Origin of the sequence: Neoluteolibacter marinus, from assembly GCF_014904755.1 — a bacterium.
GTDB lineage: Bacteria > Verrucomicrobiota > Verrucomicrobiia > Verrucomicrobiales > Akkermansiaceae > Haloferula > Haloferula marina.
The window spans coordinates 1-47575 of record NZ_JACZFQ010000018.1; the positions used below are offsets into that span (position 1 = coordinate 1).

The following is a 47575-nucleotide window of genomic DNA, read 5'->3' on the forward strand; positions in this document are numbered from 1 at the left end:
GTTCACGCCGCCCTCGCCGCTGGTCCGGACGTCGCTGAAGAAGGGAACCAGCCCGAGGGTGAGAGCCCCGGTGGGATCGTTGTTAGACGGCACGAGGGTGCCGGCGGGCTCTCCGCTGAAGCTCAGGTCGAGGACTTGCGCGTCGAGCGTCGAGCCAAGCGGGGCATGGCGCCGCGGTTCGACAGCGACCTGGAAGTGATTCGTTCCTTCGGCCAGCGGCGCGGCGGCCGGGAGCATCAATTCGTCGGCATCCGGGGCGTCGATGCTGGCAAGGATCTCGCCACTGCTTTCCGACACGAGGCAGACCCGCGCGAGCTTGGCTGCAGTGCCGGGGGACAACTCGATACGCAGTGATTCGAGTGTGGTGGTCCCGCTCTGGTCGCAATCGATCTGCAGGTCGAGCAGTTCATGGAGTCCGAAGCGGGCGACCTCGCGCGGGGATTGGTGGACCGTGGCGGAGAAAGGCGGCCCGGTGATGTTGCCCCAGCGCTGGTCCCAGCCGGCCTTTAGCTCCGTGATCTCGGCTTCCCCGAGCGCCGTGGCATAGACCGCGATCTCGGCGATGTCGGTGGCCAGGCGGGTGAAGGGCGAGCCGCCGCAGGAGCCGAGGATCAGGCCGCCGAGCGAGGAACTGTCGGGATCGATCACCGAGGCGGCGAGGGTGCCGTCGATCCAGTGTTCGACGGTGGTGCCCGATTCTCCGGGCGCGAAGGTGAAGACGTGCTGCTGCCAGACGCCGGTCTGGCGGGGGGCGGTGTCGTTTTCCGCGCCGTTCCAGGCGCCGCCGCTCGGGCTGGTGCCGGCTTGCCAGGTGCCGGAGCGGACCTGGGCGCGGGTCCGGCCGCTGCCGGTGCTGCCGTCGAAGAGGAAGCCGTCGCCCTCGTTGGTGACGCGGGTGACCAGGGCGACCGAGCGCGGGCCGGTGAGCGTGCCGAACTCGGTGCTGGCGTTCGCCCAGAGGTCGTTGCTGCCGTCGAAATGCATCGCCTGGCGCGTCTGGCCGCTGCCGGAGCTGACCGTGCGGCGGAAGGTCTGGCCGGCGACCTTGCGGGTCAGGTCGCGGGTGGCGCTGCCGCTCTGGAGGTTGGCCCAGCGCTTGACCGCGCCGGCGCTGTCGAACGTGCTGCCATTGTCGGCGATGTACCAGGTGTGCAAGTCCGGCCACGCGGGCAGCGGCTGTTCCGGCAGAATGCCCATGCCGATGCATTCCGCGGCGAGCCGTTCGCCGAGCAGGATCTGACTATCGGCGTCGTAGTGGACGTTGAGCCCGTCCTCGTTGTGAACGAGCAGGCCGTTGGCGCTGGCGTAGCCGACGTCCGTGCGACTCGATGCGAGAGCAGCCTGGGCGGTGCGGGTGGTGTCGCGATTGGTTCCGCTGCCGGCGATTTCACCGATGGCACCGGCCATGCCGCCGGCGTCCGGAAGATCGGCGCGCAGGTTGTCGAGCAACTCGCTGAAGCGGGTGCCGGCCGCGGCGGCTTCGCTGGCGTCGTTGCTTTCGCCCTGCAGGTAGAGCAGGCTGGCCAGGCGGAACGAGTGGTAGCCCTCCGGCAGGGTGGCGGTCGCAGCCGTCACCGTGGCGACCAGATGCTGGTACATGTGGGAGTCGGCGGAGTCCTTTTGCCAGAACGTGTTCCCACCGCCGCCGCGCGACGCCTTGACGATCGCGAAGTCGCGGTAACCGGCGTTCCAGAGCATCCGGGCAAAGCCGAGTTCCGGTCCCCAGTGATCGTCGTTGCCGGCATAGACGCCGCCGGTTTGGGGGGCGAGGAAGGTCCAGCCGCCGGAAGAGCCGAGGGCCTCGTCGCCGGTGCCGGTGCCGTCCGTACGATTGTCCCAGTAGAACGGAACCCCGCCGGGTTGGTCGGCGGGATGGGTCCCGGGGGCTCCCTGGCGCATGGTGGTGTCGGTGCTGCCGAGGGTGCCGAGCGAGTTCGACTGGCCGGTGAGCACGAAGACCTGGAGGGTAGCGTCGTCCGTATTCCGCCAAGACAGCCGGACGTCCTCGAAGCCGATGTAGCGGGCGTTGTTCTTCGCCGTCAGGCGGATTTCGAGCGGTTGGCCGATGGCCGCGGGAAACTGGTCCGAGCGGAAGCTGGCGGTGAACTCTTTCAGGCACTTGCCGAGCTGGTTGCCGGTGCCGGTGAGGTACATCGGCAGCTCTTCGGTCAGCGAGATCGTGGCCAGGGTCATGCCGTCGGCGCGGAGTTCGGCCGCGTAGTCGCCGGGAGCGGCGGCAGTCGATGCCTTGTAGAGGGAAAGCTGGAGCTGGTATTCGCGGCCGGCCTCGATGCCGCCGGAGAGCGTTTGCGAGATCCCGGTGTCGGCCGGGCCGGCGATGATGTAGCTGGAGCCCGGCGTGCCGGTGCCGGTGTCGACAGAACTTTCCGCGACGACGGAGTAGTCGGTGAGTTGCCTGGGGACGGCGGCGCTATTGGGGCTGCCGAAGAGCGTCCAGCCGGCGGGCCGGCAGCTTGTGGTGCCGGGATCGGCGAAGCCGCCCTCGAAGTTGCCGTTGTCGACCGGGACTTCGCTCCACTGCGATTGCAGGCCGTAGGAGTCCGCCACCCGGGCGGCGACGTAGGCTTCGCCGCGGCTGTTGGGGTGGACCGAGTCGTAGGTCATCGGGCTCGGGGCCCAGCCGCCGGGTTGAGCGATCCAGTCGCTGCCGTCCCACAGCGGGTTGTTCATCGGGACGATGCTGACGGTCGAGGTGGCGCTGGTCTTGGTCGCGGCGATGGCGGGCAGCTCGGATCCGTTGTAGCTGTCGACCTTGGCATTCAGGACCGCGCGGTTGGGGTGGTTGCCGACGTGGAGTAGCTCGCAGAGGTGAATGCGGATGGCCGGGTTGTCGGCCTGCAGCAGGTCGATGATGGCCGAAACATTGGCGGCCAGGGTGGCGGGCGTCTGGCCGGCTTCGTTGAGGTCGTTGATGCCGATCATCAGCACCGCGCTGTCGGGCGTGTAGTCGAGCAGCCAGTCCGACAGGTCGCCCGTGCCGCGTTTCCCGCTGGAAGGGCCGGCGCTGGTGCCGAGGATCTGATAGGCGCGCCATCCCCAGTGACCTTCGTGGTCGCGGTCGAAGGGCACGCCCCGCCAGCTCGGGTAATAGGAGTTGGTGGTCTCGTCGTCGGCCGTGGAGTTGGCGTAATTGGTCGAGATCGATCCGACGAAGTCGAAGTCCTCCCCGGCGTCGACGAGGTGCTTGAAGAATTCCCAGCGCCACGAGCGGTTGCCGTTCTGCGGGTAGGTGGAGCCGACCACGGCGTAGCCGGCCGCCTGTGTGATCGAGTCGCCGATCAGGGCGATCTTCTGGGTCGCCGCCGCGGATGCGGCAAGGGTTGCGGCCAGGGCCAGGGAAATGAGCCGGATGGGATTCATGGAGCGAGGGTGGAAGCGACGCGGCCGCACGGTGTGATCCATCCGTGCGGCCGCTCTTGAGGTCAAGGATCGTGAGTTCAAGCCCGCCGGCGGCGCAACAGGAGCAGCAGGCCGGCCGAACCGAGCAAGGCGGCGGCGGGCTCGGGGACGACGGTCACGACATTGAAGGAGGCGTCGAAGCCGTTCGGAGCGGTGCCGCCGAAGACGAAGGCACCGTTCTGGAAGAGGCGGGAGTCGGGCACCAGGTCGCTGCTGGTGCTGCCGACCAGGCCGAAGCCGGGGGTCGTGCCGACTACGTGCACCGAATAGGTGGTGTTGTCGGCCAGCATGATGCCAGAGAAGAAGAAGTCGCTGATTGCATTGGCGGTCAGGGCGCTGCTGTTGGTCGAGGTGGCGAGCAGCACGGCGTTGGCGATGTCGAGGGTGCCGCTGTTGTCGGCGGGGTTCGACCACAGCTCGAGGGTCAGAACCTGGGTGCCCTGGCCGGTCTGGCGGCCTTCGAGACCGATGCTGGCCAGCGCGTTTTCCACCCCGAGCGAGCCGGTGGTGAAGGTCCAGGCGGCGCCGGTGGCGAGGTCGGCGGCGGTGCCGGTGGCGAAGTTGGCCTGGTTCACCGGGGTGAGGCCGGTGCTGTCGATGATCGTGGCGGCGTGCAGCGGGGAGGCGGCGAGGGCGAGCACGATGAGGGATGATTTCATGAGGTGGTTTTGTTGGATGAGATGGATGCCGGGGCGGAATCCGCGGGATCGAGACCACACCGGAGCCGGGGTGGCTGGCACGGCTTCTCGGCTGGTTGGTTCGACCGACCGGTTTTTGCCGCAGGACAGAGGGCGTCCTGGGGTGCAGCTTCGCGACATGAAGTGCTTGGGGTTCTCAGGATGGTGCGCGGTGTTTGGGGGGCTGCTGATGCTGGGGAGTGCCGAGGCGGGGGAATTGTCGCTGGCGCGGCCTTTCGGCAGTCACATGGTCTTGCCGATGGAACGGCCGCTGCCGGTATGGGGCCAGGGTGAAGCGGGGAAGGAGGTCACGGTGGCCTTCGGTGGTCGCACGGCCTCGGCCACGGTGGATGCCGGTGGGAACTGGCGGGTGCAGTTGCCCGCATTGGGGGCTTCGTCGCGAGGGAGGGAATTGGCGGTGCGATGTGGCAAGGAATCGATCCGGCTCGACGACGTGTTGGTCGGCCGGGTGTGGCTGTGCTCGGGGCAGTCCAACATGGACTTTCCGCTCGGCCGGGCGGTGGGCGGGAAGGAAGAAGCGGCCGCTGCGGCGAGTTTCCCCGGCATCCGGCTGTGCAATCTAACAGGAGTGCCGACCGATGCGCGGCGCTACGACGAAGCGACCTTTGCGCGGCTCAACGAGCGGGATCATTTCCAGGGTTCCTGGCAATGCGCGGGGCAGGCCGGGGCGGCGGCGTTTTCCGCGGTCGCGTGGTGGGCCGGGAAAACGATCCACGAGGCGAGCGGGGTGCCGGTCGGGCTGGTGGAGAACGCAGTTGGTGGATCCGGAGCCGAGGCCTGGCTGCCGCGGGACCTGTTGCAGTCGGAGGAGCACTATCGTTCCCTGGCCGGAGGCGGCTGGCTGGATTGTGGCCAGATCGGGGCCTGGGCGAGGGGGCGGGCGCGGCAGAATCTCGGGGACCGGCTTGAGGGGGAGCATCCTTTCAAGCCGGGCTTCCTGTTCGAATCCGGGGTGCGGGCTTGGGCCGGATTTCCTTTCGATGGGGTGCTGTGGTACCAGGGAGAGACCAACGCGGAGATCCACGACGATGCCTGGAACGAGCGGCTGATCCGGGATCTTGTGACGGGCTGGCGGGCCGGGCTGCAGCAGAAGGACCTGCCGTTTTTCATGGTCGGGCTGCCGCGGATCGGCGGCACGGACCCGCTGCGTCGCTGGTGGCCGGAGTTCCGCGCGGTGCAGGCACGGGTGGCTGCCGACGTGCCGGGAGTGACCCTGGTGCCGACCGTCGACCTCGGCTGGGACAGCCCGGACGTGCATCCGCCGGACAAGCGGCCGGTCGGCGTGCGGCTCGGTGAGAAAGTGGTCGGGTTACAAAACCAGTCCGGGAAGTGATGGATTCCTGGCCCGAGTGGCGTCTGATGGGGCATGATTCGTTGGATTGCAATCGGGATGCTCGCCGGCCTGCTGTCGGCACGCGGTGAATCGTTCGAGGAGCAGAAGGCGGGCGGTTTCACCCGGCTGGAAACTCCGGCGGGCGTGTGGACGGCCGGCGAGGGGCAGGCGGAGGTCCATGCCGGGCACGCGAAGAGCGGCAGGCAGTCGCTGCGGCTGACCGGTGGCGGCGCGCAGGAGATGGTGCTGAAATTTTCCGGAAGCCTGGACAAGCCCGGGCGGCTGACGTTCTGGGCGGAGCGCTGGACCTCGAAAGGTCCCTTCGAATTCCGGGTCGAGACAGCCGCGGCAGACGGTGCTTTCAAGGAAGTCTGGAACGGCGATGCGGTGGTCAAGGTGGGCGGATTCCTGACCAAGGTAGAGGTGCCGCTGGCCGCGGGCGTGGCGCAGCTGAAGTTCCGCTGCAAGGCGCCGGCGGCCAGCGGGGTGATGCTGGACGATCTGATGATCGCGGAGGAGAAGCCGATGCGGCTGCTGGACGTGTCGGCGGTGAAGCCGGTAGTGCCGGTGCTCGTCGGCAAGTCGAGGAATCCGGTGCTGGCCTTGAAGATCGCCACCGAGGGCGCGCTCGAGCCCCAAGTGCTGGAGGCGGTGGAGTTGGATCTTGAAGGCACGACGCGGCCAGCGGACGTGGCGGAGGTGGAGCTGGTGTGGGGCGGTGAGGACCCGTCGGGTGGCTTCGGCGAGCGCTTCGGCAACCCTGCGAAAGGTGGTCGGCTCGCCATTTCCGGCAAACGTGAGTTGGCGGCAGGCGACAACTGGTTATGGGTATCGCTGCGTCTGAAAGACGACGCGGATCCCGACGGCCGGGTGGATGCTGTGCTGCGGCGGGTGAAGATTTCCGGCAAGGTGGTGGAACTGCCCCGGGGAGCGTCGAAGCCGGCCCAGCGGATCGGGGTGGCCCTGCGCCAGCACGGCGACGACGGCTCGAAGGCGTTCCGGATTCCGGGCCTCGCGCGGACCAAGGCCGGCAAGCTGATCGCGGCCTACGACGTGCGCTACGGCCACGCGGGTGACCTGCCGGCGGACATTGATGTCGGCGTGAACCGCAGCAGCGACGGTGGCCGGACCTGGAGCAAGATGGCGATCGCGATCGACATGGGGAAAGGCTCCGGCGATGGCGTGGGCGATCCCTGCATCTTTGTCGACGAGGTGACGGGGCGGATCTGGATCGCCGCCTTGTGGAGCCACGGCAACCGCGCCTGGCACGGATCGGGTCCCGGTCTGGAGCCGGACGAAACCGGGCAGCTGGTCCTGGTCCACAGCGATGACGACGGCCGGACCTGGTCGAAGCCGCGCAATATCACCCGCGAGGTCAAGGATCCCGCCTGGCGGCTGTTGCTGGCCGGGCCGGGGACCGGGATCACGATGAAGGACGGGACCCTGGTCTTCCCGGCGCAGTTCCGGGCGGCCGATGGCAAGCCCTGGTCGACCCTGATCCGCTCGAAGGACCGCGGGGAGAGCTGGCAGATCGGGACCGGGGTCAAGAGCGACACCACCGAGGCGCAGCTGGTGGAGCTGGCGGACGGCTCGATCATGATCAACTGCCGCGACAACCGCGGCGGCGCGCGGACGGTGGCGGTGACGCGGGATCTCGGGGCGAGCTGGGAATTGCATCCCACCGACCGCAAGGCGCTGCCGGAGAGTGTCTGCATGGCGAGCCTGCTGCGGACCGGCACGGCGGACGGCAAGGCGCGCTTGTTCTACTCGAACCCCGCGACGACCTCGGGGCGGCATTCGATGACGATCAAGGTCTCCGCGGATGAAGGCATGAGCTGGCCGGAGCAGTGGCACACTTTGTACGATGTGCGTAGTGGCGCCGGCTATTCCTGTCTCGCGATGGCGGACGAATCCCACCTCGGGGTGCTCTACGAGGGTCCCTCGGAACTCTATTTCCTGCGCCTGCCGGTCGACGAGCTGACCTCCGGCAAGGCAGCGGATGGCTTCGATCCCGGGACCGGCGCCCGTGAAGGTGCCGGGGCGGCCCTGATTCCCTTCCCGCGCGAGGTCGAGTGGGGCGGGGGAGTCCTGGAAGGCAATGGTTGGCGGGTGGAAGCCGCCGGAAGTCTCGGCCGGGCAAAGCCGGTCCTCGAAGACCTGCCGAAGGGCGACTTGAAACTGGAGGTCCGGACCGGGGCGCTCGAAGGGGGCGACGAAGCCTACGAATTGTCGGTGGCGGCCGACGGGGTGCGCCTGACCGGTGCCGGCGACCTCGGCCTGTTGCGGGGGCTGGCGACCTTGGAGCAACTGGCTGCCGGCGGAAAGCTGCCCTGGGTGGAGATCCGGGACTGGCCGGCATTTGAAATGCGCGGCTTCATGCACGACACGGGTCGGAACTTCCAGGAGATCGGGACCCTCGAACGCTTCGTCGAGCTGCTGGCGGCCTACAAGATGAACGTCTTCCACTGGCACCTGACCGACAATCCCGGCTACCGGATCGAGTCGAAGCGCCACCCGGAACTCAACGAAGTCCGTGCCTACCGCGAAACCCGCTCACCCGGGAAGTACTACAGCTTCGAGCAGATCCGCGGGCTGATCCGCAAGGCGCACGCGCTCGGGGTCGAGGTACTGCCGGAGATCGACATGCCCGGCCACAGCGAGTACTTTGCCAAGGCCTTCGGCTTCGACATGCAGGACCCGCGGGGCATGGCGATCTGCCTGGACCTGCTGGATGAATTCCATCGCGAGGTGGTGCTGCCCTTGCGGGCGGAAGGTATTCCCATGCGCTGGCTGCACCTGGGCGCGGACGAGGTTCACATCAAGAACCGGGACTTCCTGCCGGCGATGGTGAAGCGGCTGGCGGAGCAGGAGCTGCAGCCGGTCTTGTGGCGGCCGGGGGCCTTGCCGGACCACGGCTGCGTGACCCAGCTGTGGGCCAAGGGGCAGCCGGTGGGCGGGGTGCGTTACATCGATTCGGCGATGAATTACGTGAACCACATGGACTTCTTCGACAGCGTGCCGCACGCCTTCTTCCACCAGCCCTGCGGCCGGCCGTCGGGCGACGGGCAGGCGCTCGGGGCGATCCTTTGCCACTGGCCGGACATCAACGCCGGCGAGGAATCGAACATCTACCGCCAGAGCCCGGTGGTCCCGGCGCTGCTGGCGGGTGCCGAGCGCTTCTGGCGAGGCTTGCCGCGGAGTCATCCCGACCTGTGGGCGCGGCTGCCGGTGGCGGGCGATCCGCGGCTGGAGGCCTTTACTGCTTTTGAGAAGGACGTGCTCGACCACGGGGAGCGTCTCGCAAAGGAGTGGCCTTTCCCGTATGCCGGACAATCGGAGATGCGCTGGCAAATCCTCGGGCCCTTCGATCACGGCGGCGAGGTGGGCAAGGCCTTCGCGCCGGAGAACATGGATCACTTCGAGTCCATCGAGGTTGATGGCAAACGCTTCGAACCCATCGAAGCCGTGGGCGGGACCGTCCACCTGCGGCATTTCTTCGACATGGGCGGGGTGCTTCCCGGCAAGCCGCAGGCAGGGACGGTCTATGCGGAAAGCTTCGTCTGGTCGCCCGATGCCCGAGAGATCGATTGCTGGATCGGCTTCAATAGCTTCTCCACCTCCGATCGCCGTGGCGGCCCGGTTCCCGCTGGTGGTGAGTGGAGCAATGCGGGCGCCAAGGTCTGGTGGAACGGCGTGGAGTTGCGCGCACCGGATTGGGCCAATGCCGGATATGCACCGAAGCAGATGTGGTCCGATGAACGGCCATTCGCCGACGAGCTCTACGCGAGTCGTGCTCCGACCCGGTTGAAACTGAAGCCAGGCTGGAACCGGGTGCTTTTGAAGGCTCCGCGGCGGAAGGATGGCTGGAAGTGGATGTTCACCTTCCTGCCGGTCGGCGATCTCCCGGGGCTCCGCTTCAGCTCCCGGAGGGGGGACTAGACGGTCGCACGTTCCAGGAGAGGGTCGGTGCAATATCTTCGGCGAGGATTCGACTATTCCGGATCGATCACGGAATACCGAAAGCAATCGCTTGTATGATTCCGTCTGGGTGTCCCTCCCGGTGGTGGGGTGGGCTGCGTCCATAAGAGCAAGGTAGCGGGGGTAGCGGTCGAAATTGCTTAAGGATGTCCGATTTTCCCCCTTTTGCTGAATTTTTGGACTAATTGAAGCTTTACGTAAGTAGGTCGTTAAGCTGGGCTCTTGGCCCTGTTTTATACGCAAGAGCAGCTCCGCCAGCGTCTTCCTGCTCAGGCTTGAAAACTGAAGCGAACACCGCGTTTCCGGTCCGACTCCTCCCCTTACTCATCGCCACAAGAAGCTCATGATTTCAGCTCTGCTAAGAAATACGGGTCGTTTTCAAGTCGCAGCGATGGCGCTGTTGGTGACGCAAATCACCGCCGTCGGTGAAGAGGTGGCAGGGCATCAGAGGACGCAGGAGATTGCGCTGCAGCGCGGGTGGAATGCGGTCTTCCTGGAGGTGGAGCCGCTTGAAACTGCGCCCGGCAAGGTGTTCGGCTCCTTGCCGGTGGACAAGGTCGCGACCCTGTTCCAACAGCCGACGTCGAACCAGTTCGTGACCGATCCCGGGGTGGATCTTTTCGATGGCCAGGGTTGGGGCGTCTGGTACGCCCCGGGCTTGCCGGAAGCTTTCCTGAAGTCGCTCGATGCGATCAACGGCAACCGGGCGTATCTCGTGCATGCCACCCGCGACTGCCAGTGGCGGGCCCTCGGCCGGGTTGAACTGGCGCCGGTGAAATGGCAGGCCGATGCATTCAATCTCGTCGGGTTCCCGGTGCGCGCGCCCGGCGGTCCGACCTTCGCCCAGTTTTTCGCGGGGTCTCCCGCCCATGCCAACCAGGCGATCTACCGGCTGGTGAACGGCCGCTGGAAGAAGGTCGTGCAAGCCTCCTCCGAGACGATGAAGTCGGGAGAAGCTTTCTGGGCCTACTGCAAGGGTCCATCGGACTATCAGGGTCCGTTGCGCGTGGAAACGGCCAGCCGTGAAGGGCTTTTGCTCGGTCGCGGGGCGGGGGAGATCATCCTCCGCAATGAATGCCCGCATCCGCTCGCCCCGACCATGGACCACGTGCCGGCGGATGGCCCGGCGGTGCCCCTTTCGATCCTGGTTCGCGCCTACGGCGACCCCGCTGCTCCGATCCAGCCTGTCGCGACGCCGATGCCTGCCGGTGCCTGGCAGCAACCGATGCCGCCGCTCGAGGTCAAGGCGTCGATCGCGGTCCCTTTCGAGTGCCGGGCGTCGGCGATGTCCCAACCACGGCAAGGCTCGCTTTTGAAAATCACCACGGATCTCGGCACCGAATCGTGGATCCCGGTCTCGGGCTTCCGCGATGACCTCGGCGAATGATTCCGCGCTATCGCTTCCTTCCCCTTCCATCAGCCATGAAGCCCTGTTTCCTGAAGTTCTCCTCCTCGCTGGCGTGCGCGCTGTGGGCCGCGTCGATGCCACTGTCCGCCCAGTCCAGTCCGTATCGCGGCCTGTGGGTGGGTGAGGTGGTGCTTGGTGCCGTCAACGAAGTGACGGTGCCCCTCGACGAGAACAACGTGCCCCGCGCTCCGGATCCGAACGTGGTCACCCCGACCTTCGACGCGGCGAGCTTGCGGCTGATTCTCCACGTCGATGCCGCGGGCCGCACCAGCCTGCTCAAGCACGTGGCGATCCTCGCCCGCAAGGCGGACGTGCAGGAGAAGGAAAGCGACATGGCCCTGGTCACCGACGAGCGGCTTTACGGAGCTTTCCCTCCCCAGCCGGCCACACGGATTTCAAGTGCCGTCTTCGATTTCGGCGATGCCAAGGCAACCGCAGCGGTCAACCAGGTCGTTGAACGTGCGGCCGCGGCCGCCGCCACGGCCGCCGCGCAGCCCGGAGCCACCGTCGCGACCATCAAGGCCGCTGCGCAGGCCGCGGCAGCACCCGTGGTGGTCGAGGCCGACGCCACCGAGGCCTTCAATGATTTCCTCCAGGCTCACCTCGACAAGACCAAGGTGATTGCCATCGCCGACGGCGGCTCGACCGCTGCCGCCAGGGCGGAAGCAATCGCCCTGCGGGATGGCTCGTTTTTCCACGACGTGAGGGGCGTTGAAATGCTCGACGCCCTCGAAGCGACCTTGGCCGGCCTGCCGGCGGAGACATCTGCCGAGGAGCGCCGCCAGATCGCCCTCAACACGGTGGCTGCCTTTGCCGAAACGGACCTCGCCTACGATCGCTTCCTCGCCGGGGAGCTGTTCGGCGACATGATTTCCGTCGCCGCCGGAACGGCTGCTGCCAGCAGCGAGAGCGTCGCCCTGAAGCCGGTCACCGGCTTCCAGGAATCGGAGTCCGGTGCGGCGGTAGCGGTGGTTTCGGCTGCCCATGGACTCAATACCGGCGACGAGGTGGCCATCCAGGGCGCACCGATCGCCGGATACAACGGGCTGCACCCGATCGTCCGGCTTGATGACGACTCCTTCCGGATCACCACTCCCTACATTTCCGGCGGAACGATTGACGGCTATGCGGCATCCGACGCGATCGCCCCGTTGATCGTGACGTCGCCGGCCCACGGACTTGAAAGCGGTGCCCGGATCGTCGTCCGCGATTCGATCTCCACCTACAATGGCAACCATCTGGTGACGGTCATCGACGCCGACACTTTCAGCATCGACATCCCCTTCGCCTCCGATCCTGCCGAGCGTGGCGTGTGGTCGGCCCGCTCCGGGGAGATTGCCGGTTTTGAAGGCACGGAAGACGGATCCGCCGGGGTCAAGGTCACCGCTCCGAATCACGGTCTCGACAACGGCCAGGTGATCGAGATCCGCGGTTCGGGCAGCGACTCCTACAACGGGATCAAAACCATCACGCGCATCGACGCCGATACCTTCTCCCTCAACCAGGCCTTCGCCGGAGACCCGGCGGTCAAGGGTGCCTGGGACGTCCCGGTCGAGATCCTCGGCTTCGAGCCGCCTGCCGATGCCCCGACCTTGGTGACCTCGTCGGGCCACGGCCTCAGTTCCGGCGACCGGGTGTTGGTTTCCGGTTCCGGAAACGCGGCCTACAATGCAGAGTTCCGGGTGACGGTCGTGGATGCGGATTCGTTCTCGATTCCCGTCGCCTTCGACGAAGCAACCGGGAATCCGGCCACCAAGGGCAGCTGGCAGCCCGCCGCCGGCGGCCAATGGCGTCCGACCGCGCCGATCCGCGCGGCCCTAGATCAACAGGCCAAGGTCGCGCAGGCGCGAACCACCGCCTTGAACACCAAGCTCACCGCCTACGACGATTCTCGTGCTCCGGATGCCGTGGAACTGGTGCTGGATGCGATCGTCGAAGCGGCCGCCACCTCGCCGTCGTCATTGACCGTGGAAGTCTCCACGCTCGCCGACCAGGCCGGCCGCGACGCCCTCAGCCTTTCGGTCCTCCGTTACGCACGGCCGTCCACGGTCCCGTCCACCGACTACACCGGGTTCGTTCGCTCGGCGGATTTCGCCGCCAGTGTCGCGACCGCCGCGGAAGCTGCCGCCACCGGTGCGTTCGAGGAGAACAAGAACCTCATCGCCACTCCGACCTCGATCCGTGACAAGGCTCTTGCCGCCGCCATCGATGCACTTGCCCCGGTGTTTGCCGCCGCCTCGCGGTCGTTGCTGACGGAGCTGCCGATGAGCGGAGAGTTCGGGGTGGGGGGCAGCGGCCTTGCCGCGGAGATCGTGCTTCCGGCAAACCATCCGACCAATCCTTTCCGGCATCGCCGCCATCCGGACCACACCGTCGGCTTCGACATCCGCCGCCTCGTCAACCTGAGCTTCCAGCCGCAGGACGGGCAGGCCCTTACCCGCGCCGGCTACGGCGTGGATCGTATCACCGGCACTTACGACGAGGAGATTTTCGGCCTGCACAAGCCGCTGGGCCCCTCGCGCGACACCGGCTTGAAGGTTCGCGGAACCTTCCAGCTCAACCGCATCAGCTTGATCGACACGCTCAACGGACGCTGATCCCGCCCGTTCACCCATCGCACCCATTCCTCTCCCATGAGCCTCTTCCCGAGTTTCCGAGCACTCTCCGCCGGTGTCCTGTTGGCGCTGGCCGCCACCCAGACCGTGCTGGCGGACGTTTCCGATCTCCTGTTCACCGTAAGGATCGATGGCAGCACCAACACGCCGACGATCCACGTGACGAACAACTCGCCGGTACTGGAAATCACCCGCTTCGAATTCACGATCGGCGACTACACGAAGAATTTTGATGGCGGCTACATCAGCGTCACGGATCCCCCGGGCGGCGATGCCACCCTGGTTTCTCCGTCAGGCGGATCCCGCCCCGACACGCTGATCGTCAACCTCACCGGCTTCGGCCCGGGCAAGACCTTCTCCGCCCAGGTCGACGTCGACCAGGACGCGGAGCCGATGAACACGGTTGAAAATTTCAACCGGGTCTTCTTCAACAACGGCAATTACCCGAACTCCGTCGCCCGTGTCTACTCGGGCGCGGCGGTCGCCACCCGGACCTTGCCGGACAACCCGAGCACCCTGACCTTCCGCGGTCCGGGCCGGATGCTCAACGTCGTCAGCCGGGCGGAAGGGGAAGGCGATTTCGTGCGCGGTGTGGTGGTCAAGCGCGACGGCGTCGAGATCGCTTCCGGGCAGGACACCGTGAGCCTGGAGGTGGCTCACGGCGACCGCATCCAGATCACCGCCCCGCAGGAGGTCTACAAGGACATCCATTCCCAGTATATCACCAGCAGTGGCGTCAATGATGCGGAGGCGATCCAGAACGACGCCGAAGAGCGCTTCGTTGCGATCGGCATGTCGGTGAACAACGTGCCGCAAACGGCCGACCCGACCAATTACGATTTCGAAATCACCGGCGACACCGACGTCCAGGTGAAGTGGCAGCACTACTACGCGCTGACGATCACCCACGATTTCAGCAAGACCCAGAGCCTCGAAGTGATTGCCGGCACGCCGTGGGCGGGCCCTCTCGCATCGAATGCGGCGGGTAACCCGAGTCCTCCGGTCAGCAAGCAGTGGGTGCTGCGCGGCAGCCAGCCGGTGGTCCAGATCGACGGCCAGTTCGTTGATTCCTTCAGCCACCCCGGCCTCGACCTCCGCCACGTGGTGAAGGGCTACCGTGCCTACGGTCCGCCGAACAGCCAGGTCGGCGCGAATGACAACAGCGACCGCCTCGGCGCGGACGGAGTGGACATCCGCAAGTCCGAGGTCGGGACGGTGGCATCCTATTCGGGAACCCCGGGCTCCAAGCCGACCGTGATCCTCAACGGAAGCACCACGACCCCGCTTCCGCACGGGCTGGCCAGCGACAGTCTGGTTGAGATCACGGGGAGCGGGAATGCCGCCTACAACGGCATTTTCAAGATCACGAAGGTCAGCGACACCTCGTTCTCGATCCCCGTTTCGTTTCCCGACAGCAACGGCAACCCGATCGCCAAGGGGACCTGGCGCGATGTCACCTATGTCCGGAGGTTCGACTTCCCGACCGTCGAACAGCGGCAGCAGGTGAAGCCGAACTTCAGCATGTATTGCCCGGGTGGCATCACCTACGTCTGGCAGATCCAGTACGGGGTCCGGGTCAATGCGGACGACGTCTCGCGCGTCGGGCTTGCCAAGGTCTACGAGGTGACCCCATCGGGCGACGTCGACCGCACCGTGCAGGACGGGGTCGCGTGGTTTGATCCCGGCACCCGGGTCAAGGTGGTTGCCGCGGCGAAGGAGCCCGGACCCGACGGACTGTCATTGACCGGCTGGGTCAATGGTGACGGCTACTACTTTTCAACCCAGGGCGAGGTCGATCCGTCGAACGGCCTGCCCAGCAGCGGCGGCCCCGCCGTCGTCAACGGCAGCCCCGTCGGGGTCTGGATCACCAACGGGCCGGGCAGCACCCTGGGCTATGAAATTCCCAACCTGCGGCGTCCGGTCCGCACGCTCTGGCGCTACGGCGCGGGTGCGATCGTGGTCAACGTGACCATCGGCAAGCACGTCTTCGAAGACTACCCGCAGTATGCCGGCATGTTCGTCCGCCAGCCGGAACCGATCATCAATGCGGTGGTCGATCCGATCGCCATCGCTCCCGGCGGAGCGACTCCCGGTGCGGAACTGATGGCGGAATGGGATCCGGTCAGCGCTCGCCTGTTCCCGACGATCCCCGGCCGCTTCACGGTGCCGTGGAAACCCGGAACCGATTCCGACAACGCGGTGGAGGTCCGCGTGGTCGCGACGCTGCCCTTCGACGGACTGCGACAGATCCGCGGCCACTACCCCCACATCCAGGGAGCTCCTCCGGTCGCCATCGATCCCGATCCGGATGACGACTTCAGCTTCAAGTCGGTGAAATACACCACCGCCGGCGCCACGGTCGATGCCAACAAGGAGTTCACCACCCAGCGTCCGGGCATGTCGGTCCTGCTCTTCTCCCAGATCCAGAGGGTCGGCCGCGGCCAGCCGCGCGAGGTACTTCAGGTCCGGGTCGTCGATACCCGGGCTTGGGACGCCAACCTGCTTGCCACGCCGACTCCCGTGACCGTCGGCCAGAAGATCACGGACCCCGATGCCGACCGCGCGAAGCTGGGTACGGGCTACCTGCTCGATCTGGTCGGGCGTGCCCGCTACAATCCGTTCATTTACGACGGCGACAAGATGGCCGGGATTTCCGCGCGGGACATCTACGACATGGGTGCCCTGCTTGCCGACACGTCGTCGCTGAACGTCGTCAACAAGGCCGCGCTTCCGGGTCCGGTCATCCCGGTCAACGAGCATCCAGGCGTGCCCGACCGCGAGCTGCCGATCATCATCTGGTACGACGATCCGCGTATCAATGACACCATCCTCTGGCCCTTCGTTTCGCGTATCTACAAGCCCGAGTGGCCCGCGGCGTCATCGCTGCCCCAGATCGTCATCGCCAGCCAGTTCGGCAGCGAGGGCAAGAGCCGCGACAACCAGGAGCAGGTGGTCGCCCCGGCAATCGGCGCTTTCCCGGAGGCCACCACCTACGATCCTTCCCGTCTCCAGGCGGTCCAGATCTACCAGCAGCCGGATTTCAACGCCCCCGGCTACAACCCGAACGAGGAACACGCGCTGGTCGCCCCGTCGCTGCGCTTCGCCGCTGTCTCGCCGCGCCCGCCGGCCATTTATGCGCTGCGCGCCGGTGACCTGAACTACTCGAACCGCACGGTGACGAGCGGTGTTTCCCGTTATACCTCCCATCCGTATGTCCTGACCCAGTTCTTCGACGTCGCGGCCGACGAGATGAAGATGAAGGTCTACTCGGTGAAGAAGGAGAGCTCGAACGGCGACAACCCTTCCTACCGCTTCGCCAACAACTTCACCGCGACCACCACCAACCTGAAGAGCCAGCCGTATGTGAAGATGAAGGCCGGCGAGCCGGTGAACGCCTTCTATCCGCTCGGCGTGGCCATCGGTGCCAGCCCGGCACCGGAAACCTACGGCAACAACCTCTTCACCCAGGAAGCCTACTGGGAGGACTGGCGCGGTTCCTACTGGTCGATCTCCGGCGGCGACAAGGCCTGGTTCGACGTCTCCTTCTACTACCCGCTCGCCCCGGATTTCTGGTGGCCTCCGACGGTGGCCACCCCGCCGGTGATGGTGGAAAAGAACGGTGCGACCTACACCGCGAAGTACGACTCGACCCGTACGGCCAAGGTGCCGGGAACCGGCGATTCGGTGGCATTCCTGCCCTCGGGGGTCAAGAATTCCGCCAACGCGGCGAATATCGATTTCCACCTTCCGACCAAGGTCCTTTACAAGTCCGAGTGGCCTGACAACGCGCCGGTTCTCAAGGCCGGGGAAACCCTGACCTTCTCCGGCGGCGAATACCGCGCCGATCATCCCACGACGACGGTGGTCAACAACGGGGTGGCGACTACGGTCCAGACGCCCGGGCTGCCGCAGGTGCTCGCGTTCGCTTCGGCCGAGGTGGTGTTCGACTCGCTCAACCCGGACGCCGTCCCGGGCAGCCTCAAGAACCGCTGGACCGCCCGCGTGGTGCAGGCCCTCGACAAGCGCACTGCTCCGCTCGCGGTCGGGAGCTTCCCGGCGGAACTCCAGCCGGCCAGCGGCAAGACCTCGGTCAAGCAGGGCAAATACATCTTCAACGAGCTGCCGGCGTCGTTGCAACGGCGGCTCCGCTACGATCCGCTCGCCGTCCGGACAGTTACGGTCGATGGCGTGACGTCCCAGGTTCCCGGCGTGCTGGAGTTCAGCGGGCTTCTCAATGACAAGGACATCGGCGACGCGACCCTCACCGCCTCCCCGCCGGCGGTGTACGTTCTCGAGCCGAACATCCTCACCGCCACCGAGCGCGACGCCATCCTTGCCCTTGTTGACACCGGATCCTCCGCCCGATCCGCCTGGGTGGCCGCGGTCAACGCGCTCTACGACGTGACTCGTAATCCCGAGGGCGTCCCCGGCAGCTCCGGCGAGTACCTCACGGGGCTGATGAAGAAACCCCGGCTCGACGAGGACGGCGGGATCCTCAAGGACAACCTCGGAAACGTGCTTTACGAAAGCCCGGTCACGCCGGTGCCGATGCGGGCCTATGGTCCGGGTCTCGCCCTGGTGCCGAATGCCGGCTTCCTCGACCCGCTGGGCAAGCTGGCCGATAACAGCAATTACCCGGACGTGAGCTGGGTCACCGTGGTGGAGAACAACGACCCGTCGCTCGGCGGATCCCCGATCACCCCGCACATCATCAAGGTCGACCGCAACGAACGCTACCGCGGTTCCATCAAGACGATTCTTTCCGACAATGTCTTCGACGAGAACATCGTGCTGCGCTCCACCGGCGATTTCGGCGCCAATGCCGACGATCTCACCTTCGAGTGGTGGTATCGTCCGGACGACGGTAGCCTCAACGTCCCGCCGCCGGACCTGATCCCGGCCGGCCAGACCAACCCGTGGAAGCTGTTCCCCGATCCTTCCGGCGCTGCCGGGAAAGGCCGCTACCAGATCACCCTCAAGGGCAATCCCAACGCTCCCGAGGCGCTTCTCGCCGACACCTTCTGGTTCGCCCGCTACCGTCACAAGAACGACAACGCGAGTGGAACCAACTGGAAGCTCACCCAGCCGAACGGCCGCAATGGCGTGAACTTCACCTGGGCCGGCGCCGGGAACTCCCAGCCGTTCGTCGACGCCGATCTCGACGGGATCCCCGATTTCCGCGCCCAACTCGCCCAAGGCTGGATCAAGCGCGTGCTCGATGCGGTCAACCCCTACGAGGCACGGATCCGCGACTTCGAAGGCGACAGCCCGTCGACCATCTCCAGCATGGTGTCGCAGTTCGGCGCTCGCTACGAGGGTCCCGTCGCGCTGAATCCCGACAAGAACGTCATCGAGAACGTCGGGCTCATCGAACTCTATCAGACGATCCTCGACCGCGGCTCGAACCTGAGCATCAACCTCTCGCAGCCGGTTTCCACGCCGGCCATTTCCAACGCCCTCCAGCTGGCGTCGACGCGGATTTCCGACTTTTACACCTTGCTCGGCAACGAGGCCCGGGTGGATGCGCTCGATCCGACCATCGGGCACGGCAGCGACAGCGTGGACTACGGCAACCTCTCGACATCGGTGTTCACTTTCCAGAACCAGATGTCCTCGCAGATGGAAGAGGAACTGGCGCTGTTGCGGGGCGTGGACGACTACTTCGCGCGTCCGGTCTACAACCGCTTGTTCTGGAACTTCACCAAGGGTGAAGGCGAAGCCGCCTATGCCACCAGCTACAACATCTCCGACGTCAATGCCGACGGCTTCATCGACGAGGACGATGCGATGCAGCTCTTCCCGCAGGGCCACGGCGATGCCTGGGGCCACTACCTGACCGCGCTGACCAGCCAGTATTACCTGTTGAAGCACCCTTACTTCAACTGGGTGTCACGGTCGGAGTCCTACAACCTGCAGGACATCGTCATCAGCGTGGATTTCCTCGACGAGCGAAAGTTCGCCGCGACCGCCGCCGCCAAGGCCAAGGCCGGCGCCGAAACGGTCGCCTTGACCTACCGCGACCGCTACGTCGCCGACCCGAAGGCGCAGTGGCAGGGATATACCGACTCGAATCCGGACCGGGCCTGGGGCGTCGATGAATGGTCGCGCCGTGCCGGTCAGGGCGCCTACTTCGACTGGGTCACCGCCAACGCCCTGTTGCCCTCCGAGCATCCCAACCAGACGCTTGAAGGCATCCGCAAGGTGGATCGCTCGACGAACCCCGACATCGCGGTGGTGTCCGCGAACCTGAACTCGATCCAGCGCACGATCGACGAGGCGGACCGCGGCTACAACCCGCTCGGCGTCGCCCGGGGTGCCCAGGTGTTCGACATCGATCCGCTCTTCGAATACTTCGGCGAGTATGGCGGCAGCACCGAAGGCGCCATGCACTTCGACCAGATCTTCGAGCGCGCCACCAAGATGGTGGAAAGCACCAGGACGGTCTGGGATCGGGCGAACGAGAGCACCGAAGCGCTCCGCCGCATCGGCAACAGCGAGGAAGAGTTCCGCAACTCGACCTTCCAGGAAGACCTCGCCTACCGCAACCGCCTCATCCAGATCTTCGGCAAGCCCTATGAGGGCACCATCGGGCCAGGCAAACTCTATCCGGCTGGCTACGAAGGTCCCGACCTCGGGCTCTACATGTATGTCCCGGTCCGCGAGATCAACAAGGACACCGTCCCGGGCCCGTCGGCATCCTACGCGAGTTTCGACGCGTCGGGGAACCTGACCTCGAGCACCACCGATTCAGAGGGGAACGTGACGAACAGCGATCTCTACGCCGCCTTCCTCGCCTCCTCGCCGTCGGGCAGCGGAACCAGCATCCTCAACAAGGAAACCGCCCTCAAGGACGTCGACCACGACCTTCGCCTGCTGTTCAGCTCGACCTTCGCCAGCGCGAGCAACATGACCTACAGCGACGATACCACCAGCGGCATGTTCGCGGTGAACTACACCGACCTGGAGAACCCGAAGGTGGGTCTGACCAACTTCGTCAACCAGATGCCGATCACCGCGGCGGGCTACACATTCCAGGCTCCGCCGGAGTGGGGGGCACGCAGGGCAACCGGCGAACTGCAGGATGTGATCAACCAGATGATCCAGCAGGAAGCGGAGATCGCCAAGGCGATCGGTGCCTGGGATGCGCTGACCGGCGAGTCGATCCGTATCCTCCGCCTCATCAACGCCCGTCTGACGACCAGCGGTCTCAACCAGGGCCGCGACGAGATCTTCAGCCGGGTGAAGCTCGGTGTGAACGACACGATCAAGGTGATCGAGACCGCCTCGCAGGTCATCAAGGCGGCCCGCGAGGTGACCTGGGAACTGAAGGAGGCAATCGTCGAGGGCATCCCGGTCAACCTGCCGACCGGTGGTCTGGCGATCTCCCCGGGTGACGCGCTTTCGCTCGCCCGTTCGGGCATCGAGTTCACCGCGGTCGGTACCCGCGCCGGCCTGCTCACCGCGGACAACATCATCGCGATCGGCAAGCTGGTCGCGGAGATCTCGCTGGACATCGCCGAGAACGAACTCGAACTGGCCAAGGCCGACGAAGAGCGGACCCTCCAGATCAAGGAATGGCTCAAGGAGATCGAGGATGCCATCGGTGACGAACCGGTGCTGCGCATTGCGATCTTCAAGGAGATGCAGGAACTGCGCGTCCTTTCCGACCGCTACCGGACCTTGCTCGACGAGGGCGGCCGGCTGGTTGACGAGCGTGCCGCGTTCAACAAGCGCGTCGCGGCCCAGACCCAGAAGAACCGCTACCAGGACATGACCTTCCGGGTCTCCCGCAACCACGCGCTGCAGACCTACAAGAGCTCCTTCGACCTGGCCGCCCGCTACGCCTACCTCGCCGCCTCGGCCTACGACTACGAGACGAACTTCTCGCTGGCCGACCCCGCCTCGCCGGCCAGCAGTTTCGGCGAGATCATCCGCGCCCGCTCGCTCGGCGCCCTGGACCTCGCGATGACCAAGCTGAAGCAGAATTACGATTCGCAGCGCGGCCAGCTCGGATTCAACAACCTCCAGCGTGAAACCGGGGAGATCTCGATGCGCCGCGAGTTGATGCGGATCCTGCCTTCGGGCGAGGTCCAGCCGGACCTCCCGGCCAATGAGTTCCCGGCGCCCGGGGCCGATTCCGACAGCGCCTGGCGCCAGCAGTTGCAGGCTGCCCGCGTGCCGGACCTCTGGCAGGTGTCGGAGTTCCGCCAGAACTGCCGCCCGTTCGCGGCCGCCACCGATGCCGCCGGCAAGCCGGTGCCGCAGCCGGGGATCGTGCTGCGATTCTCGTCGGACATCAGCACCGGCAAGAACTTCTTCGGCAAGCCGCTCAGCGGCGGTGACCAGGCCTACAGCACCAGCAACTTCGCGACCAAGATCGCGGGCGTGGGCGTGGCATTCGAGGGCTACCGCACCGACGACGTGATCAACGACCTTGCCGCCGCCCCGCGCATTTACTTCGTGCCGGCGGGCCTCGACGTGATGCGGGTGTCCCGCACCGACGATCCCAACGAGCTGCGGATGTGGAAAGTGGTCGAGCAGGCGATCCCGGTCCCGTTCCCGGCGACCGGATCGGAGCTTCAGAAGTCCGGCTACATCCCGCTGCTCGACGGTCTCAACGGCCGCCTCGGCGACCAGCGCCGCTTCTCGGACTTCCGCGCTTATCCGGAAGAGCTCGGCGATGCGGTCAAGGACACCCGCCTGGTCGGCCGCTCGATCTGGAACACCCAGTGGCTCCTGATCATCCCCGGTGCCACGCTCAATGCCGATCCGAAAACCGGCCTCGATCGCTTCGTCGACCAAGTGTCCGACATCAAGCTCATCTTCGACACCTACGGCCAGAGCGGCGGCTGATCCCGAGCCGCCGCCCTTCTTCCACCCAACTCCGATTCCCATGAATCCCAGAAGCTCCTCTCCCAGGCGTCCGATTTCCTTGCCGAAGGCATGGCTGGCGCTGCTGCTGCTCGGTGCGCCCGCGGCCAACGCCTTCATCGGCGAGCCGGAGACGCTCGTCTATGGCCGTATCCTCAACCGCAGCAATCCGAACCTCGACCAGCTGGTGACCGAAGGGGAGCTGCTGTGGACGATCCGCAAGCCCGACGGCACCACGATCGAGCTGTCCGGTGACGTCGACGTCCTCGACGGTGGCAACTACTCGTATCTGCTGCGAATCCCGCACCAGGCGATGATGCTCGGCCAGGAACAGGTGCCGCAGACCCTGCCGCTCGGCACCACCGCGACCACCGCGTCGCACGTGGCGATCAGCCTGGACGGAAGCCCGGCGGGAATCCTTGCGCCGGCGACTTCGGGATTCGATCTCGACCAGCTCCTGCGCGCATCGGCGATGCGTCTGGACCTTGAGATCAACGCGGCCCAGCAAGACTCCGACAACGACGGCATGCCCGACTGGTGGGAGGACGCGAACGGCCTCGACAAGCAGAACGGGGGCGATGCGCTTACCGATCTCAATGGCAACGGCGTGAACAATCTCGGTGAATACGAGGCGGGAACCGACCCCAACCACGACAGCACCCTGCCGCTGCTCGTGACCCGCGAGGTCATCGCCTACTCGGAGTCGACCTCGCTGGTCTTGCTGGAGACCGCCGACAGCGACAGCACGCCCGATCAACTGACCTACACCGTGCACTCCGTGCCAACGGGGGGCCGGCTCTTGTTTCGCAACGCGACCCCGCTTCCGGACGAGACCGCCACGGAACTCGAGGTGGGATCCACCTTCACCCAAGCCGATGTCCTCGCCGGCCGCCTGGTCTTCGAGCACGCCGCCGGCGAAAACCCGGTTTCGTTCGACGTCGGGGTCAACGACGAGAATCCAGAACACCCGGAGTCGACCGGAAGCGTCCAGATCCGCCTGTTCGAGCCGGTGGAAGGCGTGGCCGCGGCGAGCGCGCCGGAGGGCATGCGGATGGAAGCCCTGCGTCTGGCCCGGGAGAACGGGCACCTCGTTGCCGACCTCAGTGCGACGTCCGGCAAACACCGGCTTTCCGCCCCGACCACGGGGATGACGGAGGGTGACTATCAAACGCACCTTGCCACCTTCGGCGGGGAGCTTCCCCACATCCTGATGGGGGGACCTTCGGACGACGTGCTTTCGGGCGGTTTTGCCGACGACTTCCTCCATGGTGACGCCGGGGCCGATACCCTGGCCGGTGGCCGCGGGGCGGATACTTTCCTGTTCCTTCGCACTTCCGATGGTGCCGACGAGATCCTCGACTTCAATCCCGCCGAAGGGGACGTGCTCGATTTGACCGGCCTGATGAACGGCTCGTCGTCCCTGTTGACCGACTACGTGCGGATCCGCCGTAGCGGGGCCGACGCCCTCGTCGAGGTCTGTGCCGCCGGTACCAAGGTCGGATTCACCGATCTGGTCATCCGGCTGAGGAATTCACCGCTGCAGCCGGGCCAGGTTCCAGATCTCTACTACGCCGGCAACATCCAGTCGGGCGACGTTTCGCTGCCGCCTCGCATCGGCATCGTGGCAAGCTCGCTGACCGCTAGCGAGAACGGCCCGACCGACGGGATTTTCACGATCAGCCGCGAGGGTTCGAACACGGAAGACCTGCTGGTGAATTTCGTGATCAGCGGCAATGCCACCAACGGGGTCGACTACCAGAACCTTCCGTCCACGGTCTTGATTCCCGCGGGTTCCGATTCGGTGAGCCTGGTGATCCGTCCCTACGTCGATCCTAACGTGGAGTTCAACGAGACGGTTCACATCGAGCTGGGCTCCTCCGGCTCCTACCTGATCTCCGGCAATCTCGCCGCCGACATGGTGATCGAGGATCTCAAGCCTCAGATCAGCCTCGAGGTGCTGGACGGCCTGGCAAGCGTCGCGGACTCCGCTCCCGGGGCGCTCTTGATGCGACGCGGGGGATTGCTGTCACCGGAGGTGTTCGTGCAATTCACCTTGTCAGGAACGGCGGTCAACGGCGTCGACTACAACTATGTCACGCCCTACGTCACGCTGGCGGCCGGCCAGACGACCCGCTTGATCCAGTTCACGCCGAAACCGTCGGTGAACTTCGGCGCTGCCGAGGCGAAGTCGATCCGCATGACCGTCAAATCCGATGCGTCCTACGCGATCCCTGCGCCGGCGGCCGAGGTTTTGATCGTTCCCGAGAAGATCGACTACAACTCCTGGCTGGCGGACAACGGGCTGCCGGCGGGCGGGGATGAATCCGCCGAGGGCGGGATGTCGACGATCATGCGCTACGCGTTCAGCGTCGATCCGGCGCGTCCGTTCGAGCCCGCGTCGCTCGCCCGCATGCCGAAGGCAACGATGGAGGATGGCTACCTGACGCTGCGCTTCCGCCGCAAGCCGGCGCTGACCGACCTTACCTATCAGGTCGAGTATTCGAATGATCTCAACCAGTGGTTCACCGGTTCCACGGTGGTCGAGGATGTGACCCGCCAGGTCGCACCGAACGACCCCGGTGCCGCCGTCTACCGGTCGAAGATCCCTGTCTCCGGCGCGAAGTCCGCCGCGATGCGGGTGCAGCTGATCCAGACTCCGGAGAACCCTTGATCCGGCATTCATGTCTCTCATGTCGCTATCCCGATTCTCCCTGGCCCTCGCAACGGTTTGCTTGCTGGGCCAATGCAACAAGTCGACCCCGACGGCATCCGGCGGGGCGGGGGAGGAAGCCCTCGCGATGGTCGCGGGGCATCCCATCACTGCCAAGGATCTGCGTGCCGAGGCCGAGTGGCGTCAGGCCAACCGCCAGGCGATTCCCGCGGCCGACGTGCTGTTGCAGGAAATGGTCGATCGACTTTCCTTGGTCGAGCGTGCCAGGCAATCGGGACTGGAGGATGAGCCTGATACCCGCCGGCGGATTGAGAGCCTGCTGATTGCCCGTTTGCGGGAGAAGGATCTCGACCAGCAACTCGCCAAACTCGAGGTGAGCGATGACGAAGTCGCGGCTGCCTACGAGTCCAGGAAAGAGGAGTTCAATCGCCAGGGACTCGATCGTTTCGCGGTCCTTTTCCTCGCGGCCGACTCCAAGAAATCGGACGAAGCCCGGGCAGAAACGCGCAAGCGGCTGGAGTCCGCGCTGGATCTCTCCGATGCCAATCCGGCGACGGGAGGGCGTGGTCCGGCGGCGTCCGGCTTCGGGGCACTGGCGGTCGAATACTCGGACGACCAGGCCAGCCGTTACCGTGGCGGAGACATCGGTTGGGTGGCGACGGACGCCGACACCCGCTTTCCCTCGGCATTGATCGAAGCGGGTCGTGGTCTCGCGAAGGGCGCCCGCAGCGCGGTCATCGAAGGCGAAGACGGATTCTATGCGATCATGAAGACCGACACGCGGCCGGGTGGCGTCCAGCCCCTCGCCGAGGTTTCCGGCAAGCTTCGTCAAAGCCTGCTGCTCGACAAACGCCGCGCGCTTGAAACCGCCTTTGTCGGCGAGGCGCACGACCAGGCCAAGGTCGAGATGAATGCCGAAGCCGCGCTGAAAATCGATCTGCCGGTGTCCCGGCCACCTGCCGCCCCCGACGAATCCCTTCCCCGTTTCCCCGAAAGCTCCCGCCCCGCCTCCGCCGCCCGCTGAGTCACGACACTTTTCCCGCCACTCTCATGGAATTCCCTTCCCGCTTCCTTCCTTTGCTCTCCGGCTTGGTGTTTGCCGGTGCCATTTCCACGGTATCGGCCGCGGCCCCCACGCTTACCAACATCAGCGACCTTCCTGGTGTGGAGGACACCGTGGTGCAGATCACATACGCGGACCTGCTGGCTGCTTCCAACGCGAATGACAGCGACGGCGACACCATCGAGTTCCGCTTCAAGTCGGGGATCAGCGGGACGCTCCGCAACGGGACCGAGGTGGTGCTCGCGGATGCGGTTCTGGGTGTCGGCGTTACCTGGAACTGGACCCCGCCGGCCGATTCCAACGGGGTGATCAACGGCTTCAACGTCCGCGCCTACGCCAACGGCGAGGAGTCGACCAGCGACCGGGTGGTTCAGTTCGACCTCGACGCGGTCAACGACAAGCCGTCGTTCACGAAGGGTGCGAATCAGACGTTCAACGAGGATTCCGGAAGCCATTCCATTTCCAACTGGGCGACCGCCATCAGCACCGGCCCGGCGAACGAAAGTTCGCAGAACGTGAGCTTTGTGGTGACCGCCAACGACCGTGCCGATCTTTTCTCCGCCGGTCCGTCGGTCAGCTCCAGCGGCACCCTGTCCTTCACCTTCGCTGCCAACAAGAACGGTACCGCGACCATCAGCCTCAAGGTGACGGACAACGGTGGCACCGCCAATGGCGGGGTCGATGAGTCGGCCACCCAGACCTTCACGATCACCGCCAATGCGGTCAACGACGCCCCGTCGTTCACCAAGGGAGCCACGGTGACCGTCGACGAGGATACCGGGGTGGTGACGCGGACCAACTGGGCCACGGCCATCAGTGCCGGGCCCTCCGACGAAAGCGGCCAGACGCTGACCTTCGAGATCACCTCCAACACCAACCCCGGGATCTTCCAGGTCGCTCCGTCGCTGGCCAGCAACGGAACTCTCAGCTTCACGACGAAGGCTGATGAAAACGGCACCGCGACGATCGGCGTCCGCCTCAAGGACAACGGCGGCGTTGCCAACGGCGGATCCGACCAGTCCGCGATCCAGACCTTCAACATCGTGGTGACCGCCGTTCCCGATCCTCCGGTGCTCGGCGGCGCCTTCAAGGGGACCGAGGTCGCCCCGCTCTCCGATGAACCGGTTGGCGACACCGGCATCGCGGTGCCCGCCGACATCTTCGGCCTGCTCGCCATCAGCGACGTCGACCAAGGGCGTCCGGGTAACGACGCCCAGACGATCACCGTCACGGTTTCGAACGATGCCGCGACCTATGGCACCTTCTCTTTCCCGGGCTCCTCGGTCAGCAATGGAGCGACCGAGAAGACCTACACCCTGACCGCCGCCACACCATCGGCCGCCCAAACCGCCTTGCGTGCGGCCCGATTCACACCATTCGCCAATGCCCTGCCGGTGGGCATCTACCACTTCGGGATCAAGGTCGAAGTCAAGGATTCGACCACGCCGACGGCGCTTCAGGCCACACCCATTGTCGGCGACATTTATGTCGAGTCCGTCAACAACTCGCCGGAGGTCACCGCCACCTTGTTCCCTTCGTCGATCAGCGACAGCGCGGAGGCCCAGCCGTTCCGGCTTTCCGTGAGCGATCCCGATCCTGGTGATACCTACTCCGTGACCATCACCGAGACCTCGGCGACCACGCGTGGCAACCTGGTGTTCCTCACCAATCCGATCACCGGCTCCGCCGCGGAAGTCGCAACCGGCGTCCAGGCCGTCCGCTACCAGCCCTTCCAGCAGGCCGACGACGTGACCGCGACCTTCGATGTGGCGGTGACCGACATCCATCCGACGGGTGGCATGGGTGAGGCGGTGACCGAGGAGCTGTCGCTGGAGATTGCCTTCGTCAACAATCCGCCCGAAATCGCGGGGATCACCACCGAGTTGCTGCGGACCACCAATGACCCCGCCGCGCTCGAACTCAGCCCGGTCTATCCGTTCGCCACCATCATGATCACCGACGGGGACCCGGGTCAGACCCTGACGGTGACCCTCTCGCTCGACGATCCCGCGAAGGGCGGCTTCAGCAGTGAACACATCAACGAGTTTGGGCAGATTGTCGGTACCGCCCAGGAGGTCACCGAGTACCTGCGTGAGGTGATCTTCGTACCCGCTTCCAACCGCCCCAGCGAGACCGTCACGATCACCATCAGCGTGTCCGACGACACGGCGACCCGGACCAACAGCCTGACCCAGATCGAGGTGACCGCCGTGAACGGTGCCCCGCGAGTCAGCTGGGATCTGACCGCCGAGAATCCCGCCGGGATTTTCCCGAGCTTCAGCAACCCCGCTCTGATCGATCCAAGCCCTTCGGCCAAGCCGTTCGCCAAGGTCACGATCGAGGACGAGGGCGAAATCGTGGTGACGGTCAGCCTGGACGAGGCTGCAAAGGGGGAGCTCACCGATCTCGGCAGCTTCGAGGAAACCCCCGCCGGTTCCCGCATTTATCAGTACACCGGGGATTCGACCACGGCAGAGACCTCGATCCAGGGCATGACCTTCGTTCCGGATCCGGGCTACCTTTTCCCGCCGGACCAGCCGGGCCGCACGGATTTCACCATCCAGGCCAGCGACTCGCTCCTCAACGTCACCACCCGCGTGCTGCCGATCATCCTAGAGAGCGACGCTCGGAACTTCCTGGTGACCAGCCTGCTGGACGATGAACTCACCCCGGGCACCCTCCGCCATGCGGTCTCGGTGGCCAAGAGCAACGACATCATCACCTTCGCCTTGCCGACCTATCCCGCGGTGATCCGGATGAGCACCGCCAAGGGTCCGCTGGTCATCGACAAGCACCTTTCCTTCATGGGACCGGGCGCCGACAAGCTGACCATCAGCGGTGACTCCAACGCCAACGGATCGACCGATTCCGGTGACGTCCAGCTGTTCCAGATCTACGCCGGAGTCCACATCAAGGGGCTCCGCCTGGCGCGTGGCTTCGCCGCCACCGGGGGCGCGATTTCCGTCGCCCGCCTGCAACCGGACCTTGATGCCGGCTCGCTGGTCATCGAGGACTGCATCCTTTCCAACTGCCTTGCGACCCAGTGGGGCGGCGCGATCGACGTGGCCGAGGGATCGCTCACCGTTGCGCGTTGCCTGTTCGAGGGCAACCGCCTGAACGCGTCGTCGGGTCTCGGCGGCGGGGCCGTTTCCCTCTACACGAACGCCAGCTGTTCGTTCCTGAACACGACTTTCTCCGGCAACCAGCAGGCGGCGCCGACGGGATTCGGTGGCGGTGCGCTCTATGTCGAGAACGACACGCCGAACCGTTTTTTCCAAACCACGGTCACCCACTGCACGTTCACCGGCAATATCGACGCTTCGAATCTCGGCAGTTCGATCCACAGCAACGTGTCCAACACCCGGGTGCTGCTGACCAACTCGCTGTTCGGCGACTTCTCGGCGCGCAACCTCCAGGTCGCGGGCGGTGGCGAGATCGTCTCGAACGGAGGCAACCTCTCGAATGACAACACCACCACGACCTTGATCCAAGGCGGTGTGCCGCAGCAGGCCGTGCTCCTCAGCAAGGTCAGCGACAAGCGGAACACGGATCCCAAGCTGGCTCCGATCAGCACCCTGGAAGGCCACACCCGCGGGCACCGCCTGCTTCCCGACAGTCCGGCGGTTGGAGCCGGACTCGCCGGCAACGCGGTGGTCGACCAGCGCGGCGTGCTCCGCAACGGCACGACGGACATCGGCGCGATCGACGCAAATTCCCTCGGCAAGCTGATCATCCACGAGATCTACGCGTCGCAGGACCCCGCGGAGTCGGACTTCATCGAGTTCTTCAACCCGCGTGACCAGGTCGCCGTCGACCTGTCGGGCTACGAGATCTGGATCAACGGCTTGAAGCGCCACGTTTTCTCCGGCTCCCAGGTGGTCAAACCGGGGTTCGGCATCATCCTTGCCGACACCATGATCACGCCGGCGTCGGCGAGCACGCCCGTGGTGCTGCCATCGATCTCGCTGCCCGCTCCGATCGGCACGAATCTCGATCTCCAGCTCCGCGGCCGGATCGAGTTGCGTGCCCCGACTTCGGACGGTGCCAAGGTGGTCGAATCGGTCGCCTACAATGCAATCTTCGCGAACTCCACCGTGCCCACGGCTTCGCTGGATACGGCGATGGATTCCATCACCCTCGCTCCCCAGTTCCAGGGCGCGGCCTTCGTGCCCCACGGGATGGTCCAGGCCCCGCCGAACGGGGGTGTCCTCCTCAATGCCACCGGCGACCACAGTTCGCCCGGCGCGGATGCCGGCGGCACGCCGTTCGGGGTTGAGAACGCCTATCCGATCGTGGTGAACGATTCGTTCGAGATCACCGAGGACGAACTCGTCCAGCTGAACGTGCTGGCCAACGACCTCGATGCCGATGGTTCCGATGAGTTGTTCGTCGTCGACCTGAACCCCTCCGTGTCGGCGGTTCCGCCGGCCTCCAACAAGTCCACGATCCAGACCTCTTCCGGTGCGACCGTGACCGTCAATCCCGCCACGGCCCCCCTGCGTGGCGTGGTCGTGGATTTCGATCCCCGCACTGCCTTCAATTCGCTGCCGGAAGGCGCCCGGGTCACGGATTCCTTCGCCTACTCGATCATCGATGTCGGTGGGGGCGCGATCGGCGGATACGCCGACGGTGGCCCGGGGGTGATGCTGGTCACCGCTCCGTCCCACCGCCTTGCATCGGGTGAGGTGGTCACGATCCGCGATGCCGGCCCGGCGGTCTACAACGGCAGCCATACCATCACGGTGGTGGACTCCAACACCTTCAGCATTCCCGTCGCCTTCACTTCCAATCCCGCGCCGCTGTCGCGCGGTCGCTGGCAGGCGGTCGAGATCCGTGATCCGAGCGCTCGCGACGAGGCCTTGGTTCAGGTTTCGGTTCTCGGTCGCAACGACGCCCCGACACCGGCCGACGATCTGGTCAGCACCAACGAGGACACCGTGCTGCGGATCTTTGCCGATCCTGACCTTGCCACCACCGGGATGGCGCTCAACACCGATGGGCTTTATTCCACTCCGATCCTTTATGCGGGAACCGGATTGCTGGCCAATGACACGGATCCTGATACCAACGACAATCCCTTCACCGAATTGCACGTGATCGGCGTTTGCCAGGCGAACCCGATCACCGGCTACAGCGGGACCCCCGGTGCCTCTCCGGTCACGGTCACCGCCGCAGGTCACGGGCTCGCGACCGGCGATGTCATCCTGATTTCCGGATATGGCGGCCATCCGTCCTACAACGGTTATCAGGAGATCACCGTCGTCGACGGCGACAGCTTCACGATTCCGGTCGGCTTCGTCGACGACGCCCCGGCGAAGGGCTTGTGGACCATGCTCGATGACAGCAACCGCCTCGCGACGACCAGTGCCCTTGGCGCTCAGGTCAACCTGGAGATCCGCGCCAACCGGATCCAGACCAACGTCGTCTACGACCCCCGGGTCTCGGAATATCTCAACGGATTGCGGCAAGTGGATTCCGCGACCGATAGTTTCTACTATGCCGTCGAGGACAACGACGGGGCGGTCTCGCTCGCCTTGGTTTCGATCGACGTCGCCGGTGTCAACGACGCCCCGGTTCCTGCAGACGATCCGGATGGCCTTGCTTCGCTCGATGGTTTGCTCGGCGGGGGCCTGACCCTGGGTGAGCTGCTCTCCGGTTCCGAGATCCTCTACCTGCTTCCCGGTTCGTCCCAGACGGGTGGCGTCAATGTCGCGATCCGTCCGCCGGGCGGAGGCTTCAACGACGTCTCCGTGGTTGCCGGGCTCAGCCAGACCGACGAAGACACGGCGATCGATTTCGCCAGGACCGATCTCATTGCCAATGATTCCGATGTCGATCGCCTTGACGAATTGAACATCGAGATTGCGGCCGGCCAGCAACTCAGCCGCGAGGGGGCGCAGGTGTCGATCAGTCCCGACGGGATGACCCTGACCTACGATCCGTCTTCCGCTCCCAAGCTCCAGGCATTGGCCTTCAAGGAGCGGATCATCGACACCTTTGTCATTACCATCACCGATGGCATCGCGAAGGTGGAATCGCTGGTCGCCGTCCTGGTGGAAGGTCGCAACGACCAACCGCAGGCATCGGCGGTCGCTCTCACCACCCCCGAGAAGTCGCTTCTCGAGGTGGGACCTCCCGGCTTGCTGGACAGCGGGCTGGAGATCGACGTGAACACCCATCTCCCCGACAACCGCAAGTCCTTGCTGCCGGTCGCCGATGTCGCCACCACGGTGTTCGGGGCCAAGGTGAATGTCGTCCGCGACCTTCGTGACGGCACCATTGACGGATTCGCGCAGATTTCCGGCGTCCCGGCTGCCACCGCGGTCAACAGCACGGCACACGGGCTGCAGAGCGGCGAGGAAGTGGTCCTGCTCGGTAGCGGCGAGCTTACCGGGCAGTTCGTGATCACCCGCATCGACGACAACAGTTTCTCGATTCCGGTCGCTTACGACGCGGGCTTCTCCTCGCTTGGCGGGGGAACCTGGAATGTCGTTGCCAGCACCTTCCTCTATGATCCCCGCGGCTCGGTGTTCTCCGACAGCCCCGGCGGTCCGACTTTCACGCTGCAGGGCCTCGCCGAGGGCCAGACCTATCTCGACACCTTCACCTACACCCTGCTCGACGGCAGCTTCCTGTTCGCCAACGACGACATCTACCGCATCGCGGCCGATCGCGAGAACATCGAGCTCAAGGTGCTGGACAACGATACCAACCTCGAGGGGCTCGCCACCGGCCGACGGATCGTCGAGGTCGGTCCGCCGAGCGCCGGCGGCACCGTGGTGCTGAACGGCGACCAATCGCTCATCTACGCCCCGGAAACCGGCTTCGTCGGAGACGAGGTGTTCGTCTACACCATCGAGGATGACATCGGGAACCGCGACAGCGCCCGGGTGACCGCCCGGGTCACCGTGGACCGCTTGAACGGCAACCTTCGCGCCAATGCCGACAGCTTCTCGGTCGCGACCGGGCAGTCGCCGCTTCTCGATGTGCTGGCCAATGACAACATCATTCCGGCCACCGGCGATCCCTTGACGCTCGTGACCATTTCCTCCGCTCCCGACCAAGGCGGCACGGCGGCCATCGAGAATGGATCGGTCCGCTACACGCCGGATCCGGCGGCACTCGTCTTCCCGTATACCGAGACCTTCGGCTACACCATGTCCGGCGGTGGCACGGCCACGGCGACCGCGACGGTCACCGTTCTGGTCGTCGACCGGAAGAACACGCTCAACGTGCGTGCGGATACGTTCAGTGTTCCCGCCTCGAGCAACCAGGTCGTCCTGAACGTGCTCGAAAACGACAACATCCTGCCGGGAACGGGCGAGGCGTTGTTGATCGAGTCCGTCACCGCGGCGGCCCACGGGACGGTTACCATCCTCAACGACGCGGCCCTCTCCTACACCCCGGCGGCGGGCTTCCTGGGGACCGACACCTTCAGCTACACCGCCGTCGACGGCTTCGGCGGCACCGGCACGGCACTGGTCACGATCCAGGTCGGATACCTCACGACCAACAGCGACATTTACAGCGTCGCCTTCGACGATCCGGCGGAAACCGACGATGACGGCATCACCTCGCTCGACGTCCTTGCGAATGATAACGTGCTTCAGGGTGGGGGAGGCCAGGTGACCCTTTCCGGCGTCACGCCGACCTCCGTTGCCCTCGGCACCATGAGCGTCGCCCCGGACGGCTCGGTCCTTCGTTTCGACCCCGCGGAAGGTGCAACCGGTCAGCAGGACTTCACTTACACCATCAGCGACGCCACCGGGCGCACCGCGAACGGGACGGTAACCGTGGTGGTGATCGCCAGCGGCATCCGCGCGAGCAGCGATTATTTCACCGTCCAGTCCGACAGCGAGGCCAACGAGTTGCCGGTGCTCTCCAACGACCTGCGGATCTCCGACCTGCCCGGTCAGTTGTCGGTTGCCGCGATCGGAACCGGACCCGACGCCCCGGATCAGGGTGGCTCGGTGGACATCAGCGCCGACTTCAAGAAGATCATCTACACTCCCGCTCCCGGCTTCAGCGGGGTGGAGTCGTTCACCTACACGGTGACCGATGGCGACTCCTTTGACACCGCCCGCGTCTCCGTCCGATCGACCATCGGGGCGATGGTGGCGGGTGGCGACTCGTTCTTCGTTTTCCGCGGCAGCTCGGACAACCGTCTCGCGGTGCTTTCGAACGACCGGGTGATCCCGGATGCCGGACAGTTGCTCTTCATCACCGCTACCGGCATGGATGCCGGTAATCCGGACAATCCTCCGGTCCGCGGGAGCTTGTCCATCATCGAGGACGGGGGAGCACTGCTCTACACTCCTTCGCCCGCGAATGAGACTTTCCCGTATGTGGAGACCTTCAGCTACGAGATTTCGGCGGGCGGGACGGCGCGCTCGGAGGCGATCATCCGCATCGAAGTACTCGACCGCGTCGGTGTTCGCGATCTCGAAACGAACAACGACGTCTTCAGTGTCCGCAGCGATTCGACGGGCACCTTGCTGCCGGTGCTTGCGAACGACAGCGTGTTGCCCGCAAGTGCCGCGGGCTGGGACATCACGACGGTCACGCCGGCGACCTCGAACGTCTGTTCACCGTTCCTCAACGGCGACTTCCCGGATGCGGCCGCCTTCGCCGCGGTTCTCGAGGCCCGGGCGGATCCGGTGTCGGAGTTCCTGTGGACACGCTTCAGTCCGGCCTCGCAATCGCTGCTCGCCGATCCGGCCACCTCGACGGTGCAACTGCTCAACACGCTGGTCAGTGAGTTCAACGACGTGGTGGAGTCCGGTGCCTCGATCTACGATGCGACCCGTTTCGCCGGCGTCGTGCTCCGCGAGCAAACCCAGGGTCTCCTCGACGAAGGAGTCTCCGGCGAGCAGTTGATCGTGCTCAATCGACTGCTGCTGGAGGACGCCTATCCCGCCGGCATCCGGCAAGCCCAGGGCGGCGGCGCGGTGCAGATCATCGGCAATGACATCCTCTACGCCCCGCAGCCGGGATTTGTCGGCACCGAGCGCTTCACTTACCGGGTGTCCGACGGACTCGGTGGCACCGGATTCGGCGAGGTCATCGTGCGGGTCGGCGACATCAGCGTCAGCGACGATGCCTTCACCTTGCTCGCCGGCAGTGGTCCGATGAATCTGGACGTTGTCGCCAACGACGGCGTGCTGGTGACCTCCTTCCCCGCGACGCCGGATCCGGCCCAAGCCGACTTCACCCTCGCGACCGGGCGGGTGATCACCGTGGATCCCGCTTCGGCCGGTGACGCCGTGGCAGCCGGTGACGTGGTCACGTTTACTCCCGACGCGGGCTTCGTGGGTCGCGCCGAACTGACCTATTGGGTCATCGATGACAGCGGTTGCGAGTATCCTGGAACCGCCCGTCTCGACATCCATGCGCCTGGCGAAGACCGTGACTCCGCGGTAGCTTCGATCACGGTCACCGGGGTCAACGACGCGCCCAAGATCCTGAATGCCGTCCAGACCAACACGCTCGACACGGATCCGGTCATGCCGTTCGCCAATGCGACGGTGGTTGAATACGACGACCAGCGGGCACAGCCGGTCCGGATGCGGATCACCTATCCGATCGGTCACGGCGTGCTGGGCGGAGGCTTCACCGAGATCAGCCCGGGGGTCCTCGAGTTCTACGGCACGGCGGCCGAGATCACCGCAGCCCTGCGCGGGCTGGTCTTCACCCCGATCATCGACCGCATCACGGTCGGAACCACGGAAGACACGCTTTTCCTGGTCAGCCTGGACGATGGATTCACGGCGGAGCCGGTGATCGTTGATTCCGCGGTCACCGTGGTGACACCGGTGAACGACCTCCCGGTGATCACCGGCACGGTGGCGGGACAGAAGCTCTACCAGCGTTCGACCCTGCATCCCTTCGCCGGGGTGAATATCACCGACATCGACGACCTGACGGTCCAGCCCCAGACGGTGACGGTCCAGCTCGACAATGCGATCAAGGGAATCTTCACCAATCTCGGCGGCTTCGTCGAATCGCCGGCCGGCAGCGGCAGCTATGTCTTCCACGGGACCCCGGCGGAGTCTTCCGTCGCCCTGCGCGGCCTGGTGTTCCAGCCGACGCCCGGTGAACGGGTGACGGCTCTCGTTCCCGAGATCGTCGGCCTGACGGTTTCGATCGACGACGGGTTTGCCCCGCCGGTGGTGGATACCGTGACCACCGTGGTGGTTCTCCATGCCGAGATCGACCGGTTGCTGCCCCTGGGCGTGGCCGGCGAGGATGTCAGCCAAGGCGGTGCCGCCTTTGGAACCAGCGTGGCAATTGACGGCAACACGATGGTGGTCGGCTCACCCGCACGTGACACCTCATTGGTGGATGCCGGTCGTGTCGATGTTTATGAACGCGACGCCGGACTCGGTGCCCCTTGGGGACAAGTGGCGACGCTCATCGGGGCTGACACCATCGCCGGTGACCGCTTCGGCCAGGCCGTCGCGATTGACGGGGATTACATGGTCATCGGCGCTCCCGATGCGGACGTTCCTGGAGCCAACAATGCCGGTGCCGCCTACATCTTCCATCGGGATCCGGTGAACCCGAATGCCTGGTCGCAGGTCGCGAAGCTGGTTTCTCCCGCTCCGAACGGATCGGGTGGGGACTCTTTCGGGACCGGCGTGGCGATCCAAGGCAGCACCGTGCTGGTCGGCGCACCGAATTCCAACCGCTCGGGTGCCCCGCGGGCGGGACGGGCCTACGCCTTCGTCCGCGGAGCCGGCGGCCCCACCAACTGGACGCTGTCGCAGACCTTGCTTGCGACGGAACTCCGCTCCAGCGGTCTGATCGGCGATGGCGAGTTCTTCGGATCGTCGCTGGCATTGGACGGCAATACCGCGGTCATTGGCTCGCATGGTGCCAACAGCGGGACGAACAGCGCCAACTGGAACACCGGTGCGGCGTATGTCTTCACCCGGGCCGACGAGTCGAGCCTCTGGGCTGAGGTCAAGCGACTTGACGAGTTCGGCGCGCCGGACACTCCCAACTACTATGGTTACGGTTTCTCGGTCGATGTTTCCGGGGACAGGATCGTGGTCGGCGTTCACTCGCCAGGGAACCCGTCGAATTCCTTCAAGCCCGGCAGCGCCCGCATCTACGAGCGCAATGCCGGTGGCACGAATGTCTGGGGACTGGTCAGCCGCATCGAGCCCTACCAGGGGATTCCTTCCGCCAACTTCGGCTATGCCGTGAGCATCTCCGACGACCTGGTTCTCATCGGGGCGCCTGGCCCGAACCAGACCTCGGTCAATCTCCGCGGTTCGGTGGAAGTCTATCGCAGGACGCCCGGTGTGACACCCGTATGGACGGGGATCGACCGCTTGACGGCCAGCGAGCCCTCGGCGGCGGACCAATACGGCACCGCGGTGGCCATCGATGGCTTCATCGGGGTGGCCGGCGCGCCGACCGACAGTGTCAATGCCCTGAACATCCTGAATGCGGGCAGCGCGCGCGTCCTGAAATTCCACTATGACCTTGGGCCGCGCCTCACGCTGCAAGTGCCTGACCAGGTTGCGGTGATCGACTCATTGTTCAACTTCACGATCGATGGGGCCACCTTCGACGACCCGGTTTCGCCGGGGCAGCTGCAGATCGGTGTCCAGCTCAGCAACGGTGATCCGCTTCCGCCGACCGGCTGGCTGTCGTTCGACCCCATCACGGGAACCTTCTCCGGAACCCCGGTCAGCGGGAACTCGGCCAGCTACGATCTGGTTCTGCACGCCACCAATCCGCTGGGATCTCGGATCCTCTCGAACGTGTTCAGCATTTCGGTGGATGCCGGATCGGGGTCCGTGCTCGACTCCGCCTACCTTGCGTGGGCGGTGACCCAGTTCTCACAAGCGGTGGTCGACAACCCGCTGTTGGAGGCTTCTGTCTGGGGCTCGGCTGCAAATCCGGACCACGATGCGAACTCCAACCTGCTTGAAATGCTCTTCGGCACCGACCCGGGAGCCAGCGAGCCGTCCCCGCTGGTCTTCGTGCGAATCAGTGACACACAGGTTTCGCTGACCTTCCCGATCACCGCGGAGTTCCCGCTGGGCGACGTCCACGTCGAGTGGTCGACCGACAACCTGGTCTGGTCGCGAGACGGGGTGGTGCTGGTTCCGGCTGAAGTGACACCCGGCGAGTTGACGATGACCGCGACGGTCACCTTGGCCTCTCCGGCGACCAAGGTCTTCGTCCGGGTGGTTGCCGGTTCCTGAGAATACCATTCATCCGCCGTGCAAGGGCTGCGCGGCGGCATGTCATGGATCACGGTTTTTCCGCGGTGAAGACCGCGTAGCGCATGGCTCCGGTCAGGTAAGCCATCCAGATCCGCACCAAAGTCACGGCGAAGACGCGGTTGCGCTGATGATCGTCGAGCAGGAACTGCCGCATCTCCCGGTCACGGAAGAACGCGGCGACCGTCCTGCGGATACAGATCGGCCAGGTCTTGCGGACCTTGTCGCTCAAGTCGGCCGTGTGATCCAGGTGAAGACCGGCTTGCAGAAGCCACCGGCGGTAGTCATGCTCGTTGCCCATTCCTACCAACCTGCCCTCGCGGCAAATGGGTTCCAGCAGATGCTTCAGTTCCCAGGCTTCCGGATCCGGCCCGGCCATCCACGCGCAGATGACCAGCTTTCCCCCGGGCTGCAAGACCCGGGCCATCTCGGCGATGCCGCGGGCGACATCGGGCAGGTGTTCGGTGCTTTCGATCGCGATCACCGCGTCGAAGCTTGCGTCGGGAAGATCGTTCGCCAGCCAGTCGCCGAGCAGGAAGGCCGGATTGTCTCCGCCGTGGGCCCGCGCCCCGTGGTACTGCTTTTCTGAAATGGTGATCCCGGTGACCGTCGCACCGAACTCCTCCGCCAGCAGGCGTGCCGTCGCACCGTAGCCGCAACCGACGTCGCAGACCCGGGTGCCGGCCCGGATTCCTGCCTGGCGTGCCACATGGCGGCTCAATGCATCGACGGCTTCCCCTGCGGACTCGCGGCCGGTCTCCCAGAGCCCGTGGTGCACGTGCTCTCCCCACAACTTCCGGTAGAGCGGGTCCAGCTCATCGTAGTGGGTGGCGACATCCTCGCCGGTGGTGGTCGCGCGGATCATCGTCTACTCGAGGGCGTCCCAGGACTTGCGGGAAATCTCCAGGTTGAGCCGGTAGCAGACGATCCCGACCAGCACGACTTCGATGACAAGGAACAGCGGGAAGTGGCCGGCCATTTTCGCCCCGATCCCGATGCCCGGAACGATCAAGGCGGAGATCATCATCAGGAACATCACCACTCCGCGCATGCCGGCCTTGGCCTCCTCGGTGGGTTTGGAGAGAGGGACCGCCTTTTCGATGGCACCGGGAATCCTCGCGTAGACCGGAAGTGCGAGCAGGCCAGGCAGCAACATCGCTGCATGGGCCGGCCCGCCGGGGAGAAGGAAAGTCACGACCAGCAGAACCAGCACGCCGGGCACCACCAGGATCAGGGCGACCGCTTGCATCGCACCGCGGATGAACGGTCCCGGGCCCGGCACGGGGGCAAGGCGGTAGATGTCGGACGCCTGCCAACTCTGGGAGTACTGGAGGAGGTTCATCGCCATCAGAGGGATCAAGCCGAGGTAGCCGCCGGCCATCGCGATGCCGAATTCTCCACCCGAGTCACCGCTGCCCCGTAGCAGGAAAACCGCGGGCATCATCAGGACCGGCACGAGCCCGGGATAGAGGCGCAGCTTGATGTCGCGGTCCCGCAACATGTAGGCGGAGCACAGCCGGAAGCTGGCTTTCACGATCGGATCCCGCAAGGTCCAGGAGAGTGGCGGGAACTCCGTCAGGCGGTCCAAGATGCGGCGCTTACCTGCAGCCCGGGGCTTTCGCGGTTGAGACTCCGCGAGCGATTGCAACCCCTCCTCGTAGGCCTTTGCCATTTTCCCGAAAGCCAGCGCCAGGACCGCCGCGGTCACCGTCACGCCCGTGCCGGCCATGATCCAGTGCGCCCCGCCGCCGCGGCCGGTGAGCACCTCGTCGAGCGACGCGAACCACGCGGGCGGGAGGAGGTGGATCCACCACCGGTTGAAGATGCCTTCGGGCGACTTTTCCATCCCGAGCAGGAGATGCGGCACGAACTGGCTGCCGGCTACCAGTACCACGGCCATCAGGACCTGGGTCGTGGTCATCAGGTTGTCGAGCTTCTCGCGGCCGAACCATCGCAGGCACGCCTGATAGAGCAGCACCACGCTCCCGGAGCAGAACAGCGCTGCGACGGCAGAGGACAGGAGGTGGGCGGGCGCGAACAGCCAGCTGCCACCCTTGCCGAAGGACCCGATCAACAGGCCGGCGAGATTGAAGGCGGTGGCCATCCACAGGGAAACCCGCACCAGGACGCCGACCTTCGCCCACAGCAGCGTCCGCGGATCGACCGGGCGGTGCAGCAGGATCTCCGCCTCGTCCTTGTTGAAGAGGATCTCGCCTGCGGTTGCGGCCACGAACATCCCGAGGAAGAAGAAGGTCATCCCGTGCAGGTAGAGGGACAGGGCGAACGGCGGGTGACCCGTCAGCGTCAGGGCAATCAGGCCGGACAGGGCATAGATCGCCAGGGTGCCCTTGAGCTTGTCGCCGACCGACTTCGGTGCCTGGTCCTTCTGTAGTCCACGGGAACTGCGGCCGCGCAGGAACAGCGTCAGGTAGAGCTGGCGCAGGGTCGTGACAGGCGGTGGCGCGCCGTCATTCATGGCCGGAAGGTTTTCGCGAAGTCCTCCGCCTTGCGCTCGAGGTCATTGCCGCCGGTCAAGGTGGTAAAGAGTTGCTCCAGCGACCGCGCCTCGTGTTCGGCCACCAGTTCCGCCGGCCGGCCGTCGACCTTGACCACGCCCTTGTCGATGATGATCACCCGGTCGCACACCCGCTCCACCACGTCGAGGATGTGGGAACTGTAGACGATGGCCTTGCCCTCGCGCGCCAGGGTCTGGATCAGGGCCTTGAAGCCGACGGCCGCGTTGGCGTCGAGTCCGTCGAGGGGCTCGTCGAAGAAGACCACCGGCGGATTGTGGAGAAGGGCCGCGGTGATCACCACCTTGCGGCGCATCCCCTTTGAGTAGGCGCCCAGCAGCTTGTCGGTCAGCGTTTCGAAGCTCAGGTCGAAGAAGGCGATGAACTGGCGGATCCGTTCCCGTGCGGCGTCGGCCGGGATCCCGTAGAGGGCGGCGATCATCTCGAGGTATTCCAGTCCGCTCAGCGACTCGAAGACGGCGCCGGAGTCCGGCACGAAGCCGACGTTCCGCTTCACCGCCATCGGGTCCTGCAGCAGGTTGTGACCGCAAATGGTCGCCGTCCCTGAGGACGGCGCCAGCATCCCGGTCAACATTTTCAGGGTGGTCGACTTGCCGGCACCGTTGGGGCCGAGCAGTCCGACGATCTGGCCGGCCGGGATGTCGAAGGTCAGCTCGTTCACGGCTGTCTGGAGGCCGAATCGCTTGGTGAGACGATGGAGGGAAATCATCCGCCGGTGGTTTTGGGGCAAGGGCGGGGAAAAGGCGAGGGCGCACTTGCCGCGGACACCGGCGGGTCCTATCGATCCTCCCGTCGTGCCGCTCGTCCCGTCCAGCTATCGTGCGCCCGCCTTCCTGCCGGGCGGGCATTTGCAGACGATTTATCCGGCCGTTTTCCGGCGGGTTCCGGTGGTCACGCAACGTCGTGAGCGGTTGGAACTTCCCGACGGCGACTTCCTCGATCTCGACTGGGCGGGTGGGGGAAGCCGGCGCCTGGTGATCTTGTCCCACGGCCTCGAGGCGAGTTCGCGGGCCACCTATATCCAGGGGATGGCCGCGGCCTTGCGCCGCCGCGGCTGGGACGTGCTGGCCTGGAACTGCCGCGGCTGCAGCGGCGAGCCGAACCGCTTGCTGCGCTTCTATCACAGCGGTGCGAGCGAGGATCTCGACCATGTCGTCCGCCATGCGCTCGCGGTGCACCCGGCGGAGCAGGTGGATCTCATCGGATTCAGCCTGGGCGGCAACATCACCCTGAAATACCTCGGCGAGCGAAAGCCGGCGGAGCGCCTGCACCGGGCGGTCGCGTTCTCGGTTCCCTGCGACTTGGCCTGCTCGTCGCGGCGGCTTTCGGCGGGCTCCAACCGAATCTACATGGAGCGCTTCCTGCGCTGCCTGCGGTCGAAGCTCCGCCAGAAGCAGCCGCGCTTTCCGGATGAGATCGACCTCTCGGGCCTCCGTGGCGTCAGGGATTTCCGCGGTTTCGACGATCGCTACACCGCCCCGCTCCACGGCTTCCGGGATGCGGCCGACTATTGGGAACGCAGTAGCTCCCGGTCCTGTCTCCCGGCGATCCGCATTCCCGCCTTGCTGGTGAACGCCGCCAACGACCCGTTTCTCGGACCCGGATGCTTTCCACGCGAGGAGGCGCGGGAGAGTGGCACCTTCCACCTCGAGGTTCCGGACGGGGGTGGCCATGTCGGGTTCTATGCCGGCGGCGGGGAATCGTGGGCGGAAGCCCGGGCGGCGGAATTCCTGTCGGCTCCGAACTAGCCTTGGACGGGTCGCCGCAACCTGCAACGGTGGCCGGGTGTCCGACGATGTTGATTCCGCCTGCCGCCGGGCGATGGGGTTCCTGGAACTGGGAATGCCCGAAGACGCGCTGGCGGAACTGGACGAGCTGGCGGTGGAATCATCCTTCGCCCGCCACCTGCGGGTCGACGCCTTGTTCCGTCTCGGCGAATGGCAGGCGGCAGCCGACCTTTGCGTCCCGATGACCCGGAAAGAGCCGGGGGACCCTAGCTGGTGGGTCCAGTGTGCCTACGCCACCCGGCGGTCGCGCTCGCTCGACGCGGCGGAGGAGGTTTTGTCCGAAGCTCTGCGGCACCATCCCCGGCACGGTTTGATTCTCTATAATTTCGCCTGCTACGCCTGTGTCCGTGGCGACCTCGACGAGGCCCGCACCCGCTTGGCCCGCGCCATTGCGACGGATCCTGAGCAGATCCTGCGGATGGCGGTGCGGGATCCCGACCTTGCGGCGATCCGTCCGTGGATCGCCGGGCAGATGGATTCCTGAGCGTCTCCCGACCCGCGCGGTGGGTTCTCCGCCCGGAGCAAAAAAAAGCGGCCTCCCCGCAAGGGGAGACCGCTTTGAAAAAAGACGCGCCGTTCAATGACCGCCACCGGTGGCCGGTAGGAAGCGGTAGTAAACTTCCAGCATCAGGATGCAAAGACAGGTGCGGTAGTGAACGTTGTTCTGATACTGGGCGCCGGTGGCATTCAGGCCGCCGCCGTTGTTCGGCGCCTTCCAGGAACCATCGGGGTTCTGGTTGTTGAGAACCTGGTCGCGGAACATCTTGTTGTAGTTCTTCCACTGGTCGGCTCCGCGGTTGATCATCGCCTGGCTCTCGTAGTAGTGGCCGTAGAGGTCGGCGTCCTTGGTGCCGTAGTTGAACTTGGAGTTCTCCTCGATGTACTTGGCGCCGCCGCGGACCTTCGGAGCCGAGGCCTTGTCCCACATTTGCAGGCACAGCATGCCGGCACCGGTGAGCGAATAGTATTTGTTCGGCAGGTGGGAGTCGCCGTTCTTGTCGTAGGCGAAGGCGCCACTGGACTGCGAGCGGGCTTCGACGTAGTCGAGGGCCTTGCGGGCGCAGCGGTTCAGGCCCTTGAATTCGATGCCGGTGTGCTTGCAGGCTTTGAGCGCCTGGATTTGCCAAGCCGCCACCGAGAGGTCGCCGCCGCGGTCGCTGTCAACGGAGTAGCCGTAGTCCCAGCCGCCGCTCTTGTGCTGGTTGTCGATGATCAGCTGGCCGGCCTTGCGGGTGACCTCCATCAGGTTGGGCACCGTGATGTTGAGCTGCTTGCAGAAGGTGGCCGCTTCGCCGAGGGCGTAGGTGGCGATGCCGTGTTCGTAGGGCTTGGGATTGTTCTCGGCCGTCGAGGAGAGCAGGCCGTTGTTCTTCATCCCGCGGTCGACGAGGTAGGTGATGGCCTTGAGGCAGGAATCTCCGAATTCCTCCGAAAGCGGGGTTTCGCAGTGGCCGAGGTAGGCGAGGAGGGCCAGGCCGGTCATCGCGCACTGGTTGTTGCCGGTCCAGCTGCCATCGGCATTCTGGGTCGACTTGAGCCAGCGCAGGCCCTTGACGACGGTCTCCTCGCACTGCGGGGTTCCGCCATTCTCGGTAAGGCGGGCGATACGATCCTCCGGCGAGCAGCGCTTGCGCATGGTGGCCGGGATGTTGCCGAAGCCGCCGCCGCCGCCGCCATCACCGCCGGAGCCCCAGCCATCGCCGAAGTCATCGCCATTGCCGAAATCGGTGGACGGGTCCGGAACGTCGATCTCCGGGACCGGAACGGCCGTTGGCGACATCGTGGTCGCTGCGATCACCTTGGCCATCGAGGAGGACGGGGCGGAGGGCTTGCGCTCCACCGAGTTGTTCATCTTCTTGACCTCGAGCTGCTCATCCTGCGCCACGGTGCCCTGATAGCTGACGATCACCGGCGTTTCCTTCAGGAACGGATCGAGGAAAATGAAGGCGAGGATCAGGCAGATCAGCACCAGCACGAGAATCGAGATGATCACCGAGGAGATCGTCGAATTCCGGCGCTGGGCCTGGAGGCGGGCCTGGGCTTCGGGGCTAAGCTGGGCGTGGAGACTCATGGATGGGCGGGTTGTTGGAATGGAAATTACGTCGGGCCGGCGGGGTGGCCAGCCGAAAAGCTCGCCGGAGACGGATGAATTCTGCGCCCGGAACGCCTGTCGGCCGGGGATCTTAGGGCGATTTTTCGGTTTTTTCCGTTTTTTGGGGGTCGATGACCCTGATCCCGGGCCGAGGTAGGGTTTTCGCGGGGTCGGCGGGTGCACGATGCCCCGTGAAGGACTTGCCCGGGATCCGCCGCAGGGAGTAGGAAGCAGGCATGGACTTGATTCGAGCAGGGGTGGCGGGAGCAGGATCGATGGGGCGCAACCACGCCCGCGTGTACAGCCTCATTCCCGGCGCGCAGCTCTGCGGGGTCTACGATGCCGACCAGGAGCGGGCGAAAGCGGTGGCGGAGGAGTTTGGCACGGTGCCGGTGGCCTCGCTGGAGGAACTCGCGGAGCTGGCCGATGCTGTCAGCGTGGCCGTGCCGACCATCGCCCATCGCGAAGTCGGCTGCCTGTTGATGGAAAAGGGCGCGCACGTCCTGATGGAGAAGCCGATCGCACCGTCGGTCGAGGATGCGGCGGCGCTGGTCGAAACCGCGAAGCGCTGCGGGCGGATCCTGCAGATCGGCCACATCGAGCGCTTCAATCCGGTGCTCCGCCAGCTCGAGCAGCGGCTGACCCGCCCGGTGTTCATCGAGGCCCACCGGCTTTCGCCGTTTCCGAACCGCAGCATCGACATCGGCGTGGTGCTGGACCTGATGATCCACGACCTGGAAATCATCCTGCACCTCGTCAATTCCCCGGTGGTCAGCATTGATGCGGTCGGCGTTCCCGTGCTGATGCCCTCCGAGGACATCGCCAACGCCCGGCTGCGCTTCGAGAACGGCTGCGTTGCCAACATTACCGCCAGCCGCATCAGCCCGGAAAAGATGCGCAAGATCCGGGTCTTCCAGTCCGATTGCTACCTGTCGCTCGACTACCAGGAGCAGGCCGGCCAGATCCATTGGAAGGAAGGCATGGGCATCCAGCGCGCCGAGGTGGAAGTGGAGAAGGGGGAGCCGTTGAAGCACGAGCTCGAGGCCTTTATCGCCAGCGTCGCCCATGGGAAGGACCCGGCGGTCACCGGTCAACAGGGAGCCGCGGCACTGGAACTGGCGCTGGAAATCACCCGCCGCATCCACGGCCAAGTGGAGCCTGCCTGAGCGGGCTTCACTTCTGCCGCGGCCGCAACTGGTCGGTGATCTTCCGCTCGCCCTCGTAGTCGATGATCATGGCGCTCTGGAGGTCGCCGGCGAGCACGCGGGCCGCGGTGATCTCGAGGTCGGTGGGTTCTTTCGCGGGTTCTCCCGGCGGACGCAGGTCGAGGTTCGGGACCACTTTCTCGAGTCCCGGTGAGAGCGCGGGGTCGATGATGTAGGCAAACACCGGTTTCGGGGTGACGTCGGGGAGCTCGCCTTCCCTCAGCACGGAGATCGCATCCCGGTCGCCGAGCAAATCCAGCTGCTGCGCGTGCTGGTAGCCGCGGATCAGAGTTTCGCGGACCAGCTTCTCGCGGATCGGATGCTCGGTCCCCTTTGTGTCGGTGGAAAGGAAGCTTTCCTCGTGTTTGAAGACCAGGTCGAAGTAGGCGGTGGGCTCGAGGCCCAGCGACCGCGCTTCTTCGACCATCGCGATGCCTTTCAGCAGGGTTGCCCGCGCGGCGTCCCCGGAAACCGAACGGTAGAAGGACGAGTCCGCGACCAGCGTGCGCATTTCCTCCGCCAGGGACTCCTTGCGGGCGAATTTCTTGTAGTGCTTCGAGCCGATGACGAAGGCGACGAAAGCAATCAGGCAGAACAGGGCCCATTTCAGGGTGGCGGCGACGCGCGGGTCCATCAGGTCCAGATCGACTTGGGTTTCTTCGCCTCCGTCTGGCCCGGCGCAGGTTCCTCGAAGCTGCGCTTCTCGCGGCAGTGGAAGAGGGCCTCGTCGCGGGTGATGTAGCCGCTCTCGAGCAGCCCGGCGATCGATTGGTCGATGGTGCGGTTGCCGTCCTTGAAGCCGATCTCCATCAGTCCGACCAGTTGCTCCAGCTTGCGCTCGCGGATGCAGGTGCGGAGGCCGTGGTTCGCGCGCAGGACCTCGGAAGCGAGGATGCGGCCTTCGCCGTCGGCGCGGCGGATCAGGCGCTGGGAGACGACCGCTTCCAGCACGCCGGCCAGCTGGGTGACGATCTGCGGCTGCTGGTCGGCGGGGAACACGTCGACGAGGCGGTCGATCGACTGCGGGGCGTCGAGCGTGTGCAAGGTGGCGAGGACGAGGTGGCCGGTTTCCGCGGCGGTGAGGGCGATGCGGATGGTCTCCAGGTCGCGCAATTCCGAGACGACGATCACATCCGGGTCCTGGCGCAGGGCCTGGCGCAGTGCGACCGGGAAGCCGCGGGTGTCGGCGCCAATCTCGCGCTGCTTGATCAGGCAGCTGGCGTGGGTGTAGACGAACTCGATGGGGTCCTCGATGGTCACGATGACCCCGGAACGGTTCTCGGAGATCCGTCGCACCATCGACGCGAGCGTGGTCGATTTGCCCGAGCCGGTGATGCCGGTGACGAGCACCAGCCCGCGGCGGAGCTGGCAAATGTCGTGGATGACCGCGTGATGGCCCAGTTCGCCGAGTTCCGGGATGTGTTGGGGAATGTAGCGGAAGGCGGCCTCGTGGGAGCCGCGGGCGATGTGAACATTGCCGCGGAAGCGCCCGACATCCTCGAGGTGCAGTGCGTAGTCCAGCTCCCAGTTTTCCTCGAGCTTCGCCCGCTGGGCCTCGGACAAGGTGTCCAGGATCAGGCGCTTGCAGGTTTCCGGGTCGAGCAGGAAGTCCTCCAGCGGGACCAGGTTGGCGCCGACCCGGGCGGCCGGCGGGGCCCAGGCGG

Annotated in this window: 19 protein-coding genes; 11 read left to right on the plus strand and 8 right to left on the minus strand. The window is 65.5% G+C overall.

The genetic code is table 11. From position 1 onward, the window contains the following. Positions 1 to 3381: sialate O-acetylesterase (locus tag IG178_RS04205; protein ID WP_193211267.1), on the minus strand; the 3381-nt coding region annotated here is incomplete at its 3' end. 77 nt (positions 3382 to 3458) lie between these two features. Continuing rightward, entirely contained in the window at positions 3459 to 4079 is a 621-nt protein-coding gene (locus tag IG178_RS25860; RefSeq protein ID WP_193211268.1) for a hypothetical protein, read from the minus strand. 157 nt (positions 4080 to 4236) lie between these two features. Here IG178_RS25860 and IG178_RS04215 point away from each other — a divergent pair, with 157 nt between their 5' ends. The 8 genes from IG178_RS04215 to IG178_RS04250 all read left to right on the plus strand — a co-directional run bounded on the left by IG178_RS04215 (position 4237) and on the right by IG178_RS04250 (position 38275). Further along, on the plus strand, positions 4237 to 5451 hold the full coding sequence (locus IG178_RS04215; RefSeq protein ID WP_193211269.1) for a sialate O-acetylesterase: 1215 nt from the start codon (positions 4237 to 4239) through the stop codon (positions 5449 to 5451). A gap of 33 nt (positions 5452 to 5484) precedes the next feature. Next, complete coding sequence (locus tag IG178_RS04220) at positions 5485 to 9390, plus strand: family 20 glycosylhydrolase (RefSeq protein ID WP_193211270.1); 3906 nt, start codon at positions 5485 to 5487, stop codon at positions 9388 to 9390. Between the two features lie 430 nt (positions 9391 to 9820). Beyond that, positions 9821 to 10816 (plus strand): hypothetical protein, encoded by a 996-nt coding sequence (locus IG178_RS04225; protein ID WP_193211271.1) that lies wholly within the window; start codon positions 9821 to 9823, stop codon positions 10814 to 10816. Positions 10817 to 10851: 35 nt separating this feature from the next. Next, a complete protein-coding gene (locus IG178_RS04230; RefSeq protein ID WP_193211272.1) occupies positions 10852 to 13434 on the plus strand; it encodes a hypothetical protein in 2583 nt (860 codons plus the stop codon). 36 nt (positions 13435 to 13470) lie between these two features. Beyond that, on the plus strand, positions 13471 to 22305 hold the full coding sequence (locus IG178_RS04235; protein ID WP_193211273.1) for a hypothetical protein: 8835 nt from the start codon (positions 13471 to 13473) through the stop codon (positions 22303 to 22305). 40 nt (positions 22306 to 22345) lie between these two features. Further along, on the plus strand, positions 22346 to 24994 hold the full coding sequence (locus IG178_RS04240) for a cadherin-like domain-containing protein (protein ID WP_193211274.1): 2649 nt from the start codon (positions 22346 to 22348) through the stop codon (positions 24992 to 24994). A gap of 19 nt (positions 24995 to 25013) precedes the next feature. Beyond that, entirely contained in the window at positions 25014 to 26018 is a 1005-nt protein-coding gene (locus IG178_RS04245; RefSeq protein WP_193211275.1) for a peptidylprolyl isomerase, read from the plus strand. A 26-nt stretch (positions 26019 to 26044) separates the two neighbouring features. Beyond that, complete coding sequence (locus tag IG178_RS04250) at positions 26045 to 38275, plus strand: Ig-like domain-containing protein (protein ID WP_193211276.1); 12231 nt, start codon at positions 26045 to 26047, stop codon at positions 38273 to 38275. A 49-nt stretch (positions 38276 to 38324) separates the two neighbouring features. On the opposite strand, the gene IG178_RS04255 is transcribed toward IG178_RS04250, so the two are convergent. The 3 genes from IG178_RS04255 to IG178_RS04265 are packed head-to-tail and all read right to left on the minus strand — an operon-like array spanning position 38325 to position 41536. Beyond that, positions 38325 to 39158 (minus strand): methyltransferase domain-containing protein, encoded by an 834-nt coding sequence (locus IG178_RS04255; RefSeq protein WP_193211277.1) that lies wholly within the window; start codon positions 39156 to 39158, stop codon positions 38325 to 38327. A 3-nt stretch (positions 39159 to 39161) separates the two neighbouring features. Then, positions 39162 to 40769, minus strand: coding sequence for a hypothetical protein (locus IG178_RS04260; protein WP_193211278.1), 1608 nt, complete (start codon positions 40767 to 40769; stop codon positions 39162 to 39164). After that, positions 40766 to 41536 (minus strand): ABC transporter ATP-binding protein, encoded by a 771-nt coding sequence (locus IG178_RS04265; protein ID WP_193211279.1) that lies wholly within the window; start codon positions 41534 to 41536, stop codon positions 40766 to 40768. The genes IG178_RS04260 and IG178_RS04265 overlap by 4 nt, the downstream gene beginning before the upstream one ends. Before the next feature lie 85 nt (positions 41537 to 41621). On the opposite strand from IG178_RS04265, the gene IG178_RS04270 reads away from it, so the two are divergent. Then, positions 41622 to 42575 carry an alpha/beta fold hydrolase gene (locus IG178_RS04270; protein WP_193211280.1) on the plus strand — a complete coding sequence of 318 codons (954 nt, stop codon included), beginning with the start codon at positions 41622 to 41624 and terminating at the stop codon, positions 42573 to 42575. A 37-nt stretch (positions 42576 to 42612) separates the two neighbouring features. After that, positions 42613 to 43098 carry a tetratricopeptide repeat protein gene (locus IG178_RS04275; RefSeq protein WP_193211281.1) on the plus strand — a complete coding sequence of 162 codons (486 nt, stop codon included), beginning with the start codon at positions 42613 to 42615 and terminating at the stop codon, positions 43096 to 43098. Positions 43099 to 43191: 93 nt separating this feature from the next. On the opposite strand, the gene IG178_RS04280 is transcribed toward IG178_RS04275, so the two are convergent. After that, the gene (locus IG178_RS04280; RefSeq protein WP_193211282.1) at positions 43192 to 44685 is read right to left on the minus strand and encodes a prenyltransferase/squalene oxidase repeat-containing protein; all 1494 of its coding nucleotides are present in this window, start codon (positions 44683 to 44685) and stop codon (positions 43192 to 43194) included. 257 nt (positions 44686 to 44942) lie between these two features. On the opposite strand from IG178_RS04280, the gene IG178_RS04285 reads away from it, so the two are divergent. Next, positions 44943 to 45872: a Gfo/Idh/MocA family protein gene (locus IG178_RS04285; protein WP_193211283.1), complete on the plus strand. Its 930-nt coding sequence runs from the start codon at positions 44943 to 44945 to the stop codon at positions 45870 to 45872. Positions 45873 to 45879: 7 nt separating this feature from the next. Here the strand turns inward: IG178_RS04285 and IG178_RS04290 are convergent, their stop codons facing one another. Continuing rightward, complete coding sequence (locus IG178_RS04290; RefSeq protein ID WP_193211284.1) at positions 45880 to 46545, minus strand: hypothetical protein; 666 nt, start codon at positions 46543 to 46545, stop codon at positions 45880 to 45882. Beyond that, positions 46545 to 47575, minus strand: a 1031-nt coding sequence (locus IG178_RS04295) for a type IV pilus twitching motility protein PilT (RefSeq protein WP_193211285.1), incomplete at its 5' end; no start/stop codon positions are given. The genes IG178_RS04290 and IG178_RS04295, both read right to left, overlap by 1 nt.

Coding starts and splice junctions, on each gene's coding strand:
- IG178_RS25860 (WP_193211268.1), bottom strand. CDS start 4,079: ATGAAATCATCCCTCATCGTGCTCGCCCTCGCCGCCTCCCCGCTGCAC.
- IG178_RS04215 (WP_193211269.1), top strand. CDS start 4,237: ATGAAGTGCTTGGGGTTCTCAGGATGGTGCGCGGTGTTTGGGGGGCTG.
- IG178_RS04220 (WP_193211270.1), top strand. CDS start 5,485: ATGATTCGTTGGATTGCAATCGGGATGCTCGCCGGCCTGCTGTCGGCA.
- IG178_RS04225 (WP_193211271.1), top strand. CDS start 9,821: ATGGCGCTGTTGGTGACGCAAATCACCGCCGTCGGTGAAGAGGTGGCA.
- IG178_RS04230 (WP_193211272.1), top strand. CDS start 10,852: ATGAAGCCCTGTTTCCTGAAGTTCTCCTCCTCGCTGGCGTGCGCGCTG.
- IG178_RS04235 (WP_193211273.1), top strand. CDS start 13,471: ATGAGCCTCTTCCCGAGTTTCCGAGCACTCTCCGCCGGTGTCCTGTTG.
- IG178_RS04240 (WP_193211274.1), top strand. CDS start 22,346: ATGAATCCCAGAAGCTCCTCTCCCAGGCGTCCGATTTCCTTGCCGAAG.
- IG178_RS04245 (WP_193211275.1), top strand. CDS start 25,014: ATGTCGCTATCCCGATTCTCCCTGGCCCTCGCAACGGTTTGCTTGCTG.
- IG178_RS04250 (WP_193211276.1), top strand. CDS start 26,045: ATGGAATTCCCTTCCCGCTTCCTTCCTTTGCTCTCCGGCTTGGTGTTT.
- IG178_RS04255 (WP_193211277.1), bottom strand. CDS start 39,158: ATGATCCGCGCGACCACCACCGGCGAGGATGTCGCCACCCACTACGAT.
- IG178_RS04260 (WP_193211278.1), bottom strand. CDS start 40,769: ATGAATGACGGCGCGCCACCGCCTGTCACGACCCTGCGCCAGCTCTAC.
- IG178_RS04265 (WP_193211279.1), bottom strand. CDS start 41,536: ATGATTTCCCTCCATCGTCTCACCAAGCGATTCGGCCTCCAGACAGCC.
- IG178_RS04280 (WP_193211282.1), bottom strand. CDS start 44,685: ATGAGTCTCCACGCCCAGCTTAGCCCCGAAGCCCAGGCCCGCCTCCAG.
- IG178_RS04285 (WP_193211283.1), top strand. CDS start 44,943: ATGGACTTGATTCGAGCAGGGGTGGCGGGAGCAGGATCGATGGGGCGC.
- IG178_RS04290 (WP_193211284.1), bottom strand. CDS start 46,545: ATGGACCCGCGCGTCGCCGCCACCCTGAAATGGGCCCTGTTCTGCCTG.